General features: G+C 42.0%; 48 protein-coding genes and 1 pseudogene (2 of these 49 cut by a window edge). 40 read left to right on the plus strand and 9 right to left on the minus strand.

Going from position 1 to position 57,671, the window contains the following annotated elements:
- Positions 1-689, plus strand: partial view of an efflux RND transporter periplasmic adaptor subunit gene (locus tag CHJ_RS19145; RefSeq protein ID WP_317918652.1) — the 3' portion only. 397 nt of this gene lie to the left of the window's left edge; the window shows 689 of its 1,086 coding nt (coding positions 398-1,086); its start codon lies beyond the left edge, outside the window; the stop codon is at positions 687-689.
- Positions 690-691: 2 nt separating this feature from the next.
- The gene (locus tag CHJ_RS19150; protein WP_317918653.1) at positions 692-3,751 is read left to right on the plus strand and encodes an efflux RND transporter permease subunit; all 3,060 of its coding nucleotides are present in this window, start codon (positions 692-694) and stop codon (positions 3,749-3,751) included.
- Positions 3,752-3,907: 156 nt separating this feature from the next.
- Here the strand turns inward: CHJ_RS19150 and ltaE are convergent, their stop codons facing one another.
- Positions 3,908-4,927, minus strand: a complete 1,020-nt coding sequence (gene ltaE / locus CHJ_RS19155) for a low-specificity L-threonine aldolase (protein ID WP_317918654.1) — start codon at positions 4,925-4,927, stop codon at positions 3,908-3,910.
- Between the two features lie 538 nt (positions 4,928-5,465).
- Between ltaE and CHJ_RS19160 the strand changes: the two genes are divergently transcribed.
- The 19 genes from CHJ_RS19160 to CHJ_RS19250 all read left to right on the plus strand — a co-directional run bounded on the left by CHJ_RS19160 (position 5,466) and on the right by CHJ_RS19250 (position 29,124).
- Complete coding sequence (locus tag CHJ_RS19160) at positions 5,466-7,127, plus strand: ATPase RavA domain-containing protein (RefSeq protein ID WP_171751647.1); 1,662 nt, start codon at positions 5,466-5,468, stop codon at positions 7,125-7,127.
- A gap of 9 nt (positions 7,128-7,136) precedes the next feature.
- On the plus strand, positions 7,137-8,582 hold the full coding sequence (gene viaA / locus CHJ_RS19165) for an ATPase RavA stimulator ViaA (RefSeq protein ID WP_171751648.1): 1,446 nt from the start codon (positions 7,137-7,139) through the stop codon (positions 8,580-8,582).
- A 227-nt stretch (positions 8,583-8,809) separates the two neighbouring features.
- Complete coding sequence (locus CHJ_RS19170) at positions 8,810-10,144, plus strand: hypothetical protein (protein WP_317918655.1); 1,335 nt, start codon at positions 8,810-8,812, stop codon at positions 10,142-10,144.
- A 161-nt stretch (positions 10,145-10,305) separates the two neighbouring features.
- Positions 10,306-10,890 carry a HupE/UreJ family protein gene (locus CHJ_RS19175; protein WP_317918656.1) on the plus strand — a complete coding sequence of 195 codons (585 nt, stop codon included), beginning with the start codon at positions 10,306-10,308 and terminating at the stop codon, positions 10,888-10,890.
- Between the two features lie 21 nt (positions 10,891-10,911).
- Positions 10,912-11,772 carry a patatin family protein gene (locus tag CHJ_RS19180; protein ID WP_317918657.1) on the plus strand — a complete coding sequence of 287 codons (861 nt, stop codon included), beginning with the start codon at positions 10,912-10,914 and terminating at the stop codon, positions 11,770-11,772.
- Positions 11,769-12,332: a GNAT family N-acetyltransferase gene (locus CHJ_RS19185; RefSeq protein WP_171751652.1), complete on the plus strand. Its 564-nt coding sequence runs from the start codon at positions 11,769-11,771 to the stop codon at positions 12,330-12,332. The genes CHJ_RS19180 and CHJ_RS19185 overlap by 4 nt, the downstream gene beginning before the upstream one ends.
- A gap of 122 nt (positions 12,333-12,454) precedes the next feature.
- Entirely contained in the window at positions 12,455-12,991 is a 537-nt protein-coding gene (locus CHJ_RS19190) for a DUF924 family protein (RefSeq protein ID WP_171751653.1), read from the plus strand.
- A 51-nt stretch (positions 12,992-13,042) separates the two neighbouring features.
- On the plus strand, positions 13,043-14,110 hold the full coding sequence (locus tag CHJ_RS19195) for a hypothetical protein (protein ID WP_317918658.1): 1,068 nt from the start codon (positions 13,043-13,045) through the stop codon (positions 14,108-14,110).
- 218 nt (positions 14,111-14,328) lie between these two features.
- A complete protein-coding gene (locus CHJ_RS19200) occupies positions 14,329-16,035 on the plus strand; it encodes a ShlB/FhaC/HecB family hemolysin secretion/activation protein (RefSeq protein WP_317918659.1) in 1,707 nt (568 codons plus the stop codon).
- Between the two features lie 2 nt (positions 16,036-16,037).
- Entirely contained in the window at positions 16,038-23,978 is a 7,941-nt protein-coding gene (locus CHJ_RS19205; RefSeq protein ID WP_317918660.1) for a hemagglutinin repeat-containing protein, read from the plus strand.
- A 2-nt stretch (positions 23,979-23,980) separates the two neighbouring features.
- The gene (locus CHJ_RS19210) at positions 23,981-24,406 is read left to right on the plus strand and encodes a hypothetical protein (protein ID WP_317918661.1); all 426 of its coding nucleotides are present in this window, start codon (positions 23,981-23,983) and stop codon (positions 24,404-24,406) included.
- Positions 24,407-24,618: 212 nt separating this feature from the next.
- Positions 24,619-24,798, plus strand: a complete 180-nt coding sequence (locus tag CHJ_RS19215; RefSeq protein ID WP_317918662.1) for a hypothetical protein — start codon at positions 24,619-24,621, stop codon at positions 24,796-24,798.
- Positions 24,785-25,249, plus strand: a complete 465-nt coding sequence (locus CHJ_RS19220; RefSeq protein WP_317918663.1) for a hypothetical protein — start codon at positions 24,785-24,787, stop codon at positions 25,247-25,249. Before CHJ_RS19215 ends, CHJ_RS19220 begins: the two co-directional genes overlap by 14 nt.
- A gap of 129 nt (positions 25,250-25,378) precedes the next feature.
- Positions 25,379-25,609, plus strand: a complete 231-nt coding sequence (locus tag CHJ_RS19225) for a hypothetical protein (protein ID WP_317918664.1) — start codon at positions 25,379-25,381, stop codon at positions 25,607-25,609.
- A gap of 96 nt (positions 25,610-25,705) precedes the next feature.
- A complete protein-coding gene (locus CHJ_RS19230) occupies positions 25,706-26,665 on the plus strand; it encodes a transposase (protein WP_317918665.1) in 960 nt (319 codons plus the stop codon).
- 185 nt (positions 26,666-26,850) lie between these two features.
- On the plus strand, positions 26,851-27,084 hold the full coding sequence (locus CHJ_RS19235) for a polymorphic toxin type 46 domain-containing protein (RefSeq protein ID WP_317918666.1): 234 nt from the start codon (positions 26,851-26,853) through the stop codon (positions 27,082-27,084).
- Positions 27,085-27,090: 6 nt separating this feature from the next.
- On the plus strand, positions 27,091-27,360 hold the full coding sequence (locus CHJ_RS19240) for an immunity protein Tsi6 family protein (protein WP_317918667.1): 270 nt from the start codon (positions 27,091-27,093) through the stop codon (positions 27,358-27,360).
- Positions 27,361-27,385: 25 nt separating this feature from the next.
- Positions 27,386-27,778 carry a hypothetical protein gene (locus tag CHJ_RS19245; RefSeq protein WP_317918668.1) on the plus strand — a complete coding sequence of 131 codons (393 nt, stop codon included), beginning with the start codon at positions 27,386-27,388 and terminating at the stop codon, positions 27,776-27,778.
- Between the two features lie 1,004 nt (positions 27,779-28,782).
- On the plus strand, positions 28,783-29,124 hold the full coding sequence (locus tag CHJ_RS19250) for a hypothetical protein (RefSeq protein ID WP_317918669.1): 342 nt from the start codon (positions 28,783-28,785) through the stop codon (positions 29,122-29,124).
- A 375-nt stretch (positions 29,125-29,499) separates the two neighbouring features.
- Here CHJ_RS19250 and CHJ_RS19255 read toward each other — a convergent pair whose 3' ends face one another.
- Positions 29,500-29,646, minus strand: coding sequence for a hypothetical protein (locus CHJ_RS19255; protein WP_317918670.1), 147 nt, complete (start codon positions 29,644-29,646; stop codon positions 29,500-29,502).
- Positions 29,647-30,235: 589 nt separating this feature from the next.
- Between CHJ_RS19255 and CHJ_RS19260 the strand changes: the two genes are divergently transcribed.
- From CHJ_RS19260 to CHJ_RS19285, 6 genes are all read left to right on the plus strand, one after another.
- Entirely contained in the window at positions 30,236-30,760 is a 525-nt protein-coding gene (locus tag CHJ_RS19260) for a hypothetical protein (RefSeq protein WP_317918671.1), read from the plus strand.
- A gap of 149 nt (positions 30,761-30,909) precedes the next feature.
- Complete coding sequence (locus CHJ_RS19265; protein ID WP_317918672.1) at positions 30,910-31,446, plus strand: ClbS/DfsB family four-helix bundle protein; 537 nt, start codon at positions 30,910-30,912, stop codon at positions 31,444-31,446.
- A gap of 114 nt (positions 31,447-31,560) precedes the next feature.
- On the plus strand, positions 31,561-31,770 hold the full coding sequence (locus tag CHJ_RS19270) for a GDCCVxC domain-containing (seleno)protein (protein WP_317918673.1): 210 nt from the start codon (positions 31,561-31,563) through the stop codon (positions 31,768-31,770).
- 70 nt (positions 31,771-31,840) lie between these two features.
- Positions 31,841-32,341, plus strand: coding sequence for a hypothetical protein (locus CHJ_RS19275; protein ID WP_317918674.1), 501 nt, complete (start codon positions 31,841-31,843; stop codon positions 32,339-32,341).
- Between the two features lie 72 nt (positions 32,342-32,413).
- The gene (locus tag CHJ_RS19280) at positions 32,414-32,806 is read left to right on the plus strand and encodes an NUDIX hydrolase (protein ID WP_317918675.1); all 393 of its coding nucleotides are present in this window, start codon (positions 32,414-32,416) and stop codon (positions 32,804-32,806) included.
- 97 nt (positions 32,807-32,903) lie between these two features.
- Positions 32,904-33,530 carry an HD domain-containing protein gene (locus CHJ_RS19285; protein WP_317919214.1) on the plus strand — a complete coding sequence of 209 codons (627 nt, stop codon included), beginning with the start codon at positions 32,904-32,906 and terminating at the stop codon, positions 33,528-33,530.
- A gap of 14 nt (positions 33,531-33,544) precedes the next feature.
- Here CHJ_RS19285 and glgC read toward each other — a convergent pair whose 3' ends face one another.
- Together glgC and CHJ_RS19295 are read right to left on the minus strand one after the other, a co-directional pair.
- Entirely contained in the window at positions 33,545-34,765 is a 1,221-nt protein-coding gene (gene glgC / locus CHJ_RS19290; protein WP_171751667.1) for a glucose-1-phosphate adenylyltransferase, read from the minus strand.
- A gap of 172 nt (positions 34,766-34,937) precedes the next feature.
- A complete protein-coding gene (locus CHJ_RS19295; RefSeq protein WP_317918676.1) occupies positions 34,938-35,810 on the minus strand; it encodes a LysR family transcriptional regulator in 873 nt (290 codons plus the stop codon).
- Between the two features lie 396 nt (positions 35,811-36,206).
- Here CHJ_RS19295 and CHJ_RS19300 point away from each other — a divergent pair, with 396 nt between their 5' ends.
- The gene (locus CHJ_RS19300) at positions 36,207-37,577 is read left to right on the plus strand and encodes an alpha-amylase family glycosyl hydrolase (protein ID WP_317918677.1); all 1,371 of its coding nucleotides are present in this window, start codon (positions 36,207-36,209) and stop codon (positions 37,575-37,577) included.
- 63 nt (positions 37,578-37,640) lie between these two features.
- Here CHJ_RS19300 and CHJ_RS19305 read toward each other — a convergent pair whose 3' ends face one another.
- Positions 37,641-39,509: a methyl-accepting chemotaxis protein gene (locus CHJ_RS19305; protein ID WP_317918678.1), complete on the minus strand. Its 1,869-nt coding sequence runs from the start codon at positions 39,507-39,509 to the stop codon at positions 37,641-37,643.
- Positions 39,510-40,065: 556 nt separating this feature from the next.
- Between CHJ_RS19305 and CHJ_RS24155 the strand changes: the two are divergent.
- The 3 genes and pseudogenes from CHJ_RS24155 to CHJ_RS19320 form a co-directional block, all read left to right on the plus strand.
- A pseudogene (locus tag CHJ_RS24155) lies at positions 40,066-40,324 on the plus strand (RNA-binding S4 domain-containing protein); the annotation flags it as partial.
- Between the two features lie 537 nt (positions 40,325-40,861).
- Positions 40,862-42,790: an amylosucrase gene (locus tag CHJ_RS19315; RefSeq protein ID WP_317918680.1), complete on the plus strand. Its 1,929-nt coding sequence runs from the start codon at positions 40,862-40,864 to the stop codon at positions 42,788-42,790.
- A complete protein-coding gene (locus CHJ_RS19320; RefSeq protein ID WP_171751673.1) occupies positions 42,787-43,350 on the plus strand; it encodes a sugar O-acetyltransferase in 564 nt (187 codons plus the stop codon). The genes CHJ_RS19315 and CHJ_RS19320 overlap by 4 nt, the downstream gene beginning before the upstream one ends.
- Before the next feature lie 3 nt (positions 43,351-43,353).
- Here CHJ_RS19320 and CHJ_RS19325 read toward each other — a convergent pair whose 3' ends face one another.
- Together CHJ_RS19325 and dmeF are read right to left on the minus strand one after the other, a co-directional pair.
- Positions 43,354-43,770: a MarR family winged helix-turn-helix transcriptional regulator gene (locus tag CHJ_RS19325; protein WP_171751674.1), complete on the minus strand. Its 417-nt coding sequence runs from the start codon at positions 43,768-43,770 to the stop codon at positions 43,354-43,356.
- Position 43,771: 1 nt separating this feature from the next.
- Positions 43,772-44,716 (minus strand): CDF family Co(II)/Ni(II) efflux transporter DmeF, encoded by a 945-nt coding sequence (gene dmeF / locus CHJ_RS19330; RefSeq protein WP_317918681.1) that lies wholly within the window; start codon positions 44,714-44,716, stop codon positions 43,772-43,774.
- 169 nt (positions 44,717-44,885) lie between these two features.
- Here dmeF and dbpA point away from each other — a divergent pair, with 169 nt between their 5' ends.
- From dbpA to CHJ_RS19375, 9 genes are all read left to right on the plus strand, one after another.
- Entirely contained in the window at positions 44,886-46,271 is a 1,386-nt protein-coding gene (dbpA, locus tag CHJ_RS19335; protein WP_317918682.1) for an ATP-dependent RNA helicase DbpA, read from the plus strand.
- Positions 46,272-46,563: 292 nt separating this feature from the next.
- Entirely contained in the window at positions 46,564-46,983 is a 420-nt protein-coding gene (rbsD, locus tag CHJ_RS19340) for a D-ribose pyranase (RefSeq protein WP_171751677.1), read from the plus strand.
- A gap of 42 nt (positions 46,984-47,025) precedes the next feature.
- A complete protein-coding gene (gene rbsA / locus CHJ_RS19345) occupies positions 47,026-48,531 on the plus strand; it encodes a ribose ABC transporter ATP-binding protein RbsA (protein WP_317918683.1) in 1,506 nt (501 codons plus the stop codon).
- Entirely contained in the window at positions 48,528-49,514 is a 987-nt protein-coding gene (gene rbsC / locus CHJ_RS19350) for a ribose ABC transporter permease (RefSeq protein ID WP_317918684.1), read from the plus strand. Before rbsA ends, rbsC begins: the two co-directional genes overlap by 4 nt.
- Before the next feature lie 61 nt (positions 49,515-49,575).
- On the plus strand, positions 49,576-50,454 hold the full coding sequence (rbsB, locus tag CHJ_RS19355; protein WP_171751680.1) for a ribose ABC transporter substrate-binding protein RbsB: 879 nt from the start codon (positions 49,576-49,578) through the stop codon (positions 50,452-50,454).
- Between the two features lie 188 nt (positions 50,455-50,642).
- The gene (rbsK, locus tag CHJ_RS19360) at positions 50,643-51,611 is read left to right on the plus strand and encodes a ribokinase (RefSeq protein ID WP_171751681.1); all 969 of its coding nucleotides are present in this window, start codon (positions 50,643-50,645) and stop codon (positions 51,609-51,611) included.
- A 12-nt stretch (positions 51,612-51,623) separates the two neighbouring features.
- Positions 51,624-52,625, plus strand: coding sequence for a substrate-binding domain-containing protein (locus CHJ_RS19365; protein ID WP_171751682.1), 1,002 nt, complete (start codon positions 51,624-51,626; stop codon positions 52,623-52,625).
- A gap of 225 nt (positions 52,626-52,850) precedes the next feature.
- Complete coding sequence (locus CHJ_RS19370) at positions 52,851-54,329, plus strand: FAD-dependent oxidoreductase (protein ID WP_317918685.1); 1,479 nt, start codon at positions 52,851-52,853, stop codon at positions 54,327-54,329.
- Between the two features lie 159 nt (positions 54,330-54,488).
- Positions 54,489-56,399 (plus strand): methyl-accepting chemotaxis protein, encoded by a 1,911-nt coding sequence (locus CHJ_RS19375; protein WP_171751684.1) that lies wholly within the window; start codon positions 54,489-54,491, stop codon positions 56,397-56,399.
- A gap of 46 nt (positions 56,400-56,445) precedes the next feature.
- On the opposite strand, the gene CHJ_RS19380 is transcribed toward CHJ_RS19375, so the two are convergent.
- Positions 56,446-57,345, minus strand: a complete 900-nt coding sequence (locus CHJ_RS19380; protein WP_171751685.1) for a DMT family transporter — start codon at positions 57,343-57,345, stop codon at positions 56,446-56,448.
- 229 nt (positions 57,346-57,574) lie between these two features.
- A protein-coding gene (locus CHJ_RS19385) for a D-amino-acid transaminase (RefSeq protein WP_317918686.1) crosses the window boundary here: on the minus strand, positions 57,575-57,671 show its final stretch. It continues 761 nt past the right edge of the window; only the last 97 of its 858 coding nucleotides appear in the window; its start codon lies beyond the right edge, outside the window; its stop codon occupies positions 57,575-57,577.

The following is a 57,671-nucleotide window of genomic DNA, read 5'->3' on the forward strand; positions in this document are numbered from 1 at the left end:
CTCAATCTGAATATGATGAGCTTACCGCTAATTTGCGTCTTGCTGAAGTGACGTTCCAAACTGCAAAAAACAACGTTAATTACACCAAGTTATTAGCACCATTTGATGGTTATATTTCTGATGTGCCAAAAAAATCCTTTGAAAGTGTTAGCCCGGGTGAAATGATTTTAAGCATCTTCCGTGGCGATGTTGTTCGAGTAAGAATTGCTATTTCTGACACGGTTCTTTCAATGATTAATCCTGATCGCGAAGTAAGAAATTACGAGGTTAAAACCACCTATTCTGGTGATGATAACCAGTACATTTTGAGCTATTACGAACACTCTAGCGAACCTGCGGAAGGAAGCAATGCTTTTGAGTTCTGGTTAGAAATGCCACAAGTATCTCCTGCTATCTTACCGGGAACCAGTGCCAGCCTAGATGTTGATTTATTGGAAGCTGGGTTAGGAACTCTACAAGGATACCAAGTGCCGATGACAGCACTTGATGCCGGTAAAAATCAAGGCGAATTTTACGTTTGGAAAGTCACCAATAATATGGTGAACAAAATGCCAGTAGAGATCGTGCAAATTAATAGCCAAGGTGCTGTTGTAAGTAAAGGCATAAAAGTTGGTGATCAAGTGGTGAATACTCATTTAAGAAAGCTGCGTGACAACGCTGTGGTTGTAATAGCGAAAGAGGGTAACTAGCAGTGAGCATTGCAGAATATTCAATCAAAAATAAAGTAATTAGCTGGATGTTTTTAGTCATCCTTGCAATTGGTGGAACTCAATCATTCTTTGGTTTAGGAAGGCTGGAAGACCCTGCCTTTACCATCAAAGATGCGATGGTTATAGCCACGTATCCCGGCGCGACCACCACAGAAGTGGAAGAAGAACTCACTTACCCTATTGAAAAGGAAATTCGTCAACTTCCTTATGTAGATAATATTACCTCTACTTCGTCATCTGGTATGTCGCAGATAATGGTAAGTATGAAGATGGAGTATGGTCCTGATCAGCTTCCTCAAATTTGGGATGAGATGCGTCGTAAAGTAAACGACTTAAAACCGACCCTCCCTTCAGCGGTGAACTCAGTACAAATCATTGATGATTTTGGTGATGTGTTTGGCGTGATGATCATGTTAACGGGAGACGGTTACGACTATATTGAACTGAAGCGATACGCCGATCTATTGAGTCGTGAATTAGAGTTGGTTGATGGTGTAGGTAAAGTCAGTATTTCCGGCGATCAGCAAGAGCAATTGTTTGTTGAAATGTCGATTGATCGCTTAGCTTCTTTAAGTCTTGATTTCACCACAGTGGTCAATCTACTGACTCAGCAAAACAGCGTAGTTTCAGCTGGGGAAATGATGATCAGCGGGCAGCGTTTATCAATCCGTCCAAGTGGTACTTTAGACTCGGTAGAATCGTTAGAAAACCTGATCATTCATGGTCGAGATACCGGCAAACTTATTCGACTAAAAGACGTTGCTACCATTAGTCGTGGTATTAAAGAGAAGCCAAGCAATATTGTTACATACAATGGTAAACCCGCCATTAATTTAGGTATTTCTTTCGCGTCTGGCGTCAATGTTGTGGAAGTAGGTCAGCAGATAGAAGCAAAACTGACGGAGATTGAAAACATTAAGCCAGCGGGGCTTGACCTTAACTATTTCTACAACCAGTCCCAAGAGGTAGATAAATCCGTTAAGGACTTTATCGTTAGCCTAGGTCAAGCAGTGGGTATTGTTATCGTTGTGCTGCTTTTCACCATGGGTTTTAGAAGTGGTTTAATTATTGGCTCTGTGCTTCTTCTTACCGTGCTTGGCACATTTATTATGATGAAGCTAAATAACATTGAGCTTCACCGGATATCGCTAGGGGCACTAATCATCGCATTGGGTATGTTGGTGGACAATGCCATTGTGGTGGTAGAAGGCATATTAGTGGGCTTGAAAAAAGGCCGAACCAAACTTCAATCCGCGGTAGACATCGTAAAACAGACCCAGTGGCCTCTACTTGGTGCAACGGTGATTGCTATTACCGCTTTTGCTCCGATTGGCTTGTCGCAAGACGCCACCGGCGAATTTATGGGTTCTCTATTTTGGGTACTGTGTTATTCACTATTCCTTAGCTGGATTACAGCTCTTACATTGACGCCATTGCTGGCTGATCTGTTATTAAAAGATGGTGAGAGTGAAGAAGGGGAAAATACCGACCCATATAAAGGGGCGATGTATGTTCTGTTTGGTTCGTTACTGAAGTTTGCTATCCGTTTCCGTTGGTTGACCGTCACAGGGATGATTGGCCTGTTAGTGGTCGCTATTATTGGTTTTGGTGGGGTAAAACAGCAGTTCTTCCCAGCATCAAACACACCCATGTTCTACGTTGATATGTGGATGCCAGAAGGGACAGATATAAGAGAAACCGTCAAACAGACGGAAAGAGTAGAAAAATATATTCGATCACAAGAAGAAGTGGAGTTTGTGACGACCTCTGTTGGTCAAGGGTTACAACGTTTTGCGTTAACTTATGCACCAGAGAAAAGTTACGAAGCGTACGCGCAACTTCAAGTTCGTGCTAAGGACCGCGAGCAGATGTTTGCCTTGCTGCATAAACTTGATAGCTCTCTTACCAGCGAATTTAATGCCCCTACATTCCAGTTGAAGCTGATTGAGTTTGGACCATCGCCGGCCTCTAAGATAGAAGCGAGAATATCAGGTGCCGATCCGCAAGTACTACGGGATATAGCCGTTCAGATAGAAGATATTCTGCACCAAGATCCGGGTGCAAGAAATATTCGTCACGATTGGAGAGAACGCACTAAAGAACTGGTGCCGCTATTTAATGAGTCAAAATCTCGTCGAATGGGTGTATCAAAAGAAGATCTGTCCAACACCTTGCAAACAGCGTTTGGTGGGTCAACCATCGGCTTGTTCCGTGACGGTACTCAGTCGTTGCCAATCTTAGTACGTCTTCCTGAAGAAGAACGCGTTAACTTTGATACCGTGCAAAACCTAGGTATTTGGAGCCCGAGTCAACAAACTTATGTACCAATTGAACAGGTAATGGATGGGGTTGATCTGCAATGGTCAGAGCCACTGATTTTGCGTAGAGACCGTAAACGTACATTAACGGTATTGGCAGACCACGATATTTTAGGTGACGAAACACCAGCAAGCCTATTTGCTCGTGTACAACCAAAAATAGAGGCGCTAAGCCTACCTGAAGGATATGAACTGTCATGGGGCGGTGAATATGAGTCATCTTCGGATGCTCAGAATATGCTGTTTAAGTCGCTTCCAATGGGCTATCTGTTTATGTTCGTTATCACCGTTTTCTTGTTTAACTCGGTCAAAAAATCGTTGGTTATCTGGTTTACAGTGCCGCTGTCAATCATCGGTGTATCAGTTGGTTTGCTTGGCTTTAATATGCCTTTCAGCTTCACAGCTTTCCTTGGTTTATTAAGCTTGAGCGGAATGATTTTGAAAAATGGCATCGTACTGCTTGATCAGATCAATATTGAATTGAAGGAAGGACGAGAACCATATGATGCGGTAGTACATAGTGCGATAAGCCGTGTTCGTCCGGTAAGTATGGCAGCATTAACCACCATACTAGGTATGATACCGCTGATGTTTGATGCCTTCTTTGGTTCAATGGCAGTAACCATTATGGCCGGTTTAGGTTTTGCAACCGTATTAACGTTAATTGTCGTTCCAGTTATGTTCGCCATTATGTTCAGAATAAGAAGCCCAAAGAAGGCATAAGCTGAACAGAGAGCAGATGTATTGTGTAAACAATAGAGTTAAAAATCACACCGTCTTTGGCTAGACAGGCTTTCTTTAACTAGATAAGCACAACCACCAAAAAGCCCTGCTAACACTGCCAGCAGGGCTTTTTTTATAAGCGACGTTAACTTTGCTTTACATTAGGTCGTTCAGTGCCGCCAGGAAGGTGTCGATATCTTGTTTAGTTATATCTTTGTGTGTTGCAAAACGAACTGGGTTTGATGGCGAAATGATGATCTGCTGCTTTGCTAGGGCTTCCGCAATGGCTTTAATGTCTACAGAGGCATCTAACTTGGCAAACACTAGGTTGGTAGCAACATGATCAGGGTTTACGTTAAAGCCATTGATATTGCTTAACCCGTAGGCAAGTTGTTTGGCATTAGCGTGATCGGTTGCCAATTGTGACACTTGCTCCGTCATCGCGAGTTTACCTGCTGCTGCAAGAATGCCCGCTTGACGCATGCCTCCCCCTAACATTTTTCGAATCCTTCTCGCTTTGCTGATAAAGGCTTTGCTGCCTAGTAGCAACGAACCAACGGGAGCGGCCAGCCCCTTTGATAGACAGATAGTCATCGAGTCAAAATGCTGGGCGATTTCACGAACATCGACATCCAAAGCAACCGCCGCGTTATACACACGAGCGCCATCTAAATGCAGTTGTAGACCATGCTTATTGGAAAACTCTCGCGCTTGTTGTAGGTAAGAGAGAGGGAGTACTTTACCATTAATGGTGTTTTCTAAGCTGAGTAGCTTAGTTCTGGCAAAGTGAATGTCGTCTGGTTTTATGGCGGCGGCTAACTTGTCGAAACAGAGTGTGCCATCGGGGTTGTTCTCTACTGGTTGAGGCTGAATGGAGCCGAGAACAGCAGCGCCGCCAGCTTCATATTTATAGTTGTGCGCCAGTTGGCCACATAGATACTCATCACCTCGTTCGCAGTGTGACATTAAACCAAGTAAATTAGCTTGTGTGCCTGAACTGGTGAAAATAGCCGCCTCAAAGCCATGTCTCTCCGCTGCCCACTGTTCTAGTTCATTGACTGTCGGGTCATCGCCATATACGTCGTCGCCAACATCGGCATTTGCCATTGCGTCACGCATAGCTTGGGTAGGTTTAGTTACGGTATCTGAGCGGAAATCCATTTTTCGTCCTTTCATTGTTAAATCTGATTATTGTTCTATTCGAACTGAGACATTCAACTTTTGCCTACGCATCTTAGCTAAATTTGGCAGGCAGAGAGTCAATCAATTCTGAGATTATGCTACTGGTCAACTAAACGTTTTATCACTATCGCTGAATTACCTCAAGGTATAACGAGTTGTACTTGCCCTCCCATTCCCACATAGATGAAGTGACTGCTACGTTGGACTCGCAAGAAGAGTGAAGGATCCGGCGGTGCGTTGGCTGTGAGATTAGGGGGGCTATGGCATTTAATGCGTATGGAAAAAGGTAATATAAGATTGCAGTTAAAAAAAAGATTCGCGCATTAATCGCTAAATAAACTTGTTATGATCTGGCGAATAGTAGGGTGACATACCACTCAAATGTCGCATCCAAACGGTTTATTGTAACAATATGTGTCAATGAAAGATGGACATTAAATTCAATTCGTTGATACTGCTATTATATTGATAACAAACCCATAACATAAGCAACGTTAGTTTGCTAACCAATGACAAGATTGACGGAATTTGTATGCTCGCTCGCCACGCTTCTCACGCACAAAAAGCACTTTTATCTGAACGAATTAATAAACTGGCTCATGCACTTTCTGATGGGGTTTATGAAAGAGAGAACACCATTAAGTTATGTCTGCTGGCTGCGTTAGCCGGGGAAAGTGTGTTCTTACTTGGGCCTCCAGGTATTGCAAAGAGCATGATCGCTAAAAGGTTAATCCAGGCGTTCGATAACAGCAGCTATTTTGAATATCTAATGACTCGCTTTTCAACACCAGAAGAAGTTTTTGGTCCGTTAAGCATTCAAGAGTTGAAGGATAACGGTAAATATGTCCGTTTAACCGAGGGTTATCTGCCTAAAGCTCAAGTGGTTTTCCTCGATGAAATATGGAAGGCCGGCCCAGCTATTCTTAATACACTGCTAACGGTCGTGAATGAAAAAACCTTTAAAAACGGCAGCGACATAGAGCAAGTCCCTATGCGGTTATTGGTTTCCGCTTCTAATGAACTTCCTGATGAAGATAGCGGTTTAGAGGCCTTGTACGATCGTATGTTGGTTCGGGTGTTTGTTGATCGCATTCAAAATAAGCAGAATTTTAAGTCGATGTTGACCGTAGGTACTGAACAGGAAGCTCAAATACCAGAAGGGTTAGCGATTACCGATGAAGAGTATCACCTTTGGAAGAAAGAGTTAGAGCAGCTACCGCTTAACGACGACTGCTTTGAAAAGTTATACCAGCTGAAAAGTATGCTGGAACAGAAGGCCGATGCGGCTGACCGTAGTGGAAGCTCAAACGAGCTGTATGTTTCTGACCGACGTTGGAAAAAAGCCGTTAAATTATTAAAAGCGAGCGCTTACTTTAATGGTCGAGAAAAAGTAAATTCTATTGACCTATTGCTGCTAAAAGATTGTTTGTGGCACAGCCCAGAGTCAAGAGAGATGGTTAACGAAGTGATTAGCGACTTCGCCATTAATCATGCATTTGACCAACATGTTATCCATCAACAAATTGAACAGTGCAAAGAGTTGCTGCAAGAGATTCAATATGAGCTGCAAGAGCAGTTTAGTATCCATTTAGAAGAAGAAGCGTCTAATAAATTATTGCGAAAAACCGCTGGCTATCAGTACGATTTGTCTGCAGCGAAAACCTACTCAGTAGGGAACGCTAGAGGACTGATTAAAATGGTATTGCTACAAAGCAATATGTCGGTGAACGAATCAGAAAAAGGCGATAGCCGCTGGATATATGTTGCCAAGGATGAGCTTGAAAAAGTGATTCGAGAAGGTGGCGGCGATGCGTATGGTTACGTCAACCAAAACAGTAATATGTGTCGTATCCGCTTTGATTTAGACGCAACTAATAGCCTAGTAGTAAAAGACATTGCTAATCGTTCAGTTTTGGCTGGGATTGTTGACCGAGAAGGACTGAGTGACGAGCAGTATCAACAATGGTTAGAGAAAACCGAACAGGCGTCTAAGTTACTCACTCAAGCTGATTATCATTTAAGGCAAGTTCGCTCCGACTTCCATGGTGCTTTGCCTCACAGCTTCATCGATATTGCCATTCCAACCAAAATGGAGAGCAGCTTGCAATCTCTCGCAGATGAGGTCGATGAGATAAAACAGAGCAGTGAGAAAACGATCCAAAGAATTAAAAACCTTGATCAGTTTTTTGCATAAGGGCGAGCAATGTTAGGCGCAGATGGACTCAACTTAGCGATGATGATAGCAGAATCAGGTATTATTGATTCTGCAGTAAACGATCTCATTGGTCGTTCGCAAGTGTTGATGATTCCAGAAAACCGTGCCCTTAAAGCCTCAGTAAAAACCCATATTAGCAAGTGGCGAAGCAACGTAAAAAGACGAATAACTAAAGTGTGTGAAACCGATAGGTTTCAGCAAGAGCTAATGCTTTATCAAGAAGTTATTCAGTGGGATGAAGCGACCTTTTTTGAACAGATATCGGAGGTGATAGAGCGGTTAGACAAACACTCTCCGTTTTATAGCAAAGCGAATAAACTGCTTTCTAAAAACAAAGGTCGAGACAATCCGGTGTTCCCTCACTATTTTTGTGAGCAGTGGTATCAGAGTTTATCTAACGCCATCAAACAGGCGGAATTGGTGGCGCTAGAGTCAGATAAAGAGACGTTCTTGGCGGACCTTTACCAGCGTGTAGAAACCATGAAAACCATGGATAAAGTGACCGAAGAGGGTGAAGTTGGCAGCATTGGCCGATTGTGGGATATGGCAGCCGCTAAGTTGTCAAAAGGCGACATGACCACAATTAAGCGTTATGCCGAGTTTTTGAAAAAGAACCGTGAGTTACAAAAAATAGCTGAGCAGCTTGGCCGAATGGCCAGCGAAGTGTCGGATCCCAGTTTACGTTTAAACCCCGCTGATGACGTAAGAATGGTCGAAGAAAAAAGTGACGAGGCAACGGATGATATTATAGGTGTTCATGAAAGTGATGACCTAAATAAGATGCTGCCAAATGAGGCGATGTTTCTCGCTTATCCTGAGCTGGAAGTTGTGTTCTACAAACACCTTATCGACAAGCGCCTGATGAACTATCAGGTACAAGGGAAATCCCGCAAGCTTCGTCGGGTAAAGTCTCAGAAACCAGATAACAAGCAAGCTGATGTTGAAAAAGGGCCGTTTATTATTTGTGTCGATGCGTCGGGATCGATGAGCGGATTCCCAGAGCAGAGCGCAAAAGCGATGGCTTACGCGTTGATGCAAATAGCGCTTGCAGAAGAGCGTGACTGCTACGTTATTCTATTTTCTACTGAACAGATAACGTATGAGCTAACCCGACAAGATGGTTTGCGAGAAGCGAGTGACTTTTTGTCTTACCAGTTTCATGGTGGTACCGATTTGGACCCTGTCCTGATCAAATCGGTAGAGTTAATGAGCAGTGGGAAATACAGAAATGCCGACATGGTGGTGTTGTCCGATTTTATCGCGCCCAAGCAGCCTGATGTCATTGTTGAGAGTGTTAAGGCGTTGCAGTCGGAACACAACCGATTCCATGCAATCAGTTTATCCAAATATGGCAATCCGCAGTTGATGGCGATGTTTGATCACTGCTGGTCTTATCACCCTAATCTGATGGGGAGGTTGATTAAGAAATGGTAATAAAAAACAGTAATCCATTTAAAAATAGTAATAATTACTATTAATCCATTTAAATTCCCCTCTGCTTGCAAGAGCATTTTTATACATACTTTAAAACGAGTGAATCAATCTCACACTGTACGCAAAATCCTCACTTTTCTGTTCAATAAAGCTAACAATTTTTCGCTAAAGCCATTAGTCTATCTAGTCAATTGATGACTGCACAGAAATAGATAAAGTTTAGTGATATGAAAAAAATGAACGAAGCACAGGTGTTGGTCATTAGTAGTACGATAAAAGACATCAGCACTATCTCTATCGCTTTACAATCTGTCGGAGTCGCAGAACACAATATTCAGTCGGTTCACAATTATAAATTAGCCCTTCGTCGGGTTAAGCAGCCTGCCTTTGATATTTATATTATGGATTACGATATAGAAGAGCAGCGAGAAGAGTTCTATCACACCGCAATGGCGGAAGGATTTCTGTCGGATCTTTCTATTAAACTTTTTGTCACTTCTGATAAGAAATCCATTTATGGTATTTTGGATCTTGAACCAGACGGTTACCTTCTTCGACCTTACTCTGCTTCGAAGATGAAGACCAAAATCGCCGCCATTTATGATGAAAAAAGCAAATTAAAAACCCTTCTTGAAAATCTCAATGGCGACTGCAAAAACAAAATGTTGTCTAGCTGCAATTTATTGGAGATCTTCTATCCCAAATTCTACTACTCGATAATGGAGAAGCGAGGAAAAGTATTTGAAGAGATGGGGGAACAAGAAGTCGCTTTAAATCTGTATGAGTCGATGATCAAACGAATCGACGACAAAGCGAATCACCCATGGTTGTATGCGCGCTATCTAAACTCATTAATTCAGGCGAAAAAGATCAAAAAAGCAGATTCAATTCGCAAGCATATTCTTGCCAACAAAGTAAGAATGTCGCCAGAGTTGTATGACACCATGATAGATCTCGATATCTGTTTGGGCAGTATTGAAAGTGCCCAGAGTAAAGCAGAGTCTATTTGTGCATTGATACCGTGTAATTATGATCGTAAAGAGATTTTGTCGACGCTCTATCTCATTCAAGGCCAGTATGAAAAAGCGATGAGACTCTATAACGACAGTTATCTCATCAATAAAGATAGCTACCGAGATAAGCCATTAAATCTACTTGATTATTTAAAGTCTATTTTATATATGGCACAAAAAGATGAAGAGGGAAGACACTTATATTTAAACAAGTTTGATTATCAAATTAAACTATTTAAGTACAAAAAATTGTCGCAAAATGATAAATGGAAGCTAGAGTTATTGCATGCCCATAAGCGCTATTTAGAAGGCTATACTAATGAAGTGGTCACTAGCATAGAGAAGCTAGGACAACAAGTTGGCGAAATGTCGTTGAGAACCTTGCATCATTATATGACTTTACAAGGTCTGCTAGGTCTAGATACGGAGTTGGAATCATCCTATGAAGCGGCGTTAGATAAATTTAGAAGCGCCAATGGAGATGCATTATCCCGAGCTCAAATTTTCTTAATTGATGATACGTTTCGTTCTTTTAAAGAAGCCTGCTGATATTGATGTTTGACGAGTACTCCGCTAAGTAATGTCTAATAAGCGGCTTTTTTCCCAGTGTATCGCCCATGATAAATTTGTAAGATTTACTTTTCCTTTATCGCCAATAAGACCAGTTATAGGTATGGCGGTATTTGTTTAATCAACACAGTAGTAACCATATGAAAAAAATATTCGTTGTACTTGTTTTACTGTTAACTAACATTCTGCTTCCAAACCTCGCTTTTGCTCATGTTGACGGTTCTTCTGGAGGATTTTGGTCAGGCTTAAACCATCCAGTATTAGGGTTGGACCATCTACTTGCTATGGTGAGCGTGGGCATTGTCAGTGCACAAATTGGCGGTAGAGCAATTTGGTCAGTACCTGCAACCTTTGTTGCTGTCATGCTGGTGGGTGGTGTTATGGGTATGCAAAGCATCCCATTGATTTCTGTTGAATTAGGTATTGCTATATCGGTACTGGCGCTTGGTATCGTGATTGCTGCAGATAAACGTATAGCCGCTCAATGGGCGATACTGTTTGTCGCAGTGTTTGCGGTTTTCCACGGGCATGCTCATGGTGAAGAAATGCCAAACCTAGCAAATCCTGTTTTATACGCACTTGGTTTTGTTAGCGGAACCGCAGCGATTCATATCGCGGGTGTAGTTATAGGAACAGCAGCTAAAAAACATCAGTATGGTATTAAGTTAATGCGTATGGCAGGAACGGCCATCGCCGCTGTAGGGATCTATTTTATTGTCGCTTAGTTCCATTTTTTAGAGGTACTCATGGATAGAGTTGCAACAAACGCGTTAATTGTAGAAGGCGGTGCTATGCGCGCCGTTTTTTCTTGCGGTATTCTCGATCACTTTTTATCGGCAGATTTTTCGCCATTTGATAGCTTTTGGGGGGTCTCAGCTGGAGCATCTAACGTGGCGGCCTTTTTAGCCAACATGCCGGGACGAAATCTTAAAATCTATACCGATTATAGCTGTCGAAAAGAGTTCATAAGGCTGAGTAGTCTCTTTTCTAATCAAGATATTATGAATCTAGATTGGTTGTGGGATATCACAGTTAAAGAGCTGGGCTTAGATACAACTACTATGGAAAAAGATGGTCGGCCTTTTTATCTCGCCGTGACCAATCAACAGACAGGTTTGGCGGAGTATTTATTGGCCGAACCCGAAACCGTTATCGAAACGATGAAAGCCAGCAGTGCTCTCCCTATACTGTATAAGCACGGAGTTAAACTGGCCAATGGTCATCATTATGTTGATGGAGGCGTAGCAGACGCAATACCTGTTGCTGAGGCTATTCGGCGTGGTGCCACCAATATCATGGTGCTAAGAAGTCGTCCGCTAAGCTATCAAAAATCGGCCAGTAAAATGCCCTACATGATGAAAAAAATGTTGGCAAAAACGCCTCAACTTATCGAGCCAATGTTACAACGTTCGGATAACTATAATCACACTTTAGAGTTAATAAGAAACCCTCCTGAAGGAGTGAATATCGTAGAGATTTGCCCTCCAGAGTCATTTCAACTTAAGCGACTTACTCGTGACCCCAAACCTTTGCTTGAGGGTTACCACTTAGGTAAAGAGGCTGCCGTGGAGGCGATTGCTCGCTGGAAAAAGGAAACAAGTTCATGACCGTATATCTCGATACCTCCCGCTTGCAGCTAAGGCAGTGGAAGGCGAGCGATTTAGAGCCTTTTTATCAGTTAAACAGTGATGAAGAGGTGATGCGTTACTTTCCTGATGTATTATCAAAATCGCGTAGTGATGCCGTTGTTGCCAGATTGTCTGAAATGATTGACGAGAAAGGCTGGGGGTTTTGGGCGGTAGAGATAAAACAGACCGGAGAGTTTATCGGTTTTGTTGGCTTGCTGGCACAACAAAAAAGCGCTATCCCTAATTCACCACTGGTTGAAATAGGCTGGAGATTAGCGAAATCCCATTGGGGTAAAGGTTATGCTACGGAAGCGGCGCAAGCATCGCTAAAGTATGCTTTTGAGACTCTTAGTTTGTCTGATGTCTACTCATTTACCGTTTTAGATAACGCGCCGTCTCGTCATGTTATGTCGCGAATTGGCATGACCAATACCGAGCAGGATTTTGACCATCCTATGCTTGAAGATGGTCACCCTCTGCAAAGGCACTGTTTGTATAAAATTACCTCTGAGCAGTGGCGAAGTGCCAACAAACCTTAAATGTTTATCCCGTCTCGGTTAAGAAAGCTTATCGCAAGCCTAACTCACTTGAGCATAAAGACATTTTGTCCTATAAGAAGAGGTACATTGCACGACAGTTTTTAGTCAACAAGGTGGATTAGATGTATAAGGATATTATCGATTTTTGGTTTAATGAACTAGAGCCAAAGCAGTGGTGGCAAAAAGACCAACAGTTAGACCGAATGATTCAAACTCGTTTTGGCGAACTCCATAATCAAGCCAAAGCGGGAGAATTGTTCCATTGGCGGAACACCGCTCTTGGCGCGTTAGCTGAAGTTATCATTTTAGATCAGTTTTCACGTAATATTTATCGAGACAAACCGGACTCATTTTCTTGTGACCCATTGGCTGTCGCTTTAGCGCAGTTTGCTATTGCTAATGGCTTAGATACACAGTTGTCCAATACTCAACGTGTATTTCTATATATGCCATTTATGCATAGCGAATCAAAGCTTATTCATGTTGAAGCCGTTAAACTGTTTGAATCTGTCGGAGTTGAAAGCAATCTTGATTTTGAACATAAGCACAAAGCAATTATCGATAAATTTGGCCGCTATCCCCATAGAAACATCATCCTAGGGCGTCGTTCCACAGAAGAAGAGATAGCATTTCTTAAACAACCAAACTCTTCTTTTTAACTCTGTTGAGATGGTAGCACTGTTAATTAATTTTCGAAGGATCAGAGAGTAATGCAGGTATCAAAAAAAGAAGGGAAAATAATTGATAAGGCGATTAAACATTGGACCGAAACGGAGGTTATCTCGGAATCTGAGGGTCAGGCACTTAAGGCTTCTTATGAGGTAACGTTTTTTGATTGGAAGCGTGTAGCAAAATACTCTTTTTGGTTAGCCATCGCATGTATCGCCATTTCCGTCTCTACCGCCTTATTTGATCAATGGCTTATTGAGTTATTCAAAAAGCTATTTGATGCACCTGACTCAGTGAAATGCGCCGGCTTTGCAGTGCTATCAGGTGGGTTGTATTTTTTTGGTGCGAGCAGAAAATCTCGTCATCCCAACAAAGTGTATAGCAACGAAGCCATCTTCTTTTTGGCGGTAGTATCAACGGCCGTATCTATCGCCTTTTTAGGTCAGGCAATAGATACCGGCTCTGGACATTTTTCACTGTTATTGCTGCTGGCAGCTATCGTTTATGGGGTGTTAGGGTTGTGGTTTCCCTCCACATTGGTATGGCTATTTTCGTTATTGTCACTGGGCAGTTGGTTTGGAGCAGAGACAGGCTACGCGTCTGGTTGGGGAGCGTATTATCTCGGCATGAACTACCCGCTAAGATTCGTTCTTTTTGGTCTGGTGTTATTAACGGTTGGCTCATACGTATTTAATCAATGGCAAATGAGAACAGCATTTTTAAAACCAACGAAAGCTGTCGGGCTGCTTTACCTGTTTATCGCACTCTGGATCATGTCTATTTTTGGTAACTATGGCGATCCGGAAGTGTGGCAAAGCGCAAAACAGATAGAGCTGTTTCATTGGTCAATACTGTTCGCGGCTGCGGCCATTGGCGCTATATACCACGGCGTAAAGTATGATGATGGAATGACACGGGGCTTTGGCCTCACGTTTATCTTTATAAATCTTTATACTCGTTTTTTTGAATACTTCTGGGACAGTACCCATAAAGCCATTTTCTTTGCGATACTGGCTTTAAGTTTTTGGTATCTCGGAACCAAGGCAGAAAAAATATGGCAGCTAAGTTTGGTAAAGAATTTGACCAGCCAAAATATTTCGAAGCAGTAATCTTAAATTATAGTTATAAATGAAAGGATCTAATTATTCACAGTATGCTGTTTTATAAAACGGCGTGATTATTATATTAATGAAATTTATTGTGTAACTTTAAATTTTAGATTATTTGAAATATATACATATTTATAAATCTAAATTTAATTAGATGCTATATTCATAGTGTCCCTACCGTCATACAGTTGTCTATTATTTGAACAGATGACGAAGTTATGAACTCAAATTTGGTGGGTAATTATCTAGTAGGTCAAAGCTGGCAAAGGCTTCTCAATATAGTGCAACTATCATTGTTGCTTTTGTTTTTGTGCTTTGCCAAGCAATCCTATGCGTTGTCTCCTTCTGCAAAACAGAGTATAGAGTTAGAACAACAACGTCGATTGCAACAACTTGAAGAGGCAAAACAGGCAGTAGAATCTCTTCAACCTCTCCCAACGATTGAACAACCGACCCTTCCATCAAGTTCAAATTGTTTCGAAATAAAACGTATCTTGTTCTCTGGTAATACCCTTTTTACATCTGAACAGTTGCAACAAGAAATTAAATTTGAAGCTCGTTGTATCGGTATTGATGAAATTAACCAATATTTGAGTGTTATTTCTAATCTATATATAAAAAATGGTTATGTTACTTCTCGCGCTTTTTTAACTCCTCAAGATTTAACGTCAGGGGTTTTAGAGATTTTTATTTTGGAAGGTAAGGTTGAAGCGTTGTTATTTAATAATAAGCCAGCCCGTTTTCTCGACAATGCTTTGCCGTCAATTGTTGGAGAAATACTTAACCTCCGAGATATTGAGCAAGGTTTAGACCAAATAAATCGACTGTCGCGTTACAACGCAAAAATTCAATTGCCGCCAGGGACTAAGCAAGGCTACTCCATCATCAATGTTCAGGCAACATCAGCAGGCATCGTTTCTGGTTCCATAGGTGTCGATAACGGTGGTCAAGAGAATACTGGCGAAACCCAGTTATCAATGACTCTTAAGGCAGACAATCTACTCAATGGGCTTGAACAATGGACACTCTCTGCCAAAAAGAGCAGCGAATTTCGAACCAGTCAAGACTCACAAAATGTTGCATTTAGTATCGATATACCAAGAGGCTATTGGAATGCAAGTTATCGGACGAGTTATAGCGATTATAAGCAGAGCATAGATAACAACTCTTTTACTTTTCAAAGCACTGGTAGAACAAACAGCCACGATGCCGATATCAGTTGGCTCTACTCTCGAGACAGCGACAGTAAAACATTATTTAAGCTAGGTGTTCATCACCGTAGAGAGAAAAACTACATAATGGATACCTTACTTGAAACGGGCTCGCGCAATCTTTCTTCCGCTTCATTGTCTGTTGATTACAGCAGCCGGTTTATTGGGGGGTTCATTACCCTTTCTCCTCGTTATGTCACTGGAACAGACTGGTTTGGTGGGGAAGATGATAGCCAGAAAACATCTATGATGCCTAAAGCTCTGTTTGAGAAACTAACGTTAGCCACCAGCTATACCTACCCACTCTCCCAAGTCGTCACCTTAAACAGTACGCTATTTGGACAGTGGAGTGATGACACATTGTATGGCAGCCAAAGGTTGAGTATCGGCGGTCTCTATTCTGTTCGAGGTTTTAAAGATACTTCCATTTCTGGAGATCAAGGTTATTACTGGCGCAACGAGATTACTCACCGACTAGGTCAACTTCCTTATATTGGCAATGTTAGTACACAGTGGGCAATAGACACAGGTTCGATCGTTAAAGACAGTCGCGATGCACTAGAAAAAGGCTCCTTAATGGGGGCATATGTTGCCATCAACACTCGTTCTACCCTCTTAAGTAGTCAATTTTCTATAGGTTTACCTATTGAAACACCTAGTCGCTTGAAAGGTGATGATTACGTTGTTAATTACCAACTCACCATGGCGTTTTAATTATGAAAAAGCTCTCTTCAACACGCAAACATCATGTGCCTTCAGTTATTAACACGTCATGTTTGCAACGTTCTTTCGCTTATTTGGTCTGTTTCGTTATCAATGTTCAACCTGCGCTTGCCAGTGTTGTCGCGAGTGGAGGAAATACCACGGTAACGCAGGCACGTAACGGTGTTGAGGTCGTCAATATTGCCACCCCAAACAGCAAAGGCCTTTCTCATAACCAGTATCAGCAGTTTAATGTGGATAAATCAGGACTCATTTTGAACAACTCCACCGAGGCGTTAGCAAGGTCACAGTTAGGGGGAATAGTTGAAGGGAATGCTAATTTAAGAGGGCAAGCGGCTAACGTCATTCTAAATGAAGTGACTGGAGCAACAGCAAGCCAGTTGCAAGGTTATACAGAAGTTTTTGGCCAAAATGCCAACGTTATTCTAAGCAATGCTTATGGCATTACGTGTGATGGTTGCGGGTTTATTAATACTCCCAGAGTAACTCTTTCTACCGGAGCTCCCGTGATTCATGCGGGAGAGGTCACAGGCTTTGATGTGAGTCAGGGAGCAGTGACGATAGAAGGCTTAGGACTGGATGCCAGTCAGCAAAACTATTTTGACATTGTCAGCCGCACCGCCAAAATAAACGCGGCGATACATGCTCAGGATTTATCAGTAGTAACCGGAAAAAACCGTGTTGATTACCTGACGAATCAAGCGACTAAGCATGCTGCGGTCGCTGGGGAAAAGCCCACTTTAGCTATCGACTCATCAAGCTTAGGTGGCATGTATGCCGGACGTATTACCCTTATTGCCACTGAAGATGGCGTTGGTGTTAATGTTGGTAATTTGGCCGCGTCTCAAGGGGATATTCGGTTAACCTCCGATGGTCACATAGTTTTGGCAGATGTGAGTAGTCATAATGATTTGATTGTGAACAGTCGCGATGACGTTAAATTAACGGGCAATCAACAAACAGACCGTGATTATGTGGTGAGTGCGGCTTCTATAACCGCAGTAGATGCTAATGTGGCGAGTGAGGGAGATCTGCAGTTAAATAGCAAGGTACTTGATGTACAAAACGCCACTCTTTCTGCCAAAGAAGAGATAACCACTGCCGTTAATCAATTGCAGCTTGATAAAGAAAGCAAGCTCATTGGTCGCACCGCCCAGTTAAAGGCGCTTAAAGAGATTGACAATCATGGCACCGTTTCTATTTCAGAGCAGCTTACCCTACAAGGTGAGCAGATTAAATTAACGGGTAAAGGAAAAATACAAGCTAAACAGCATAATATGCAGGCTAACTCTGCATCTATTGATACGAATGTAGAGGGAGGTGGTCTTAATTGGCAATTGGATAATACGTTAGCTGTCACGGATAAAGGCAACGTAACCACTCAGTCGGATATTCAGATAAAAGCCAATAAGGTGACTCAGCAAGGTAAATTGCATTCAGGCAATAGCATTGACCTTGTGGCAGAAAATATCGTCAATAACGGCGTTGTACGGGCCACGCAAGAGTTGGATATTCAATCTGGAGAGGTGACAAACGAAGGAACACTTATTGCTCAATCCGATATGACGGTGACAGCGGATAATCTAACCAATAAGGCGTTGATATACGCAGGCCAAGACGCTCAGTTACAGATTAGCAACACCCTACGTAATGACGGTGGCGATATCATAACAGGTCGCAATTTAACAGTGGGGAAAAATACCAATGGTGAGAAAAGCCAGACGATTGACAATATATCTGGATATATAAAATCACAGGGCAATATGCTGCTTAACGCCGAGCATATTATCAATTCAGTGAAACAAGTAACTACCGCCAGTAAGACCGATATCATCAATGGTAATAGCATTGGCAAAAACATTCGTGTGAAACTGGGCAATTGTAAAATACATAGTTGGAAAATACGCTGCAAAGGCAACTACAGTGCTCAAAACGAGTATAAAACCGTAAAACAAATACACAATAGCGTCATAGTAGAAGGGAAACCCGCGATACTGGAATCGGCCGGAAATCTGGTATTGAACGCAGATACGGTAACCAACACCGTTAGTCAAATCACCAGTCATGGCAACATTGTTATTAATGCTAACCAAGTCTCTAATAACGCCTATGTAGATGACACCATCACCACAACAGGCCGCTACTTTGCACCCGGTGGCAGTATAAAAGGCAGCAGATCTGGGCATCGAAGTGTTTACATTAATTTAAATCTGATTGATAGCGCAGATAGCCGCGAAATTAATGATACCTATCACTCGAGTATTACCGCATCCGGTGACATAAATATTGAGGCAGATAAAGAGTTAGGTAATGGCGAGGTTCGACAGCATGATGCCATCACCCCCTCTAACATACCAACCCGAGTCACCGAAATGGTTGAGAGCAACAGTTTTGCGGTTCCCATGCCAACATTTCCTAAGCCGACCAGTCCAAATGGTTTGTTTGTCTACAGTGACGGGCCAAAGAGCCATTACTTGATAGAAACCAACCCTGCGTTGGTCAATTTGGGGGACTATTTAGGTTCGGACTATTTCCAAAGTAAACTCGGTTTTAACCCTAATACAGACATCAAGTTTCTAGGTGATGCTTACTACGATACTCGCATCATCAACCAAGCGATTTTTGAACAGACAGGACGGCGATATCTTAACTCGTCTGTTGGTAATGATTTCACTCAGATGCAGCAACTCATTGATGCGGCGGCGAAGCAGAAAACTGAACTTCACCTCTCCGCCGGTATTTCTTTGACTGCTGAGCAAGTGAGCAAACTCACTCAAGATATAATTTGGTATGAAGAAACCACGGTAAATGGCCAAACAGTGCTTGCCCCAAATCTCTATTTAGCATCAGTAAACGAAGAGAACGTTGGCACCGGCGCACAGATTGTGGCGATAGGTAATCAGACCCTTCGAGCGGGAGAGGTGACTAACCAAGGAAGAATTCAATCGGGTAAGGCGTTAAACATAGAGAGTGACACCACACTCAACAACCTTGGTGGTGACATAACTGCCGAAGACAACCTAACTTTGCATGCGCAAGGTGACCTACTCAATGAAAGTGGCACGCTCAGTGGTGATGATGTCACGTTAACCAGTACCAATGGTAGCGTGATTAATCGCCGCCAATCCAAAGAGACCATCATAAACCATGGCAACAATGCGACGGCGCGCTATAGCGAACTAGGCGATGCAGGTGAAATCGTAGCAAGAGGCAACTTAACCATGGGTGCTGGCAACAATATAGAAAACCAAGGGTCGACTATCAATGTGGGTGGTGATGCGACACTGAATGCCGGTAAAGATATTGTGTTCAATACGGCAGAAAAAAGCCAAGACTACCGAGTGAACAATGGCGGTGGGCAGACTGAGTTGCTGGAAAGGCAACACTATGGTTCTACCCTACGTGCAAAAGGGGGTGTCCAAGCCGAAGCAGGAGAAGAGATGCGCCTGACCAATACGGAGATAAAAAGTGATGGCGATATTGCCTTGCAAGCGGAGAAAAGCATCACCATAGATACCGCATTAAATGAGCAGAAATACCTCAATAACTACAGCGGCAACCAACAGACTCGCCATAGTAAAACGCATCAAGGCTCAGAGTTATCAGGCAGCAATGTGATGCTCAATAGCGGTAAGGATGTCACGCTATCAGGCAGTGATATTCATGCCGAACAAAACGTGGATATTAAAACCAAAGGTGACATTAATATCGTTGCGGTGAATGACAGTCTCTACCAATACAGCAAACGCACAAAAGAGGGCATGCTGGGCAGTAAAGAAACCAAGATACATAAAAGCAATAAAGAGAAGGTTATAGGGAGCCAAATTAGTGCTGGTGGTGATATTACCATCAAAGCACAGCGGCATAGTGTACTCACTGCCGGAGGGGAAAGTGATATAAACCTAGTGGGCTCTGGCATTAAAGGAGAGGGTGAAGTTACGCTATCGGCCGATGGCGATATTAATTTAGCGGCGGCTAAGTATCGTGAGTTTGAGCTTAATGAAACTCGTAAATCGAGTTTTGGAGGATTAAAACAACACAATAAAGGCAGTGTCCATGATGACACCTTGCTTGAAAGTGCCTCTTCTATTTCTGGCGGAAGTACTAGCTTTACTTCGGGTAATAATATCAAAACCTTAGCAAGCGAATTGGTCAGCGGTGGAGATGTTAACTTAACCGCGGTGGATGAGGTGCTTATCAGCGCTGACAATGTGTTAAAGCAGAGCCAGCAATGGGATGAAAAAACCAGCTTCTTAAGTGGTGGCCAGCTGTTTGAGACGGACAAAAAGCGCCAAGGTGAAGTAAGTAGTACCGCCCAAAGCAGCGCCATTACATCTGGTGCCAACATTAATATCAGTGCTGGCAGCATCAAAGTTGTTGGCTCTGAGCTTGACGCTCAAAATGATGCCAACCTACATGCGGACACGGGCGATGTGGAATTCTTAGCCGCGACAGAAAGCCGCCAATCCTTTAGCAAAGAAGAGAAAGTCAGCATCAGCTTTGATGGCCTCACCAATATGCTTACCAATAATCCCTCAGACACGGTGAAAATTGAAAATGGCAAAATAAAAATTGCCATGGAGAAAGCCCAATACGACAAAGTCAAAAATGAACGGAGGGAAGTAAATAAAAAAGTCAGCTCAGTCACCAGCGGAGGCAGCATTAATATTAACTCCGCGGCAGATATCACTGTAGAAGGGAGCCAACTGGTCGCTGACAAAGACAAAGATGCCAATGGTGATGTGACCTTAACCGCTAAAAACAACATCATCATTAAAGAGACGCAAGAGAGCAGCGACAGCAAAAAAGAGGAAGTACACGCTAAAGCGGAAGCCAATATTGTGGTGCAACATCAGGCAGTAGAAACCGCCAAAGCACTTAAAGCGCTGCAAGAATCCACAGAAAACCTTAAACAGGCGAAAAAAGATTACCAGCAATATAAAAAGCAACTAAGCGCATTACAGTCCACACTATCTGAGTTAGAACAACAGTACGTAGAGAGAAAATCAGGGGTTTTATTTGAAGATATTGAAGAGCTAAGAGACTTAGTGTCGGAGGTGAAAAGTGATGAGGACTGGTATATAGCAGGTATTGTACTTGCTACTGAAGATGTCACTTCTAAAACTACCTTAGCCACTCAACAGGTCGCGGCGGCGGCCACCAGTACCAGCAGCTTTATGATGGGCTTCAATGCTGGTATTGAGCTGGACTTGTCTGCCAATAAAGCCAAACAGCACAACCTATCCACCACGTCTATTGCCTCAAACATTGCAGGGCAAAACATCACACTTAATGCCGGCAATAGTGAGGGTGATAATTTGACCGTACAAGGAAGCCACGTAAAAGCACAAGACAAGGTCTCCATGGATGCTAATGAGGTGAATCTACTGGCCTCTACCGACACAAGGCAGAGCAAACAGAGCAACGATGCCGTTAATGGCACCGTAGCGGTAACCGTGTTTGGTTCTGCAACAGGTGCCAATGTGAACTTAGGCTTTAGCAAAAGCCGAGGTGGAGACAGCGCCACCACCCACAACAATAGCCAGATATCAGGCCGTGAGATAGAGCTGACTTCCACCCAAGACACCAATATAAAAGGTGCTAATGTAGAAGCGGATGAGATGCTTACCGTGAATGTCGGTAATAACCTTAATGTGGCGTCTGTATCCAACCGATCAAAATCAGACAGCAAAAGCATGGGGGCCAATGTTGGTTTTAGTCTCTCAAACCGTGAAGATAGCAGCAGCGGCAAGGACAGTAGCAATAATAACAGCGCCCCTCAACCAGAAACACTGACTGACAACACTTTTAAGGGAGTAGATATACTCGCTGGCGTGAATGCTGGAATGCATACCTCCTCAAACCGCTCCAGCCAAAAGAGTACCGTTTTAACCACTTTAACCTCGGGTGATATCGCTACTATAAATGTGGGCAAAAATACCGATGTAAAAGGTGCTTTTATAGCCACGGTTGATGAACATGGCAAAGACCTCGGCAATTTAGACCTCACCACCGACACACTCACCTATGCGGACTTAAGCAACACCAACTACGACCAAAGCCGTAGCTTTGCGGTTAGCTCGGGTGTCAATATTAATAGTGGAGAGGGCATTAAACCTGCACCAGAAAAAGAGACTTCGTTAATCGATGCCAGCGTTAGTACCAGTAGATTGCAGTACAAGAACACCTCGGGTTACAGCAAATCGAAAACCTTAGCGACAGTTGGTATGGGTAACTTAGCCATTAATGATACAGAAAACTCAGATGACACTACTGCGTTAAATCGAAATGTTGAAAACAGCAATAAAGACCTGTTTACCGTTGATCGTAAGCAGGGGGATTTCGATGTTACTGTGGATCATCGGTTGTTGAGTGAAGAGGGAAGAACGCAGATAGGAGAAGACTTCCTCAAAGCAGATATGTTCCGGGAAACAGTTGAACGAATCATAACCACCGACAAGGTAGGCATTGAGGACTTTTTCAGCGAAACGGGTAAACAGGTTGCTGTATACGATGGAATTAAAGAGAAGATAGCTAATGACCCTGAATTGGCTACCAAGTTATCTGATCCGAATGCTACAGCAGCAGAGAAAGAATCCATTTTGGACAAACTGACCCACTCAACATTGGTTAATTTGGGTTACGAGGTTGGTGAATATAAAAATAAGATCATTGCAAAGGATGACTCCAACTTCAAAGGCTTCTACTCAGAGGAAACTGGTAATAGTTACGTTAACGATAGCCATGCGAATAACACTGAAGAGTTAGTCGAAGCAGGTGGACACGAGTTAAGCCATAGAATGGATGATCTTGAAGGAGACAATACCAAGTATAGCAAAGAAGATAGAGAGACTTACGCTGATCACTTTGAAAGTGATTATGGTGACTATACCGAAATGGCTTTAGCGATTAATGGTCATGATGGTATGGCGAGCAGCAATAATCATGTAGGAAGTAACACAAAGGATGTTATTGAAAATGGTCGTGAGTTTGGTGGATTGGATAAAACAAAAGGTAATGCATCGCCTTTAATTGTGGTGCCTATTGTCGTATCAAGTGTACTGGCGGTGGGTTCAGCATTATCAGATCCCAAGACACGGGACGAAGCTGCCGCAGCGATAAACAAAGGCTTCAATGATGCTAAAGATTCAGTTAAGGAACTTGGTAATAGCATTGGACTTACGTGGGATAACTTGATTGGAGCTGATGGTAATGCAGATATAGTTGACCATTTCACCAATGAGTTATCGACACTTCAAGCTCAGGTTGAGATTGCTCACGCTGAAGGCAATGTTGATAGAGTTAATGAGCTCTATGGTAAAATTGGAGAAGTCTCCTATATATTGGAACAACAACCATCAAAAGTAATAAGTGGGGTACAGGAAAAACTAGCACAAGGTGGATTAACAGCTAATACTGGTGGTCAACAGATACCAGATCCACTTCCGATGCCTAGTGGGAGTGAGATTAAAGATCCAGAAGTTGTTGCTCTCCCTAACCCAGAAGTTGATAAGATAGACCCGACTACCACGACACCTATACCTGAGGAGCAGGGATCTACTATCTTAGAAACTCCTGCTGACTCGGGTGTGGATCCATTGTTGGTTGTTAATTCTAATAACAACAACAGCGATAATCACTTTGACCCATCTAGGCGAGCTGAACCCGGTGAGGTATTCTATAAAACTACTAAGGAAGCAACTGAAGCAGCAAGAGCTCTTGGATTTGAAAAAACCAATAGGAGAGCTAAAAATGGAGAAGCAATCTACTACAACAGGAAGACAAAGGAATATATCTCGAGAGATGTTGGCAGTGGAAAAGGAGGGGCTCATAATGGCGGTGTTTGGAAGAAAGCAAAATCAATAAATACTATTAACAGCAAACAAACTCGTTTAGGTACGTTTGATGCAGATTTAAATGAAATTGGGAAATGATTATGTTTGTACACGAGCTAATTAAAGTATTAGAAAGATTTGAAGTTCATTTGCCATTAATGGTTGAAAATAAAACACAAATAAATCAATTAAATTATGCTAGTAGATTTAGTATTGAAGGCTACACTCCACACATTTCAGCTTTGATGGAAGAACCATTACCACATGTGAAAACAGTCGGTACTCTTTTGAATGAGCTGAGAGTAATAAATGATGAGGAGTTTAACAATACTACTGTTTATGCGGAATTTATACATGAGTACGTAGATGAAAGTTATGACTTTAGATACTTTGCATTGCGTGAAGCACTTGATGAAGGTGAGTTTATTAAGCTTGTTACAATTGATAGCGAAAGTATTGAATTGCGAGAGCATCATGAAGCCGTTGATGAAGATATGTTTGATACTGAAAATAATAGTGAAATCTAACGGGGACATACATCTTATGAAAAAACTAATATAGGTTTTTTGTAGGACAGAATAACAAGAGACTGTAATTTAATTTGTGTATCTGCTTATAATTAAGACAGTCATGGCTAAGGATAAGCAACATGGATAAGAAAGCTCTAAAAGCATTGAGACTGTCCTAAATTCTGTGTAACTGTCTACACTTAATGCCGTAATGGCTAAGGATAGACAACATGGATAAGAAAGCACTTGAAGCTTTTGCTAAAGAAACTGCTAAAGGAATTAAAAGTCCCGAAGATTTAACTGAGTTCAGTCACGGGAACAACGGGGACAGCCATCTTAATAAACAGCAAGGAATTAATGCAGGTTTTGGTGTAGTAATAGATGAGGTCGTAGATAATGAAAAAGAATAAAGAGCTGAAAAGAATATTGTCTTCTGATCGTAGTCGAAAATTTGGTATTTATTCTGCTTCTGTTGGTGGTCCTTTGAGTATTTTAAGTTTTTGCTTATTTGTTAAAATGCCATCACCAATATTGGCAGTATATGTGTTATTAGGAGTCTTATTATTTTTTAAGTCATACGAAGTAAGATACACATTGAAGGAGTGCATTGAATATCGAAAAATGTCCGTTCAAGTGCTGTTAGCCTCGATTTTTATTGTGCTGATATACGCTCCACTTGCTATTGTATTTCTCCCATTACTTTCAGTATATCTAACTAAGAAAATGATAAGTTTTTATAATGAACTTGTTGCCATTGAAGAGTTTAAATTATTGCATAAAAATACCGGAGAGGATGTCACAGAAGAAGAAAGAAAAGCGGTCATAAAATTATGCAGGAACGACAAAGAAATTCCACCTTAATAAGGGATAGGCACCTTGATATTTTCCCAATAAATTTCATGGGCATACAAGAACATGGGGAGAGCTTGACCAAAAAATGCAGGCAAAACTGAGAAAAGCAGGGCTTGTAAATAAGAAGGGCAAAATACAATGAAAAGCTATGAATCAATAGAGTGTAGAACTAAAAAAGAGGCTGAACTTGCTTTGCAACAAAACTCCAATATATCACGAGATGAGTTAGTCACATTATTACTTAGCCTTTACGAAATTGAAGACGTTAAATGGGTGCAAGAGCAGTATCAAAAGTATATTTCGGGAAACAACGGGGACAGCCATCTTAATAAACAACTTTATGAGATAGTTACTGTGTCAGTTTCATAAAAATTAGAAATGTCTCGTAACTGCATAATTTTCTTGGATAACAGCAAAGCTAAATCGACTATGTTGGCAAAAACTCATTTCAGGCAGGAGGTGGAAATGACCAGAGTTAGAAACCAACAAGTTTGTTTAGACGCAACACCTTATTATCATTGTGTATCTCGCTGTGTTCGTCGAACATTTTTATGTGGCTATGATGACTACTCGAAGCGAGATTTTGAGCATCGTCGTGGCTGGATAGAGTCGCGTATCAAGATGCTTAGCCAAATCTATTGCATTGATATTTGTGCGTATGCTGTGATGAGCAATCATTATCATTTGGTGGTGCATATCAATAAATCGCAAGCCCTAAAACTAAACGAGTTAGAGGTTGTCGAGCTATGGAGTAAGATGCACTCGCTACCTGTATTGATACAACGATGGTTAAAGCAAGAGCTCAAAGGAGAGGCAGAGCACACCGTAGTTCAAGAAATTATCCAAACTTGGCGAGAGCGCTTGTATAGCCTCAGTTGGTTTATGCGCGAGCTTAATTTTGATATAGCTCTGAAAGCCAACCAAGAAGAAAACTGTAAAGGCCATTTTTGGGAAAGTCGCTATAAAAGTCAGGCATTATTAGACGAAAAAGCGCTGTTAGCGGCTATGGCTTACACTGACCTAAATCCTATTAGAGCCGGAATGGCTGATACACCAGAACACTCAGACTATACCTCCGTTAAAGAGCGTTTAAGTGCACTCGCTCATCAACAAACAACAGCTCCCTGTTTGCACCCCTTTATTGGAAACGCAAGTAATGAAATGCTGTCAGGCATTCCGTTTAGATTAGTGGATTATATAGAACTGGTTGATTGGACTGGGCGTGAATTTAGAGAAGGAAAAGCGAGCATTTCAAGCCACCAGCCTCCTTTATTAAAACGTTTAAATATCAACCAAAAGGCGTGGTTAAAAGCGTGTACTCAACTAGAAAAGCAAAGAGCGCTCTGTATAGGAATGAAAGAGAGCATTCAGTGTAATTTATCAAGGTTACATCGACGACGAATGTGCGGTTATCAGTTAAATTAACCTATACGGCACCTTCTTACTCTCATAGAAACTCCGGTCATAGCATCTGCTGAGCACGTCTATACAATAAATTCGCATAAAATTGTTGTTTTTCAATATGTTTCAACTAAATGATAGAAAAAGTATATTACCCTACTTATAATAACTGAGCAGATGAGAACTGGTTGGTTTGAATCTTTTTTAAGATGCATGTCCTCGCTGTGCTTCTTAATCCTCAGGCTATTCATCGAGATACTGGAGAGTTGATTGACAAAGTTCAGTCACTATACAAAGTGAACAAAGATGTCAAAGTGCTTCAATCAACTGCTAAAGAAATTGAAGATACTTGGTCAGTACCAGATGAGCCATATAATACATCTGGCGGGGGCACTCAGTTACCTACTTCTGACAAAACTTCACTGGAAAAACTAGAGGAATAATATGGAATGAGTAGTAAAGACATTTCAACAATTGAAGAAGCACTATCAGCTTGTCAGAAGCGAGCTAAAAAGTCCCCAAACTTTTCGCTACTTATATCTATTGAAAGGCAAATTGTCTATGTAAGGGCGATTGTAGAAGGTTCAGAAAAAGACAAAAGTAGACTCAATGAGCTTACCTTGGGGGTATACGCTGTTAGAGAGTTTTTCGATACCGATAGGGAGTTTGCAGAGTTACTCGTGGACGTGAACGATATTGCCAATAGGCTAAAATACTGACAGTGAGTAGGTGCGTTAAGTAGATATGAGTTTTGATTTTGAAAACATGTCACTAGGTGGATTTTCTGTAGGTGAATCGGTAAGCACAGACCGTATGCCTATTGCTGACAAAGAACGTGGCTACTCAATCAATATAGAAGATGGAAAGGTGATTCATATTTCAGTGTATTTAGCTAATCCGAGTTATGGGTTTCAAGCATACACCGGTGATATCCAAAAAGGCACTAAGCAGTACAGTATTAATGTTTTTAGTTCGTGTGAAGATATTAAAAATATCTTTGGAGAACCCAGCGATGGTTGGAATGATGGTGTTGAGGAAAACCTTGAATTTGTTGTTGATCAATATACTGTTGAGTTTAGTTGGAATATTGATAGTGACAGCCCGAAGCTAATGTACTTTTGTGTTGGACTTGTTTGATATTTGCGTTAAAAGCTTCAACACGCCACTCATCCGAGTGGCGTCCCTGCCTAGAACCACCCAATCCACCTACAGAACCTTCTCTCGCGACCGGAAACAGCAATTTCCAACGGTATCAGTCATGGGAATATATTGTTAAACCCTGCGGTATTAGGGCTGTGATTTGGTGTGTTCTGGTTCTGGGTGAGAATTGGTTTAATGGGGAAGGTATGAATTAGACAGGGTAGATATGGTGGTTATTTGGTAAGAGATTCCGCTGTTCTAAATCCAAAGCTTAAAAGTAAAAACTCATACACCCAGTCGGGACAACAGAACAACAGGGACGGTACCTTAATTGCAAAAGGAAAATATAGAAGATGATAAAAAACAGAAGTACGTTTGGTATGTATAAATTAGGTTCTGTATATACGTTTAGTATAATCTTTTTCATGCTGAGTATTAGTGAAAGATTGTGGTTTTTAGCCTTATTTTCATTGTTTATGATTGCCATTTTTATTAAAGATGAGTATGTGAAATATATTTTCAGCAACGACAAAAAATTGCTTAAAGAGTACTGCATAGCAACGATAGTTTTAGTTTTGTTAGCATTTGTGCATATATTACTGTCGATTGTGATTAACCTGTTAATTGGTTCATATTTGTCGATAAAGCTCGTAAATAGTTATAAAAGGTTGCAGAAAATGGAAATCACATACTGAAACGGAATATTTATAGACGCCACTCATTCGAGTGGTGTCCCACCCCTAGATTAATAAAAACAAGTTTATTGAAGTTTATTGTGCCTGTCCTGTTAGTTTGTGTTAGTTTTCAATCACAGCATCAGCTGAGCACCTCTATACAATCAATTCGCATAAAATTGTTGTTTTTCAATATGTTTCAACTAAATGATAGAAAAAGTATATTAACCTACTTATAACCGAGCAGATGAGAACGGGTTGGCTTGAATCTTTTTTAAGATGCATATCCTCGTTGTGCTAATGAAATTTGGAGTGAAGAGGATACAAATGAGTAATAAAGTATTTGCGGTAATATGTGTTTTAGTTTTGTGTTTTTTTTCTCTAATTTCATTTTTAAAAGAAGAAAAGAGTTTTGCGGGTGAGGTTATATCTTCGCGTTGTATTGAAACTGGTAAGTCAGAAGAATCAGTAGAAGTTATTGTTTCTAATGAAAAAGTAAAGAAGAGGTTTTCTTTTGGTTTGAGCCAGTATGTTTGTAAGGATGCAGTCGAGTTGATATCAGCAGGTAACTTAATATCAGTATCGTATGAATCATTTAAAGGTCGTTTCGTTACTGTCAATCAAGTTAGTTTGAATGGTAAGTCGCTTTTACTACGTGGTGATAAATAAAATGTAAGACAGACGCCACTCATCCGAGTGGCGTCCCTACTCTAGAACCACCCACCAATTCATACCACAAATTAATTGGGACAGCCACCTTAATATTTGAAGTATGATGATGGAATGACACGGGGCTTTGGCCTCACGTTTATCTTTATAAATCTTTATACTCGTTTTTTTGAATACTTCTGGGACAGTACCCATAAAGCCATTTTCTTTGCGATACTGGCTTTAAGTTTTTGGTATCTCGGAACCAAAGCAGAAAAAATATGGCAGCTAAGTTTGGTAAAGAATTTGACCAGCCAGAGTACTTCGAAGTAATAAATTACTTGTGAAAATAATATGGAGTTTAGGCAACTAAAAGAGGTGCCTATCTTTTATCCGTTACTCTTCATCTTGATGTTTAAACTGGTTTAACAACGTCAGCAGAAAAATACGTATTTCGTTATCAATTGGGGTGTTATCGCTGTTTGCGTTTAAGACAAAGTCTTCGACTTGCAGATAGAAATCAGGTTCGTTTTGATGGGTCATGATGACCTCCGTGAATAATGACTAACTAAAATCACCACTCAAAGGTACTAATCAAAGGGTGGTGAGCTGAACAAGGTTAGTACTACCGCATTCACGACACGGCCAACCTTAAGGTTGCCTTGCCCAGCTCACCATAATTGAGTTTGTTGTCTAGAACGTAGACAAAATCACTATATTTAGGTGTGCTAAAGCACACATCAGAAAAAACAGCAAAATACTGTCATTGATGTGTCGTGAATAACATGCGAGGTACTAATCTCGGCACTGGATTTTGCTAGTGCGGGATAAGCATATGTTTTATTAAGTTTCTATGTCAATAACGGGTTGATGGTTTGCGATAGGTTTAGTGTTTTCCATTAAGCATTCCTTCACTTTTCTCGCCGCATCAGAAATTACTAACCTATATAGCACTTATCCATTTTGAGACGAATTTCAGTAGCAATTAGTGTTTATGCTAATGTTTTATATGAGTTTTTATGATACTTTTTGATTCTTGTTGCATATTGGTTGTTAGGTATTAGGAGTATTTGTGAGGCGCTGTCTATTATACATCGTAGTTTTTATATTAATAAGTGGATGTACGTCAGCATTGTGGGAACCGCCGACCTATAATGAAAAAGTAAAAGGCTATTATGTTGTACCTGATAAAGACTTATTAATCATTGATGGTGAGAAATATAGCTATATATTTGATATTTTGACTGATTTTAAGGCAATTCTATCTGTCAGCCACGAGTTAGAGTTTCAAGCGACATATAGAAACTTCAAAATTGATAAAAACAATATAGTAAGCGGAGAATTGGAGTTGTTTGTAGAGCTAACAAATGACTCACCAAAGTTGGAAAAATTATTAGATTTAGGATTCGTTCAACGCAAGAAAGGCATCATCTATAATACTCATCTATCAGGCAAGCTTTATAAATTGGAAGGTAATCTAGAAGTGACTTCTTTTGATAAGGAGCAGTACATTACTGTCGAAACTCCTGAGGGCGGTATTACCGCTGTTGGAAAAGTCATACTCACACCGGTAGCAGTAACAGCCGATGCTATAGCTGTTATATCTGTTTTATCACTTGTAACGGTAGGTTATTACTCGGCGATCATAACAGACTAATACTGAACATTGATTGGGACTGGCAGCTTAATACTCTAAAGCGTGATTCACAACACTTGGCATTTTTGTTCTAAGCAGCTTGAGTGTTATCGGTATAATGTTTAGGTTAGGTGTTGGTTTTGACCTGTCGACGAAGAATGGAGTCTGTTATGGCGAGAGCTAAGACAAAAGAAGAGTTAATTTCTCAAGCGGATGATAATTTTATAAATCTGTTTCGGTATATCGATTCTATGTCCGAACAAGCATTAAATACCGAATTTGATTTTTCCGATGACAAAAGCAAAAAAGAATCGCATTGGAGCCGAGACAAAAACCTACGGGATGTTTTGATACATCTGTACGAGTGGCATCAGTTGCTACTAAATTGGGTCAATTCAAACATGTCGGGTCAGAATGCGGCTTTTCTTCCTCCACCATACAATTGGAAAACGTATGGCCAGATGAATATTGAGTTTTGGCAAAAACATCAACAAACCGAATTGTTAACTGCCAAGGCTCTGCTGCAAGAGAGCCATAAAGCAGCGATCGAAGTCGCTAAAAACTTCACCAATGAAGAGCTGTACACTAAACAGTACTTCGACTGGACAGGCACAACAACGCTAGGAAGTTATTGTGTATCTGCGATGCCAAGTCATTATGATTGGGCGTTAAAGAAGCTACGAGCTCACGCAAAAATGCAGTCTTGACCAGTGTCGCCAGTTAAGACTCGTGTGTATCTTTATGTTTTATATTTGCCTTTAGTGTTATGTTGCCACTGAGGCTCTATGCTTTGAATGAGTTCAGAATAAAGGAGAGTAGCCATGAAAACGGTATTGGAGTCAGAGTTGGTTTGCCCGAAGTGCGGCCATAAAAGCCGAGAAGTCATGCCTACAAATTCGTGTCTCTATTTTTACGAATGCAAAGGGTGTGGCGAGTTACTCAAACCTAACACTGGCGATTGCTGTGTATTTTGCTCTTATGGCAGTGTTCCTTGCCCTCCAATTCAAGAGCAAGGTAAGTGTTGTAATTAGTTGCTTGTAAAACCAGATTACATAATAGGGAGAAACCTCTCGAAATGAACAGTTGGTACAAAGGAATAAAATGAAAAAAATAGCAGTGTTAGTTGTTTGCACCCTTCTTGGTGCTTGTGCCAGTAAAGAGTTACCAGTAGAAGAAAATCCTAGTGTTCAAAATGTAAGTTCTGATCAGATTATAGGTGTATGGAAATGCGATGCCAGTGCATTTGCTAACGGTAGGGGACCTGAGTTTAAAACAGAAAGCAACTATACGGAAAATAAAACCTTTAATACCACAGGAAAGATGGAAGAACGCATGGGTAGTTTTAGTAACTTAGTGTCCATTACAATTGAGGCGAAAGGAACATGGCAGTTAGATGGCAACGTATTGATAGAAACAGCAGCAGAGAGCGATGCGATTGCAAACAATATGTTTTCAAGAAGTGTTGTGGACAAAATTAATAGTGATATGCCCGAGGTTTTAGTTAGTGCGTATGAACTCTCATTTGAAAGCGCAGAAATAATGGAAATGAAAGGCCTTAATAATGGGCCTGTATTGAAGTGCCAACGCAAGTCAGCGTTTTGATAAAAACCGGTACTATCGCTAAACAAGCTCTTTGGCATCACTTGGTTATAAAATAGAGTAAGGAACAATCAGATGGAAGTGCATGAGTGCGTCTCTTTTATTTTGCTTAAGGATGACAACGTTTTGCTTGAAAAACGCAGCGAGTATAAGAGAACAGATCCAGGTTTGATTAATATTCCTGGTGGGCACATGGATGAAGGTGAAACTCAACGGCAAACCTTATGCCGCGAGGTGAAGGAAGAGCTCAATGTTGTTCCAACTCAGTACCAGTATTTATGTTCGCTATACCATCCCACCAGTGAACTGCAGTTGATTCATTACTATATTGTTGATCAGTGGCAAGGGGAAATTACAGCCCAAGAAGCTGAAGATGTGCAATGGTTTAAGTTGGCTTCCGTACAGCTTGCTATAGAAGCTGATAATATTGCGTTGGCAGAAGTTGCAAGGGTGAGTCGCTACCTTTGAACAAGTGTCTGGTTAATGGCCGTGATAGGGCACGTTGTTGTTGCTTATTGAGTGAGTTTTGCGGTGTAGGGTGTATAGAATAGCTATGAAACGTCAAATGTTAGACTCTTTTGAGAAGCAGTTTTGTAAATTTATCGAGTTGGAAATGCAGCAAGATCTTGCTCACGACTTAAACCATGTCTTAAGAGTGGTCAAAACGGCAAAGTCTTTATGCGAAAGTGAAGGCGCAAAGTTGGAAATCGTGCTTCCAGCGGCCTATCTTCATGACTGTTTCTCATTTGCAAAGAATCATCCAGAAAGAGCTAGCAGCTCTATGATAGCATCGGAAAAAGCGCTAGCTTACCTTGATAAAATCGGTTACCCCCCAGCCTTGTTTCCTGAAATCAGCCACGCGATCATCGCGCACAGTTTCAGCGCTAACGTCAAGCCAGAAACATTGGAAGCGCAGATAGTACAAGATGCCGACCGGTTAGATGCTCTAGGTGCCATTGGTATTGCAAGGTGTTTACAAGTCAGTACCAGCTTAGGTGTCGATCTCTACCACCCTTCAGATCCATTTGCTCAGTCTCGCGATCTAGATGATAAACAGCATAGTATCGATCACTTCTATGTGAAGTTGCTTAACCTTAAAAAGAGCATGAACACATCTTCTGCCAAAGCAGAAGCGGAGAGGCGAACTGCTTTTATGTTGGGATATTTAAAGCAGCTCGGTTCCGAGATTTAGCGGTCGCTTTAAAGTCATGAATCAAAGCAATAAGATTCCGGAACCACGACCACTCCCTGTTCTGAGATGGTAAAGCGCTCTCTGTCTTTAGCTGGGTTTATACCAATTTTGGTTCCTGCTGGGATCTGGACATGTTTATCTATGATGCAATTTTTTAGTTGGCAATTCTCACCAACGGACACATTGTCAAATAGTATGCAGCTAGATACAGTGGCTCCATTCTCCACCTTAACCTCTGGAGACAAAATCGAGTCTTGTACTGAGCCTCCGCTAATCACCACGCCACTTGAGATAATTGAATTGATAAATATACCTTCATTTCCGGTTGCGGATGAGACGGTTCTGGCTGGTGGCAGTTGTGGTTCATAGGTACGAATAGGCCAATTCTTCTGGTATAAATCCATCGGTGGTACAGGCTGTAGCAAATCCATATTGGCCTGATAAAAACTGTCTATGGTTCCTACGTCACGCCAATAGGTATCTGCAGATACTCGACCTGACTCGCCACCAAATTGATGAGAATAGACCTTCTCGCCATCGATGAGTTTGGGAATGATATCTTTGCCGAAATCATGACTGGATCTAGGGTTAGCGGCATCTTGTTGAAGCACTTGATTTAGCGCATCAGTAGAAAAGATGTAGATCCCCATAGAGGCAAGCGCTTTGTCTGGTTTATCGGGGATAGATGTTGGACGGGCGGGTTTTTCTGAAAACGCCACGATTTGTTGTTGCTCATTAATAGACATTACCCCAAAGGCACTTGCTTCATTTAAGGGCACTTCCATACAGCCAACGGTTAAGTCGGCATTGGTCTTTTTGTGTTTTTTAAGCATGGCATCATAGTCCATGCGGTAAATATGATCCCCCGATAAGACAACAACATACTTAGCTTCACTACGAGACAGCAACCATAAGTTTTGATAAATGGCGTCTGCGGTGCCGCTGTACCATTTGTCACCGTGGCGCATTTGAGGAGGCACAACCGTGATGTATTCACCTAGCTCAGGATTAAAGACCGACCAACCATCCCGCAAATGTTTTTGTAGCGAGTGAGACTTGTATTGAGTCAGCACTAAAATGCGTCGCAAACCAGAATGCAGACAGTTGGTTAAGGTAAAATCAATGATGCGATATTTGCCGCCAAAAGGAACGGCGGGTTTTGCTCTGTTATCGGTTAAAGGGGATAGGCGTGACCCCATACCTCCGGCAAGTACTACTGTAAGCGTGTCGTGCATAATCTAATCCCCAAGCTAATCAAGTGACGATACATTTATTAATCAAGTATCGAGCCAACAGTTAACCTGTTGATATTTAAATAGTTGAGTTATTCGGTTCTTGATGCTTGCACTAGAGTGGCGCAGGTTGATATTAACTTGCACCAAATAGGTACTTCCTAAAGGGAGATGTTCAAAACGATTGAGAAAGCGTGTCGATAAACCATTGATAGCGCTTGGCGATAGGTCTGTTTTGCTTGGTGACTAAGTAAACACTTTCTTTGCACTGTAGAGGCGGGTGAGTAATGTGAATATCTTTCTGCTGGGGAAATAGAGATACTGCACTTAACGGTAATACAGCAAATCCGAGTCCTTGCGCTACAGGGTAAAGAATTTGACTTAACTGATTAATGTAACCGTTGATCGGTATATTCGTTTGCGATTTGTCTAATCCATAACTGCGTAAAATTTCACTTAAATAGTGTTTCCCATCAGGGTGGTCTATGACCCCAAGTTCCGCTAGGTTTTGTTCAGTGATTGCGATGGATTTGGCTGTGTCCGGCAGAATCAAGAACAACTTCTCTTCGCCTATCTTTTGGTAGTGTAACTGATCAGATGGAAGTACTTTGGTCATCAAACCAATATCAATAGTATTGTCTATTAAGTCGTTTGCAATGCGCGAATTTGGTGCGGCTTCTAACGAAACCCGTAATTGCGGATACTGTTTTTGTCTGCTTAAAAATGTGGCTTGAAACTGCATACAGAGTGAACCAGACATAGCAAAGCGACAGTCTCCGCTGTGCTCTGAGTCTTGTATTATGCTCTGTTTTAGTGCCGCTTCTTGTTTTAGCTGTTGGCAGGAGAACTGATAAACTTGGCTGCCAGCTTCGGTAAGCTCGAATTTTTTACCAAACTTAAGTAGAAGTTGTACCCCCAGTTCGTTCTCCAGTTTCTTAATATGTTGGCTCACTCCCGGTTGCGTCATAAAAAGTTTTTCAGCGGTTTTGGTAAAATGTCCCACTTCGACCAGAGTTTTAAATGTGTAGAGCCAAGGGTTGATTAACATAATTTTTCATAACAGGTGATTATTAACTTAAGGTTAATTGATAATCTAATCTTTTTAAAGATAGTATTTATATTCATGATATATTTGGTTGCACAGAACTCAATCGGCCGTATAGCTTAGCTTAATGAAGTTAGTTGACCATGTTCCGTCTCTCTACGCCCTTATTCTCCCCCCAAATCAATCTATTAAAGGCTGATTTATTCCGTTACAGTGCCTTTATAATTCTGTTAATGGTTTAAGTTAATGCGTTATCGCCTGATTGTGTCGTTGACTACACGGCACAGACGCTGCCTTGTATAAAGCACCAATAAAAAGTTGCAAAAATATACGGGAAAGGTTAACAGACCCTAAGGTAACGGGGTTTCTTTAACGCGCAAGTAAACACAGGATGTTTAAATGAACATTAAGCAAAACGAAATTTTTACAACGGATGTGATTTTGCATGCGTTCGATTGGTCTTATCAGGATGTAGCAGAAAAAGCTGAGCAAATTAGCCAGCTCGGCTATCGCTCTGTACTTGTTTCACCTCCAATGAAGTCATTAAAAAGCGACCCAGCAACTAAGTGGTGGCAGCGCTATCAACCGCAAGACTATCGGGTTATAGATAATCAACTCGGTAATACGGAACAGTTTATTGAAATGATTACGGCCTTAACAAAGGTTGATGTGCAGGTTTATGTGGATGTGGTGTTCAATCACATGGCTAACGAATCCAGTGAACGGCTGGATCTGCAATACCCTAGTCACGGGGATATGGAAAGTTATCAACGAGACCATAACCAATATCAAAAATGGCGTCTGTTTGGCGATCTTACTCAGCCACTATTTACCGAGAAGGATTTTGTTGAAGCGTTTGGCATTGAAGATTGGAAGAATAAATGGCAGGTTCAAAATGGTCGAATTTCAGGAGGACCAGAAGACCCGGGGTTACCGACGTTGATTGACAACGAGCATGTGGTTGAGCAGCAGCAACACTATTTGAGAGCACTGAAAAAGTTAGGTGTAAAAGGGTTCCGTATTGATGCCGCAAAGCACATGACCCTACAACATTTAAATAAAGTGTGGACCCGCGATATTACCCAAGATGTTCATATTTTTGGCGAGATAATTACTGATGGGGGAGCGACCAAGGAAGAGTACCAGTTGTTTTTGCAACCCTATCTGCAATCTACCACTTTAGCTGCCTATGATTTTCCCCTTTTTAATAGCATTTTTAAGGCATTCAGTGAAACGGGAGACATGAAGTCTCTGATAAACCCTTACTGTTTTGGACAAGCGTTGTCTAAATCCAGAGCGATCACTTTTGCTATTACTCATGACATCCCCAATAACGATGTGTTTTCCGATTTGGTGATGGAGGAGCGATACGAGTGGTTAGCTTACTGCTATATACTTGGTCGGGATGGTGGTGTTCCGCTGATATATAGTGATTTAAACACCAGCAATATTCGTGACGAATCAGGTAAACCTCGTTGGCAAGATGCATGGAAAGAGCACCGTATGGCATCTATGATTCGCTTCCACAATAAAGTGCATGGTCAAACGATGGCAAGAGTCGTTGGAGATGAAGACTATTTAGTCTTCTCCCGAGGTGAAGAAGGCATAGTCGCCATTAATAAATCGGAAAAAACGATTCAGATATCCATAGATTGGCCATGGAATATGTACGATCTGCTTAGCGATTGCCTGTTTTTATCTCAGCACGGAGAATTTGAATTCACACTGCCTGCACAATCGTGTTTGATGATGCTAAGAGCTAAGAGCTAAGAGCCCAAAAAAAACGCCAGAGACATGACTGCACTGGCGTTTTATCTTTAATTATTGTTTGGTTTAAACAATAAACTTATTCAAGATATTGCTCTGTTCGCGAACGTTCTCTGTTTGTACTTGCATTGCCATGTTCGCTTCGTTTGCCCCTTCAGATACCTGAACAGATAGGTCCTTAATTTTCACTGTATTAGAGTTGATCTCTTCAGCCACCAAGCTTTGCTCTTCGGCTGCAGAAGCAATCTGCATGTTCATGTCAGAAATGCGTTGAATCGCATCACGAATACGTTCTAGAGCGATGTTTGCTTCTTGTGCTTGTTCAACTGTATTACTCGCGGTTTCTTTACTTAGTCCCATCGCTTTGGCAACAGAACCGGCACCCGCTTGAAGTTGCTCAATCATATTGCGGATTTCAGTCGTTGACTCTTGCGTTCTCTGTGCAAGGGTTCGTACTTCATCGGCAACTACCGCAAAACCTCGACCTTGCTCACCGGCACGTGCAGCCTCAATCGCGGCGTTCAGTGCTAACAGGTTAGTTTGGTCGGCGATATCATTGATAACTTGCAGTACCGTCTCAATGCTGTCCGTTGCATCCTCAAGCGCTTTCACTTCGCTAACGGCTTGATCTATACGGTTGGACAACTCATTGATGGACTCTGTGGTATGGCTAACAACCAGTGAACCTTGCTGAGTGGCATCATCGGCTTCTTGAGCGGCACCCGCGGCGCCTTGTGCATTGCCTGCCATATCAGTAGAGGTAGTGGCCATTTCGTTCATTGCGGTAGCCAGTTGCTCAAGCTCTTGCAACTGTTCTTGCATAGCACTTGCAGCGTGTGATGAACCTTCTGCGGTACTTTCTGCCCCGCGAATAATCTCTTCACCAATGCCTTTAAGCTGTTTAATTTGACCTTGAAGGTTCTCTGTAAAAGTATTGAACCCACCGGCAAGTTCGGCAAATTCTTTGTCGGTTTTGGTAGACAGACGTTGTGTTAAGTCACCATCGCCAGTCGCTACGTCTTGAATAGCGTCATTCAGAGAGTCAAGAGGGCGCATCAATTTCGCAATAAGTAGCAATAGGAGTGTGATACTAATAATTAGAGCTACAACGGTGAAAATGATGGATGATGTGCGCATCTCATAAACCGAAGCAAATGCAATATCCTGATCTAAGGCAACACCAATAAACCAATCTTGATTCGGTACTTTTACAAAGTTAAAGACGAACTCTTGTCCTTCCACTTCAACATGTTGCATCTGTTGCTTAATCTGCACACCAGTTTGATAGGAAGAGAATGGTTGACCATTTTTCTCTGCGTCAGGGTGAGCAATGGTTGAGCCTTTGCTATCGACAATAAATACGTAACCGGCATCAAACAGTTGCACGTTGTTTACGATTTCTGCCAGACCGACCAAGCTTACATCAAAAAAGAGTGCGCCTTTAAACTGGCCGTTTTCTCTTAATGGCGTAGCAATGGAGATAAGAATCTCTTTGGTAACGGAATCGGCATAAGGGGCAGTAACAATTAACTGGTTTTGAGCTTTTGCATCTTTGTACCAAGGACGAGCGCGAGCATCCCATGATGAACCTGGATCCCAACCCGGGTCGCCACTAATGGCTTGACCGTTCGTTTCTAAACCCCCACCTACGAGTACAAAAGGTTTTTTAAGGGCAGGTTGATCGATAACGGCCATGATTGCGTCGGGAGCTAAGTTACGCTCAACGATGTTGGTGGTGTAACGAGCAACGTCTTTACGCCCTTCCATCTCTGCGACTACGTTATTTTTGACACTTTGCATAATGTCTTTAACGCTAACTTCGATAGTGGCTTCGAGCTCAGACTGGATAGTCATGACCTGTTTTACTGATAGTAGACTTACCGTTACTAGCATTAAAACTGCTGAAGCGATAACGATTTTATGGCTAAATTTCATATCTGATTCCTTCAAGTACTTCCATGGAACATAAGGATTAAAAAGCGCCAACTTTTGTATGATGATTTAATGTAAAACTAACTTGTAATTTTTGTATGTCAGTTTGTACTTTTATGAAAGTTAAATGTTATTTAAATAGAGCTTTCATAATGATTTATCGGTAATTATACGAGTTACTTTAGAGTTTAGCATATTCTAAAATTATGGATTATAGAGGGTGAGCTGCGCATAAATGCTTTAATAGTGGGCTTTTGCAACAAATTTAGCCATCAAAATGCCGTAATGTAAGTCATCATTTCTATAAGGAAAGCGAAAGATAGCAATTAATTCTTAATGACGTTGCTTTCGGTTTATTGATAAAAAACAAACTTGGATCAAATTCGTAGTGATTGATTGTAGAGTAATTAATCTAATTTTTAATGATTAAAGGGTGCAAATCACCGTAGTAGTGTCGATATTTGCTGTTTTAAACAAGAATTGGTATTAACAACTAGCATGAAAGTCGTGCTATCTATGTGATAAACTTGCGGCCTATACCGAATATAAGTGAAAGAAAATGAATTTCGAACAATCTAACTCCAGCGATCAAGAAGAGATTGAAATTGAAGCGATAGCAGTAGAGATTTCTAATGAACCTGTTGAACTGTATAAGGTGTTTAAGATCGCCAACTTAGTGAATGGTGGTGGAGAAGCAAAACACATCATTGCAGAAGGTTATGTCGCAGTAAATGGTGAGATAGAGACACGTAAACGCCGTAAAATGTACGATGGCGATTTGATAGAGTTTAATCAGGAATACTATGTCGTCATCTGTGTAGAAGGTATGGAACAACAATATGATATGGATGAACTGCCTGAAATAGATGAAAATGACTTAACGGCAGAAGAGTTTCAAGTATCCGCAGAAGAAGCAGAAGCGATCAACCAGCAATACGACACTTCAGAAGACATTCAGAGTGATTCTGTTGAAGAACAGCAGTCAGAGCAAGATATACCTGAACAAGAGAACAAGCCCTCTAAGGGAAGAAAATCAATTCAATTCTTTTGATTACATGTAGGGTCTGTTGATTATTGGTGGTCAACAGGCCTTATATGACAATCCCATTCTGTACATTCAAGTAACCTCAACAAGCTCATTTCTGCGTCAGATAACCTTGAAAGGGGAATGTTATTGCTTCGATTATCTTGCTTGAACTGAACCTGTTGATGTGGCTCTGAATCCTGCTCCTTGAGGTCACTTGAGAATAAAATGGTATGACTTCACATGTTTGCTTCTTAAGCTTATCTTAAACAATACTTAATCGTTTAAGTTTACTATATTCCATGCAACATATAGGTTATCGGAGTGGGTTATGTTGTCGCTAGATCAAGGAAAAAGAGCATTAAGACAAGCTCTAGAGTCTGTTCAGTTAACAAAGTTAAGTAAAAAAGACGAGAAGATTTTTTTACAGCGTCTTGATCACTATTTTCCCCAGTTAGTGATTAAATTGCACCACCTGTACGGCGATCAATATGATTTCTTTTGGCATTTGCAACAGTTACTTGTGGAGTTGTCTGACTCTTTTGCTGCAAGAGATAACGATTTAAAACAGCAAGATGAGCAACGACTAAAGCAACCAACTTGGTATCGAAATGAAAAGATGCTCGGTATGGCTCTGTATGTGGATCTGTTTGCTGGTGATTTGTCTGGAGTGACAAAAAAAATTCCCTACCTTAAGTCACTAGGCATTAATTATGTTCACTTAATGCCGTTGTATAAGTCGCCGGAAGGAGAAAGTGATGGCGGCTATGCGGTCTCAGATTATAGAAAAGTCGATAAACGCTTAGGAACCGAAGCGGACCTGCTTGCTTTAGCCGCAGCGTTTAGAAAGGAAGGCATCAGTCTTGTCTTAGATTTCGTCTTTAACCACACGTCAAATGAACATATTTGGGCTCAAAAAGCATTAGCAGGGGATGTTGAGTACCAAAACTATTATTACTTTCTCGATGACATCCGTGAAGTTGAACAGTACAACCAAACATGCCGAGAGATCTTTCCTTCAGTACGGCGTGGCAGTTTTACCTATAACGCCCAAGTGAATCGATGGATATGGACTACCTTTAATAGCTTTCAGTGGGACCTGAATTTCTCTAACCCTGCGGTTTTTAATGCCATCAATAGAGAAATGCTGTTTTTAGCTAACATAGGTTGCGAAGGATTGAGGCTTGATGCGTTAGCCTTTATCTGGAAAGAGAAATGGACGCAGTGCGAGAGTTTACCGAAAGCTCATACTCTTATTCAGGCATTCAATTTATCTCTTAAAATTGTGGCTCCTTCTGTGCAGTTTAAATCAGAAGCGATTGTACACCCTGATGAAGTGGCACAGTACATTGATAAGGATGAGTGCCAGCTTTCTTATAACCCATTGATGATGGCATTAATGTGGGAGAGCTTAGCCACTCGAGAAACCAAGCTTTTAACGGCATCGTTAAAAAAGAGTTTTACCATTAAGCCAAGTTGCAGTTGGGTCAATTACATTCGTTGTCATGACGATATTGGCTGGACCTTTGATGATGATATTGCGGATAATCTCGGTATAAACGGGCATGATCACCGCCAGTTTCTTAATCAGTTCTATACCGGACGATTCCCCGGCTCATTCGCGCAGGGAGTTCCGTTTCAAGAAAACCCACAAACAGGCGACTGCCGAGTGTGTGGTTCATTAGCTTCTCTGACGGGCTTAGAGAAAGCGATACAGAGCAACAATGTTCACCAGCAAAACTTAGCGATTAAACGTATAAGCTTGTTAAACAGTATCAACTTAAGCATTGGCGGCATTCCACTAATTTACCAAGGCGATGAGTTGGCCATTCTTAATGATTACAGTTATGAAATGGATCCGCATAAACAGGCGGATGCTCGCTGGGTAAATCGACCAGCGATCACTCAGCAGGCGGTAGATGCTGCTCATGATCAAAGCTCTCTACAAGGTATTGTCCATGCTGAGCTGACGAAAATGATTAAGCTGAGGCAGCAAGATGAGATTTTTGGTGAAGCAGAGACGGAGATTTTAGAAACTTACCAGAGCAGTCTATTCTCCTATGTCCGCAAACATATCAGTGGCGATAAGCTATTAGCAATTACCAATTTTAGTGAGCAGCCACAAACAGTACCTAGTTCAATATGCGATATTTTATCTAGCTGTCATGTGGTGGATATATTATCTGATCAGCGGGTGGATCTATCACAGCCAATTACCCTTGATAGTTATGATGTTGTTTGGCTAAAGGCAAAAAAATGAAAACAGAAAAACAGAAAATGTTAGCAGGCGAACCTTATCTTGCTTGGGATGAAACACTCTATGCTGAACGTATAGCGTGCCGTAAGAAAATTCAAAAACTGAATGGGACGATTCCCGATAGTGAAGAGTGGTTATCAGCAATACAGTCGTTGTTTCCACACGCTAAAGGTGAAGTCTACCTAGAGCCACCGTTTCGTTGTGACTATGGTACAAACATTAAGTTAGGCGATAATTTTTATGCCAACTTCAACTGCACTCTTTTGGATGTAAATACCATTGAAATTGGCGATAACGTTCTGCTTGCACCTAATGTTCAGCTATTAACGGCGGGTCACCCTTTGGATGTGAAGAGCAGAGTAGAGCAGGGAATTGAGTTTGGCCTGCCTATTAAAGTTGGTCACAATGTCTGGATTGGTGGTGGGGCGATAGTGTGCCCGGGCGTTACTATTGGTGACAACAGTGTCATTGGTGCGGGAGCTGTGGTTACAAAAGATGTTCCCGCCAACGTAGTTGCTGCGGGAAATCCATGTCGAGTCATTCGAGAAATAGATAACAGCTAAAACTTAAAACTCACGATTCATTTTCTCAAGGCATGTCACCAGCATGTCTCTCTGCTTTGAATTGACATGCCTAGTGAGATCTTGGGTGAGCTTTAGGTGTAGCTCATTGTGGTGTTGATGTAACTGCTGACCATCTTCAGTCAACACCACCACAATTGAGCGTCTGTCATTCTCGTGAGGGCAACGCTCAATCATGCCAGCTTGTACTAGCTTTTCAACTTGGACGGTTAAGGTGCCAGTTGTTATACCTAGTTTGTCTGCCAGCTCTTTCATGCGCATTGAGCCATGATTGCCAAGTACTTCAATAGTATGAACCTGAGCTAATGAATAGCCTGTCTCTTTTACAACAGATTGTTCCCATGAAGATAGCTTGTCATAGAACTCAATTAACAAGTGATTCAACTTGTTTAGCGCTTGCATTTTACTCTTCCTGATTGATTTCTAACGTTAGATGTTTGATTTTAACAAATTTTTCTAAGCTTCGTTTATAGTTTTCACTATTAACGGTTTGATCACTCTGCAAAACGATCGCGGCAGAGTAGTGATCGGCACTTATTTTCCAAATATGAAGATCGGTTACTTTTGCACCCAACTGCGTTAACTGTGATTTTATCTGCTGCTTTTCTTGGTCGCTGATACTGGCATCGAGCAAAATTGGGCTGGTCTGTTTTACCAAGGCTACGGCCCAGTTGATAATGACGATGGCACCAACAATACCCATTATCGAGTCTAACCAAATAATACCTAAGAACTTACCTATGATTAGTGCCGCGATCGCCAGTAATGAGGTTAGTGCGTCAGCCAAAACATGTAGGTAAGCGGCTTTTAGGTTGTGGTCGTGATGATGCTCATGTTCATGTTCATGTTCATGATGGTTATGGTTATGGTGGTGTCCATTGGCATCATGATGGTGATTATCATGCAATAACCACATGCATATCGTATTTATAATTAATCCAACAATCGCCACAATTATGGCTTCGTTAAATTGTATCTGTTGCGGTGAGAAGAGTCGGTGTATCGACTCAACGATCATTAATAGTGAGACTAAACTAAGGGCAATGGCACTGGTAAAGCCTCCTAGTACACTCACTTTTCCCGTACCAAATGAGAAATCATCACTGTGAGCATGTTTTTTAGAATAGTGATAAGTAAACAAGGTGATGCAGAACGCTGCGGCATGAGTTCCCATATGCCACCCATCGGCAAGTAGTGCCATTGAGCCGTAATATGACCCCGCTATAATCTCAACAAGCATAGTGACTACGGTGAGAGCCAATACATAGTAGGTTTTTTGTTCACCGCTATGGTTGTGCTTAGCAAAGTGGTGAGAATGGGGGGATAAGAAGCGATCTTTGCTGGTCATATAACAATCAGTTTGTAATTCAAGTTATCTATAAAATAGATTATTTGATTATCAAAGTAAAATTTATTGACAATATGATTGGATAATTGTTGTGCTACTCTCATTATGTGGTTATCTTGCACGGCTAATTTGTACAATCTGTTTTTTCTACCTTAAAAAAGGAACTCCCTTGAGCAATACTTCATTCTCCCAGTTATCACTTTCTCCAGCGCTGTTACAAAACTTGGAGTCTATGGCGTATAGCGAAATGACGCCGATTCAGGCGCAAAGCCTTCCTTTAATGTTGTCTGGAAAAGACGTTATTGGGCAAGGGAAAACAGGCTCCGGAAAAACCGCGGCTTTTGGGTTAAGTTTATTAACCAACCTGAACGTTAAGCGATTTAGAGTTCAATCTTTGGTTTTATGCCCAACAAGAGAGTTAGCCGATCAAGTAGCAAAAGAGATTCGTAAGCTGGCACGTACTATTCATAATATTAAAGTGCTGACTTTATGCGGTGGAATGCCAATGGGGCCACAAATTGGTTCATTGGAGCACGGTGCGCATATTTTGGTGGGTACTCCTGGCCGTATTCTTGACCATTTGGAGAAAGGCCGCATTAATCTTGCTGAACTTAATACACTGGTATTGGATGAAGCGGATAGAATGCTTGATATGGGTTTCCAAGATGCGTTGGATGCCATTATTGACCAAGCACCCCAGCAGCGCCAAACGTTGCTATTTAGTGCAACATTCCCAGAACAGATTCAATCTATTGCTAACCGTATAATGCAGAAGCCTGAGTTGGTGAAAGTAGAATCAACCCACGCCAGTAGCACTATTCAACAAACGTTTTATAAAATCACAGATAACGAAGAGCGCTTACAAGCGGTACAGAAACTATTGCTAAAATATCAGGCAGAATCTTCGGTGATTTTTTGTAATACCAAACGAGAAGTACAAGAAGTCGCTGACGAGCTTTATCACGCGGGCTTCGATGTCATTGATCTGCATGGTGATTTGGAGCAAAGAGAACGTGACCAATCTTTGGTGCAGTTCTCTAATAAAAGCATCTCTATTTTGATCGCCACAGATGTTGCCGCACGAGGATTAGATGTTGATAACCTCGACATGGTGATTAACTATCAGTTATCAAGAGATCCGGAAGTGCATGTGCATAGAATTGGTCGAACAGGCAGAGCCGGAAGCAAAGGAATGGCATGCAGTCTATTTAGTGATAAAGAGATGCACCGTATAGCAATGATAGATGAGTATATGGATCTGCCAATTGAGCCTGTGGCACTACCAGATGACTCTGTGCTATCCCTTAAGCCTTTCCAAGCCAATATGGTAACCATTGAAATCGCAGGCGGTAAAAAGCAGAAGGTTAGGGCGGGAGACATTCTTGGCGCACTGACTGGAGCGAACGGGATCGATGGTAAAAAAGTCGGTAAGATTAACTTATTCAGCATGAGATCGTACGTAGCGGTGGATAAATCCATAGCGAAACAAGCCTTAGTTAAACTAGAAAACGGAAAGCTTAAAGGTCGTAAATTTAGAGCTCGTATTCTTAAATAGCGCCGATTCATTTAGATTTTGATCACAAAAAACCTTCCAAAATTGGAAGGTTTTTTGTTACGAATAATTACTTTAAAAGTGATAAAGATCTTTTTTCCATCCATAGAAACACCAATTCCTTAGACTTAAATCACACATCTATTTTTCATCACAAGCTAAAAAAAATTTAACCGCTATTATTTGTCGAAACGTTTCGATGTGTTTTTTTGTAAGTTCATCGATACGTTTCGATGAGAGGGAAAAGACTCTTATCTATTGGTACTCACACTGGTAATGAATACGGAACCTATTTATGAAAAAGACATCGTTGTTAAATTCTGAGCTCTCATATCTTGTTGCCACGCTTGGCCATACTGATGAAATAGCCATCGGCGATGCAGGCTTGCCAATTCCTGCTGAAGTAGAGCGAATTGACCTAGCGCTTACACATGGTGTTCCGGGGTTTATTCAGACAGTAGAGACTTTGCTAAAAGAGTCACAAATTGAAGGTGTGGTGATTGCTGAGGAAACACGTCAAGTGAGTCCAGAGCTTCATAGCCAGTTGATTGCGGTGTTGGATAAGGATAGCGCCGAAACAGGTAAGAAAATCGCCATTTCATATGTTTCTCATGAAGAGTTTAAAGCGAGAACGCATCAGAGTCGTGCCGTAGTAAGAACAGGGGAATGTACCCCTTATGCAAACGTCATCTTCCAAACAGGTGTGGTTTTTTAATTAACCTTGAATACCAACAACCTGAGTATAGAGGAACAGAGAATGACTCAACCAATTTTAGAACTTAACGGCATCGACAAAGCATTTCCGGGCGTAAAAGCGCTGGATAATGCCTGCCTCAACGTATATCCGGGAAGAGTGATGGCGTTGTTGGGAGAAAACGGTGCAGGTAAGTCAACTCTAATGAAAGTTCTAACCGGTATCTATTCATTAGATGCGGGTTCTATTAAGTATCAAGGTGAAGCGGCTGCATTTGAGGGACCTAAACATTCTCAAGAAGCGGGCATCAGTATTATTCACCAAGAGCTAAACCTTATTCCTGAACTTACCATTGCAGAGAATATATTTCTTGGCCGAGAAAAGACATCGCCTATGGGGCGGATTCTCTGGGCTGATATGTACCGCGAGGCTGACCAGCTACTCGCTAGGCTTAATGTCAAACACAGCTCTAAACGTCCGCTTGGAGAGCTTAGCCTCGGTGAGCAGCAGATGGTTGAAATTGCAAAAGCGCTCTCATTTGAATCGAAAGTGATCATCATGGATGAGCCTACAGACGCACTGACCGACACAGAGACAGAATCACTGTTTAAGGTGATTGATGAATTGCGTCAAGAAGGGTGCGGCATTGTTTACATTTCTCATCGCCTCAAAGAGATTTTCCAAATGTGTGATGACATTACCGTATTACGAGACGGTAAGTTCATTGGTCAATGTGCCGTTGTGGATACTGATGAAGACCGCCTTATTGAGATGATGGTAGGGCGAAAGCTTGATGAGCAATATCCCCGCATAGACGCTGTGCATGGAACCACCTGCTTAGAAGTAAAAAATCTGTCTGCACAAGGCGTGAACGATGTCAGCTTCAGCCTAGATAGAGGCGAAATATTAGGTATTTCTGGCCTGATGGGTGCAGGGCGGACAGAGCTTATGAAAGTGATATACGGTGCACTGGAGAGAGAGAGCGGTGACGTTATTTTGGACGGCAAAAGTGTTAACGCACGTAGCCCACAAGAAGGGCTAGCCAATGGTATCGCCTACATATCAGAAGACCGTAAAGGCGATGGCCTAATATTAAGCTTGTCAGTAAAAGAAAACATGTCGCTAAGCTGTTTAGAGCAGTTAACCAATGGCATTCATATTCAGAGTAAAGATGAAGTGATGGCGGTGGATGACTTTATTGGCTTGTTCAACATTAAAACCCCTAGCCGCAACCAAATTATCGGCAACTTGTCGGGTGGTAACCAGCAAAAAGTGGCCATCGCAAAAGGGCTAATGACTCGCCCTAAAGTTCTGATTTTGGATGAACCAACTCGGGGTGTTGATGTTGGTGCAAAGAAAGAGATCTATCAACTGATTAATAAATTTAAAACAGAAGGGATGAGCATCATTTTGGTCTCCTCAGAAATGCCTGAGGTACTTGGAATGAGTGACCGGATATTGGTGATGCATGAAGGGCACATCAGCGGAGAATTTGATGTTAAAGACGCTGATCAGGAAAAACTAATGGCTTGCGCTGTCGGAAAATCAATTGATGAGGAGGCAGCATGAGTACTCAATTAACAACCAATAAGACTGAAACCATGCAAGATAAAAAATTACTGAGTAAAGAATGGTTAATTGAACAGAAATCGCTAATAGCGCTGCTGTTTTTGATCGCTGTGGTGTCGTTTTTAAATCCCAACTTTTTTACGGTAGATAACGTATTAAACATTCTAAGACAGACATCCGTTAACGCCATCATTGCAGTAGGTATGACGCTCGTTATATTGACGGCGGGAATCGACTTAAGCGTTGGCTCTGTGCTGGCGTTATGTGGTGCGTTTGCCGCCAGCTTAGTGGCGATGGAAGTTCCCGTGCTGATTGCTGTGCCAACAGCTTTGGTTGCAGGGGCTGCATTAGGTGCGATCAGTGGCATTATCATCGCCAAAGGTAAGGTACAGGCGTTTATTGCCACCTTAGTGACCATGACCTTGCTGCGCGGTGTCACCATGGTATATACCGATGGTCGCCCTATTTCGACGGGATTCACAGACACTGCCGATGCGTTTGCCTGGTTTGGTACGGGCTACACATTAGGTATTCCTGTTCCTGTCTGGATCATGGTTATCGTTTTTGCCACAGCGTGGTATGTACTTAACCATACTCGTTTCGGACGCTATGTGTATGCACTTGGCGGTAATGAATCGGCGACTCGCCTGTCGGGTATTGATGTCGATAAAGTTAAAATTGGTGTGTACGCGGTATGTGGTTTATTAGCGGCGTTAGCCGGCATTATCGTCACATCTCGTTTATCTTCTGCACAACCTACAGCTGGTATGGCTTATGAGCTAGATGCCATTGCAGCGGTGGTTCTTGGTGGCACCAGCTTAGCCGGTGGCCGCGGACGAATCATGGGAACGTTAATAGGGGCGTTAATTATTGGCTTCCTAAACAATGCTCTCAATTTATTAGACGTATCTTCGTATTACCAGATGATAGCCAAAGCGGTTGTGATTCTTCTGGCGGTACTGGTTGATAACAAAAACAAGTAACAATATTAAAAATATAGGTCAGTTATAAGCTGGCCTCCCTACGTAACAAAGGACTATACAAATGAAAAAGATTGCAACTTTTATCTCTGCTGCTGTTTTGTCTGCTTCTATGAGTACTTCTGCTTTTGCCGAGGATACTTTAGCAGTCGTGGTATCCACTTTAAACAACCCGTTTTTTGTATCAATGAAAGATGGTGCAGAAGCAAAAGCGAAGGAGTTGGGTTATAAGCTAATCGTATTGGATTCTCAAAACGATCCAAGTAAAGAGCTTTCGAACGTAGAAGATCTTACTGTTCGTGGCGTAAAAGCGATTTTAATCAACCCAACAGACTCTGATGCTGTGTCTAACGCTATCCGCATGGTTAACCGTTCAAATATCCCTGTATTGACGCTGGATCGTGGTGCATCTCGCGGCGAAGTAGTCAGCCATATCGCTTCAGATAACGTTGTAGGTGGTGAACTCGCCGGTAACTTTATTGCTGAAGTTGTTGCACCTGATGCAAAAGTGATCCAATTAGAAGGCATCGCTGGTACTTCTGCAGCTCGTGAGCGTGGCGAAGGTTTTATGAACGCAGTTAAAGGCAGCAACATGCAGCTATTGGCGAGCCAGCCAGCAGATTTTGACCGTACTAAAGGTCTAAATGTAATGGAAAACTTATTGGCGGCTAACCCTAATGTTCAAGCTGTATTTGCTCAAAATGATGAAATGGCTTTAGGTGCGTTACGCGCTGTTCAAGCATCAGGCAAAGATATTGTTATTGTTGGTTTCGATGGTACAGATGACGGTATTGCAGCTGTAAAACGTGGTCAACTTGCTGCTACAGTTGCACAACAACCAGAACTTATCGGTGCGCTAGGTATCGAGACTGCTGACAAAGTTCTAAAAGGCGAAAAAGTAGAAGCTTACATTCCAGTACCTCTTAAAATCGTAATGGAATAATTGATTCTTTAATCGGTATTAAAAAGGGAGGAGTTCCTCCTCCCTTTATAAAGTTTATTGATTAAGGTTATCGGCGGACAGATACGTAATCTGCTGAGGATTTAAAGTCGTCCTCTTTAATCAATAAGTTTTATGTCAGGGTAGGTAACAGCTGATCGCTTTCTTATCCAGAGCTGAGGTTAATATATATGAGTAAGCTAGTTGTATTGGGAAGTGTTAATGCTGACCATGTGCTAAAAGTGCCGTCTTTCCCAAGACCGGGAGAAACATTACACGGTTTTGGCTATCAAGTTATCCCGGGAGGCAAGGGAGCGAATCAGGCGGTTGCCGCTGCTCGTCTTGGCGCAGATATCGCGTTTATTGCCTCTGTAGGTGATGACGCTTTTGGCAAAGAGATGAAACAGAATTTTCAGGCGACGGGCATAGACACGTCAGCCGTGATGGAAGAGCAAGATACCCCTACCGGTATCGCTATGATTCAGGTTGCCGATACCGGCGAAAATAGCATCTGTATTTCCGCAGAAGCAAATGGTAAATTGGATGCCGAGCGTCTTACACCACACATACCGCTTATTGAGAATGCAGACTACTTGTTAATGCAACTCGAAACCCCTATTTGTGGTGTTGAGCTTGCAGCCAAAATGGCTAAAGCATCGGCTACCACTGTGGTTCTTAACCCTGCACCCGCCACCGCGCTTAGTGACCAACTGCTCTCTTGCGTCGATATTATTACTCCAAACGAGACTGAAGCAGAACTGCTTACCGGTGTCACGGTATTCGATGAGCGTTCCGCTCAGCTAGCCGCAGATATTCTTCACGCCAAAGGCATCAGCATGGTGATGATAACGCTAGGTGCGGAAGGGGTTTGGTTAAGTGTCAGAGAAAAAGGTGCGGCCAAAATCAGTGGTGAGAATGAGCAACACGAGAGTGGTAAGGTAATCAAAGGCTTTAGAGTGAACGCGATAGATACTACAGCCGCCGGTGATACCTTTAATGGCGCTCTACTGACTGGCATGCTAGAAGGCATGTCCTTAGAAGAAGCGATTAAGTTCTCTCATGCTGCGGCGGCAATCTCGGTAACTCGTTTTGGAGCACAAACCTCTATTCCGACACGGGTTGAAGCTGACGCTTTTTTACAACAACAGATGAATGACTAAAGGACGATTTTCATGGCAACAATGAAAGACATTGCAAAACGAGCAGGTGTTTCAACCTCTACTGTTAGCCATGTAATTAATCAATCTCGATATGTCAGTGAAGAGATATCAGAGAGAGTGCAGCGAGCGGCAAAAGATCTGCATTACGCGCCATCGGCATTGGCGCGAAGCCTAAAAATGAACCGTACCCGAACCATTGGTCTTCTGGTGACTACCTCAACGAACCCTTTTTTTGGTGAGGTAGTAAAAGGGGTGGAGCGACGCTGTTATGAGCAAAACTATAACCTGATCCTATGTAACACCGAAGGTGATGAAGCGAGAATGAAAGCCTCGCTGAGCACTCTGCTTGAGAAAAGAGTCGATGGCTTGTTATTGCTCTGTTCCACTCTAGAAGGGCAATATTTAGATGTTTTTGATTTATATCCAAATATTCCAACCGTAGTCATGGATTGGGGCGAGACTCACTTTACCAGCGATAAAATAAACGATAACTCAAAGCATGGCGGTTATTTAGCGGGTAAGTACCTGATTGAAAATGGTCATAAACAAATTGGTTGTATTACTGGCCCTATGCACCACCATCAGGCAAAAATTCGCTATCAAGGTTTTTGCAAAGCGATGGAAGAAGCCAATATTGCTGTAGATCCCAAATGGGTGATTGAGTCTAATTTTGAATGCGATGGTGGATATCAAGCGTTTAATCAGCTATTTGATAATGGCCCGCTTCCTTCCGCCGTGTTTGTTTGCAACGATATGATGGCCATGGGTTTGATTAACGCGGCAAATGAGAAGCAGGTAAACATTCCACAACAACTCTCCATTATTGGCTATGATGACATTCATATTTCTAAGTATATGGTCCCGACATTAACCACCATACATCAGCCCAAATTTAGGCTGGGTAGAACCGCGGTTGATAGATTACTGCACCGCATTGACGGCGCAGGTTCGGAACCAGAACAATTTCAACTTGAACCTACTCTGGTTGTCCGAAATAGCGTAGTAAAACGCTAATCCCTTACTTACTTTTCAATGAGAATTGAAAAGGTTATCTAAGTCATTTCATATTGTTACGATATGAAATTTTTCCTGATCTACTTAACAAATCCCTTTGATTTGCGGTTATAATCTTTGCGCTAGATCAAAAAGTAACTGTATCAAACCGACCTTTATGCAACTTAATTGCAGAGAAATCGTTTGATAGAACGATAAGGTGATGTCATTAAGGTGGATAAATCAATGAAACATAATTCTGCTCCGCATATCGGTGTGATAGGGGGGGGAATTGCTGGTTCTACAACGGCACTGCATCTTTGCGAACAAGGATTTAAGGTAACGCTCATCGAGCGTGGAGCTGGCTTGGTCAGCGGGCCTCCTATCTGTCATCTGCATGCTGGGGGGAACCTCTACCGAGAAATATCCCAACAGCAGTGTCTGGATCTTCTAAAACAATCGATAGATACCGTTCGCCTCTATCCACATGCTCTTAATATTCGTCCAACCGTCATCGCTACACCGACAACAGATGTTGGTGAGCCGCAAGCTTTGCTGCCGAGGTTAATCGCCATTCAGGCGGCATATCGAGATCTGGTGGAGCTCGATGAAAGCAATGCCGTACTTGGTAATCCGGATGATTATTATCGACTATTTGACCGAGATGAGTTGGAAGCGTTAGCGCAGCAAACTCAGTTAAAGCATCCTGAGACCATTAGTGAGTGGCTTATTCCGTTTGCTAAACATGTCGCATTAGACAAGATTAAGTATCCGGTCGTGGTGGTACAGGAGTTTGGATTAAGTGTGTTTAGGCTGGCCGCCAGTGCCACCCTGACTTTGCAGTCTCACCCTAAATGCCAGCTATTCACAGGCTGTTTATTGCAAGGTGCGGAGTTCCACGGAAGTGGTTGGAACCTAAATTATGTCGATGATAGTAGCCATTATCACTCACTTGAGGTTGATTACCTTGTCAATGCCTGTGGTTATCGAAGCGGTACTATAGATGATGTGACTCGACAGCCGCAAAAACGGTTAGTGGAGTTTAAATCTGCCTTTGTTACTCGCTGGCCTGAGAGTCAAATGCATTGGCCTGAAGTGATTTTTCATGGTGAAAGAGGCACCCCTGATGGGATGGCTCAGTTAACGCCATATCCGGATGGATACTTTCAACTGCATGGCATGACAGAAGAGATTACTCTGTTTAAACAGGGACTGTCGTCATCCAATGAGAACAGCTCTCAACCCAAGTTGGCCAATGAGCTTGAGCAGAAAATGAGAGTTGGTTGGCCTGAGGGGGCTCAAAAAGAGAGAACCTCTCGTGCCATTGAACACCTTAGTCGCTTTGTTCCAATGTTCTGTTCTGCTATCGAAGCGGGCAAACCGCTGTATGGAGCACAACAGATCCCAGGTTCCGACCCTTCACTAAGAGCTGTCGATGTCTCTTTCACAGACAAACGCTATGCACGAGTAGAGATAGTGAAAGCGTCATCTGCCTATCAAGCTGCAACTAAAATTGCAAAAGCGGTAAGCCAGCTAGGCAGAAATGACCAATCCTTCGTAACAGAACAATCTCCTATTAAAGAACAGTCCCTTACAACAGAACAATCAATAGAGCAGAAGCACCCAAATCATTTAAATCTAGGACTCGCAGAGGTTGAGCGCAAAGCCGTTCAACTGGCAAATCAGCGAGGATATCCAGAAGCTCTGGCTAAAGTACCTAACTAAAAACTGCTCAATTCTGGTTAAAAAGTGCTGACCTTATGCATGCTTGATCTCATTAACAAATCGTATATGTAGTGAGAGATACCATCACAATTCTATATGGATATTGTGTTTAAAGAAGGTAGCCCGCTCGGGTGAGTTCTTAATTGCTAAAGGTGTGAAATGATTAAAAAAATAGGCTTTAAAGCATCAATAATTTTGTTTGTCACTGTGTTAGTCGCCACCGTTTTATTGATATCAAATATGCTTTCATATGACACGCTGAAATCCTCTCTTAAAGAGCATATTAACTCGCAGTCCTTGATGATCGTGAATGGTGAAGCGGATAAGCTGCAAAACTGGTTCGGTGGTAAAATTGACGCTGTTGATGAGTTAGCAAGGTACAGTGAGCGTGAGACATTTGATAAGAACTATGTCGCGATATCAAGATTAGTAAAAAGTACCAGCGACGTATCAGCCATTCTGTTTGGTTTTGATGATGGCTCTTCATACACCTCGGATAACTCAGATCTATTCAAAAATGGTATTGGCGATAAAAGTCGTTACAACCCGACCACACGTCAATGGTACAAGCAGGCGAAAGCCTCGAATAATGTCATCATCACTGACCCCTACGAAATTGCGGGCACTAATGACTTGGTTGTTTCCATCGTTAAATCAACCAGAAATGGTGCGGTACTGGCGGATATAAGCTTAGGAATATTAAGTAACACCGTCGACAATATCGAATTTTCTGGCTCTGTTACTGCCATTCTTGATGAAAACGGCAAGTCTCTGGCGTCTAATTCTAATGTCCTAAAAGTTAACACCTCACTTCAAGATGTTCAGATGGGTGAAGTCTATAACCGAATGAAAGCAAGCAGACTCTCGGTGGTTGATTATCAGGTCGAAGGGGTTGAGAAAATCGGCTTTACCAGAGAGATTGAACTGACGGATGGGAAAAAGTGGTATCTGTTTTTCGGAGTCAGTAAGTCGGTTGTTTATGAAGAAATAGAAAACGCCTTTTATGACTCGATGATCTCTTCCGTTTTAATGATCATTGCGGCAGTCGTTACGGTTGTAGGCGTGCTGTACTTTCTTTACAAACCGGTTCTTTCGCTCAAATCCGTTATTCATGACCTTGCTCAGGGGAATGGTGACCTTACTCGGCGTCTGCCAGTGACCTCGAATGATGACCTAGGACAGATATCGCAGGATATAAATCAGTTCATTGCCAATTTGCAGTCTTTAATGAAGGATGTGTCTCGCGCATCTGAATCCATTGCTGCGAGCGTAACAAACTTAGAATCGCAGGTGAGTGCAAACGGTGAAGTGCTGATCAAACATAATCAGGAAGCAGAGCAAGTTGCTGCCGCGGTGGAAGAGATGAGTGCCACCGCAGATGATGTGGCAAGCAATGCTTCAAGTGCGTCCAGTTTTACTCAATCTATGAGCAGTCAAGTCGAAGCGTCCAGAGGAAGTGTAGGATCGTCAACCGTTACCGTTTCTGAGCTGGTAAAAAATGTGCAGTCAACGTCAGAAAGTATAGAGACTATCGAGCAAGATACGTCGGCGATTACCGATGTGCTTAATATCATCAGCGATATCGCTGATCAGACGAATCTATTGGCGTTGAATGCGGCGATTGAAGCTGCCCGGGCAGGGGAACAAGGAAGAGGCTTTGCGGTGGTGGCCGATGAAGTTAGAGCCTTGGCAGCAAAGACCAGAGTGAGTACCGAGGATATTCAGTCAACACTTGCTCAATTAAAACAGGGTTCATACTCTGCAATTCAGGCGATGAATGTTACCCAAACAACCTGTAAAGAGACGGTTTCGCAGACTAATACCGTAGAGTCTGAACTGAATCAAATCGCGGATTCGGTACTGCAAATCAATGATTTGAATAATCAGATTGCTACCGCTGCTGAAGAGCAAAGTCAGGTATCTGGTGAAGTGGCGGCCAACATGGCAACCATTAGGGATATGGCTAAAGAGCTTTCTGATAGTGGTTTAAATACCGCAGAAGAAGCGACGAATCTGGCGGGGGCCAATACACAATTATCGTCAGTGGTTAACAAGTTTAAATTAGCGTAAGTTCGTGGCGAGTCAAGGGCGCTTGCGCCCTTGACGGTCTCATTTATTATCTGCTTTGTGCCTTTCGAAGCTTTTTATTTACAAAGGCTTTCAAAGAAAATCCAGTCACTAACATCGTACCTGATACCACCAGCAAGGTGCCAAATACCGTATTCCAGCCAATCGGTTCATCTAGGATAAGGTGTCCCCAGAAAATACCAAACGCAGGAATAAGAAAGGTAACAGAAAGTGCCGATGCGGCGCCGACATCTGCGATCAATTTAAAGTAGAGCAGGTAAGCAATTCCAGTACAAAGAACACCGAGCGCGATAACAGAGAGGCTTATTTCTACTCCTATCGCTTCCTTCACAGGGAAGAAGGGTAATAAAGGAAGAACGATAAGGGAAGCCGCCCACATATTGCCGTGTGCATTATTAAATGAGGACATTGGTGGCGCGGTTTTGGTGTAGTTACTGGCAATACCGTAACAGGCCGCAGCCATAATGCCTGCAAAAATGGCAAGTCCGGAGCCTTCTTCCAGTTGTCCTGCATCCCAGCCAACTAACACCACAACACCCAATACACCAAGACATAAGCCGACGGTTTTTTTACGGGTTAATGGTGTTTTGGTCCAGAATACACCGATAGCCGTGCCCCAGATAGCAGCGGTTGAATTTAATATTGAAAGTGTCGAAGCATTTAAGGTTTGCACCGCGTAAGCAAAGAGTAAGAAAGGCAGGGCAGTATTAAATAATCCTATGATAAAGAAATGCATTTTATACTGGAAAAAGTCCAGTCTTCGCTTCATCACAATCGCAACAACAAATAGGAACAGAGCTGCCAGAAGAACGCGAAGTTCTATCATCATTGCAGGCCCAAGCGCGGGTACTGCGATTCTCATAAACAGAAATGAACTTCCCCATATGGCGGCGAGAAGGATTAGTTGAATAGCGCTGGATATTGGCATGGAGAACCTTAATCACTAAATGACATTACATGTAGCCCAAGCCGATGTCGCAATACAGACACAACTGTCAGCCAAAGCATTGGTTTTATATTATTGTTCTTGTGGGAGATTTCTCCCGCACTATACAGTAAATTGCTGCAATAGTAAGCGGGAGATAATGAATAAATCGTATCTAGAAACGACAGACTTTTAGAGCGCGACTTTTATTCAATTAAAACGTTCTAACAAGCTAACTTATATTGCTCGTTGCCGTTTCTATATAGATTTCTCGCATTTTGTTGGTAATGGTTCCCGGTTTGCCATCGCCAATGGTGTGACCATCAATT

It is taken from the genome of Vibrio sp. MACH09 (assembly GCF_033238805.1).
Classification (GTDB): Bacteria; Pseudomonadota; Gammaproteobacteria; order Enterobacterales; family Vibrionaceae; genus Vibrio.

Bases quoted from the DNA above. Each gene is read 5' to 3' on its own strand.
- CHJ_RS19280 (WP_317918675.1), top strand. From the start codon at position 32,414: ATGGAAGTGCATGAGTGCGTCTCTTTTATTTTGCTTAAGGATGACAAC.
- CHJ_RS19230 (WP_317918665.1), top strand. From the start codon at position 25,706: ATGACCAGAGTTAGAAACCAACAAGTTTGTTTAGACGCAACACCTTAT.
- ltaE (WP_317918654.1), bottom strand. From the start codon at position 4,927: ATGAAAGGACGAAAAATGGATTTCCGCTCAGATACCGTAACTAAACCT.
- CHJ_RS19250 (WP_317918669.1), top strand. From the start codon at position 28,783: ATGAGTAATAAAGTATTTGCGGTAATATGTGTTTTAGTTTTGTGTTTT.
- CHJ_RS19300 (WP_317918677.1), top strand. From the start codon at position 36,207: ATGAACATTAAGCAAAACGAAATTTTTACAACGGATGTGATTTTGCAT.
- CHJ_RS19370 (WP_317918685.1), top strand. From the start codon at position 52,851: ATGAAACATAATTCTGCTCCGCATATCGGTGTGATAGGGGGGGGAATT.
- CHJ_RS19185 (WP_171751652.1), top strand. From the start codon at position 11,769: ATGACCGTATATCTCGATACCTCCCGCTTGCAGCTAAGGCAGTGGAAG.
- dmeF (WP_317918681.1), bottom strand. From the start codon at position 44,716: ATGACCAGCAAAGATCGCTTCTTATCCCCCCATTCTCACCACTTTGCT.
- rbsK (WP_171751681.1), top strand. From the start codon at position 50,643: ATGAGTAAGCTAGTTGTATTGGGAAGTGTTAATGCTGACCATGTGCTA.
- viaA (WP_171751648.1), top strand. From the start codon at position 7,137: ATGTTAGGCGCAGATGGACTCAACTTAGCGATGATGATAGCAGAATCA.
- CHJ_RS19270 (WP_317918673.1), top strand. From the start codon at position 31,561: ATGAAAACGGTATTGGAGTCAGAGTTGGTTTGCCCGAAGTGCGGCCAT.
- CHJ_RS19225 (WP_317918664.1), top strand. From the start codon at position 25,379: ATGAAAAGCTATGAATCAATAGAGTGTAGAACTAAAAAAGAGGCTGAA.
- rbsC (WP_317918684.1), top strand. From the start codon at position 48,528: ATGAGTACTCAATTAACAACCAATAAGACTGAAACCATGCAAGATAAA.
- CHJ_RS19215 (WP_317918662.1), top strand. From the start codon at position 24,619: ATGGATAAGAAAGCACTTGAAGCTTTTGCTAAAGAAACTGCTAAAGGA.
- CHJ_RS19325 (WP_171751674.1), bottom strand. From the start codon at position 43,770: ATGCAAGCGCTAAACAAGTTGAATCACTTGTTAATTGAGTTCTATGAC.
- CHJ_RS19195 (WP_317918658.1), top strand. From the start codon at position 13,043: ATGCAGGTATCAAAAAAAGAAGGGAAAATAATTGATAAGGCGATTAAA.
- CHJ_RS19200 (WP_317918659.1), top strand. From the start codon at position 14,329: ATGAACTCAAATTTGGTGGGTAATTATCTAGTAGGTCAAAGCTGGCAA.
- CHJ_RS19190 (WP_171751653.1), top strand. From the start codon at position 12,455: ATGTATAAGGATATTATCGATTTTTGGTTTAATGAACTAGAGCCAAAG.
- CHJ_RS19285 (WP_317919214.1), top strand. From the start codon at position 32,904: ATGTTAGACTCTTTTGAGAAGCAGTTTTGTAAATTTATCGAGTTGGAA.
- CHJ_RS19160 (WP_171751647.1), top strand. From the start codon at position 5,466: ATGCTCGCTCGCCACGCTTCTCACGCACAAAAAGCACTTTTATCTGAA.
- rbsD (WP_171751677.1), top strand. From the start codon at position 46,564: ATGAAAAAGACATCGTTGTTAAATTCTGAGCTCTCATATCTTGTTGCC.
- CHJ_RS19220 (WP_317918663.1), top strand. From the start codon at position 24,785: ATGAAAAAGAATAAAGAGCTGAAAAGAATATTGTCTTCTGATCGTAGT.
- CHJ_RS19235 (WP_317918666.1), top strand. From the start codon at position 26,851: ATGCATGTCCTCGCTGTGCTTCTTAATCCTCAGGCTATTCATCGAGAT.
- CHJ_RS19305 (WP_317918678.1), bottom strand. From the start codon at position 39,509: ATGAAATTTAGCCATAAAATCGTTATCGCTTCAGCAGTTTTAATGCTA.
- CHJ_RS19210 (WP_317918661.1), top strand. From the start codon at position 23,981: ATGTTTGTACACGAGCTAATTAAAGTATTAGAAAGATTTGAAGTTCAT.
- CHJ_RS19180 (WP_317918657.1), top strand. From the start codon at position 10,912: ATGGATAGAGTTGCAACAAACGCGTTAATTGTAGAAGGCGGTGCTATG.
- CHJ_RS19320 (WP_171751673.1), top strand. From the start codon at position 42,787: ATGAAAACAGAAAAACAGAAAATGTTAGCAGGCGAACCTTATCTTGCT.
- CHJ_RS19295 (WP_317918676.1), bottom strand. From the start codon at position 35,810: ATGTTAATCAACCCTTGGCTCTACACATTTAAAACTCTGGTCGAAGTG.
- CHJ_RS19245 (WP_317918668.1), top strand. From the start codon at position 27,386: ATGAGTTTTGATTTTGAAAACATGTCACTAGGTGGATTTTCTGTAGGT.
- CHJ_RS19255 (WP_317918670.1), bottom strand. From the start codon at position 29,646: ATGACCCATCAAAACGAACCTGATTTCTATCTGCAAGTCGAAGACTTT.
- CHJ_RS19380 (WP_171751685.1), bottom strand. From the start codon at position 57,345: ATGCCAATATCCAGCGCTATTCAACTAATCCTTCTCGCCGCCATATGG.
- CHJ_RS19170 (WP_317918655.1), top strand. From the start codon at position 8,810: ATGAAAAAAATGAACGAAGCACAGGTGTTGGTCATTAGTAGTACGATA.
- CHJ_RS19315 (WP_317918680.1), top strand. From the start codon at position 40,862: ATGTTGTCGCTAGATCAAGGAAAAAGAGCATTAAGACAAGCTCTAGAG.
- CHJ_RS19240 (WP_317918667.1), top strand. From the start codon at position 27,091: ATGAGTAGTAAAGACATTTCAACAATTGAAGAAGCACTATCAGCTTGT.
- CHJ_RS19375 (WP_171751684.1), top strand. From the start codon at position 54,489: ATGATTAAAAAAATAGGCTTTAAAGCATCAATAATTTTGTTTGTCACT.
- CHJ_RS19265 (WP_317918672.1), top strand. From the start codon at position 30,910: ATGGCGAGAGCTAAGACAAAAGAAGAGTTAATTTCTCAAGCGGATGAT.
- CHJ_RS19205 (WP_317918660.1), top strand. From the start codon at position 16,038: ATGAAAAAGCTCTCTTCAACACGCAAACATCATGTGCCTTCAGTTATT.
- glgC (WP_171751667.1), bottom strand. From the start codon at position 34,765: ATGCACGACACGCTTACAGTAGTACTTGCCGGAGGTATGGGGTCACGC.
- CHJ_RS19365 (WP_171751682.1), top strand. From the start codon at position 51,624: ATGGCAACAATGAAAGACATTGCAAAACGAGCAGGTGTTTCAACCTCT.
- CHJ_RS19275 (WP_317918674.1), top strand. From the start codon at position 31,841: ATGAAAAAAATAGCAGTGTTAGTTGTTTGCACCCTTCTTGGTGCTTGT.
- CHJ_RS19175 (WP_317918656.1), top strand. From the start codon at position 10,306: ATGAAAAAAATATTCGTTGTACTTGTTTTACTGTTAACTAACATTCTG.
- rbsB (WP_171751680.1), top strand. From the start codon at position 49,576: ATGAAAAAGATTGCAACTTTTATCTCTGCTGCTGTTTTGTCTGCTTCT.
- rbsA (WP_317918683.1), top strand. From the start codon at position 47,026: ATGACTCAACCAATTTTAGAACTTAACGGCATCGACAAAGCATTTCCG.